We start from the raw sequence: 57,671 nt of genomic DNA on the forward strand, positions 1-57,671 counted from the left end.
ACCAGGTCCGGCTCGACGCCCTCCTCGTGCTGATAGGCGTAGAAGTCGCCGGTCCGGCCGAGACCGGTCTGCACCTCGTCGGCGACGAGCAGGGCCCCGTGCCGGTGCAGCAGCTCCTGGGCCGCCCGCAGGAAGCCGGGCGGGGACTCCTGGACGCCCTTGCCCTGGACGGGCTCGACGACGAAGGCGGCCACGTCGCCCTCGCGCAGCTCCCGCTCCAGCGCGTCGAGGTCGCCCAGCTCGATCGCGGTGTCGGGCAGCAGCGGGGCGAAGCCGTCCCGGAAGCCCCTCTCTCCGTTGACGGAGAGGGAGCCGACGGTGAGCCCGTGGAAGGCGTGGGAGCAGTGCAGGACCCTGGGACGCCCGGTGGCGTACCGGGCGAACTTGAGGGCGGTCTCGACCGCCTCGGTGCCGCTGTTGCCGAAGAAGACCCGGTCGAGATGGGGGCTGTGCGCCAGCAGGCGCTCGGCGAGCAGCCCCGGCAGCGGCTGGCAGTCGAACCGGGTGAGGTCGGCGAGCTGGGCGTCGAGGACGTCGTGGAGGGCCTTGCGGACGACCGGGTGGTGCCGTCCGAGACCCATCACGCCGAAGCCCGCGAGCATGTCGAGGTGGTCGACGCCGTCGGCGTCCCAGAAGTGGGCGCCCTCGGCCCTCTCGTAGACCTTGTCGAAGCCGATGGTGCGGAGCATTCTCGGCAGCTGGTGGTTGAGGTGGCGGGCGTGCAGTTCGTAGCCCTCGCCGCCGCGCTCGGCGAGCAGCGCCCGCAGGTCGAACTCACCCTTCACGCGTCGCTCACCTGTTGTTTCCCGAGACGGTCTCCCGGACCGCGCGCAGGGACTCCTTGAGGGAGCCCATGGTGGCGAGGACGGCGGTGGGCTCGTACCCGCAGTGGGCCATGCAGTTGGCGCAGCGCGGGTCCTTGCCTCGGCCGTACTTGTCCCAGTCGGTGTCCTCGACGAGTTCGCGGTACGTGGGGACGTAGCCGTCGCTCATCAGATAGCAGGGGCGCTGCCAGCCGAAGAGCGAATAGTTGGGAATGGCCCAGGCGGTGCACGGGAAGTCCGCCTTTCCTTCCAGGAAGTCCAGGAAGAGCGGCGAGTGGTTGAGCCGCCAGCGGCGCCTGTTCCCTCCGGCGAAGGCCTTCCTGAAGAGTTCCCGGGTCTGCTCGACGCCGAGGAAGTGTTCCTGGTCGGGCGCCTTCTCGTAGGCGTAGGCGGGCGAGATCATCATTTCGTCGACCTGGAGGTCGTCGTTGAGGAAATTGAGCACCTCGATGATCGTCTGCGGGGTGTCGGTGTTGAAGAAGGTGGAATTGGTGGTGACCCGGAAGCCGCGCCGCTTGGCCTCCTTGATGGCCGCCACCGCCTCGTCGAACACGCCCTCCTTGGCGACGGACTCGTCGTGCCGCTCGCGCAGCCCGTCGATGTGCACGGCGAAGGCGAAGTACGGCGACGGTGTGAAGTCCTCCAGCTTCTTGCGCATCAGCATCGCGTTGGTGCAGAGGAACACGTACTTCTTCTTGGCCACCAACTGGCGCACGATCTCGTGGATCTGAGGATGCATCAGGGGTTCGCCGCCCGCGATGGAGACCATCGGGGCGCCGGACTCCAGGACCGCGCCGACCGCCTGGGCGACCGGCATCCGCTGCTTGAGGATGCCCGCCGGATGCTGGATCTTTCCGCAGCCCTCGCACTTGAGGTTGCAGGCGAACAACGGCTCGAGCTCGACGATGAGGGGGAACTTGTCCCGCTTGCGGAGCTTCTGTTCGAAGAGGTAGGTCCCGACCCGGACGGACTGACGGAGCGGCATGGCCATAACTCGTTCACCTCCTGGGGAGCAGCAAAGAACGGTGCCATTCGAGAAACGCGGGAAGGACTGCGCGAAGGACACGGAAGGCCGATATTCCCCCGCGTACCGTGCCGATCCGGACCAGCTCATGCTCAGGAGCGTCCACGACCACCCGGACGGCCGCAACCGGACGCACGCCCGGACCGCCCCAGGGGCCCTCGGCGGCGCGGGCGGCTCCCAGGGTCGCGGCGGACTCCATGTCGACGGCGACGGCCCCGGTGGCCCTCAGCGCGGCCCGCTCGGGCCCGCGCACGACATGGTCGGAGCCGGTCAGCGGCCCGGTGTGGACGGCCCGCCCCGGCACCGCCCTGACCAGGGCCTTCACCAGGAGGTCCACTCCGGTGCAGAGCGTCGTGCCGTCCGCTCCCCGGGTCTCCCCGGCGACGACCAGGTCCCCGGGGTGCATTCCGGGGGCGAGGCCCGCGCAGAAGCCGGAGGCGATGACGGCGGCCTCCCGGGCCCCCTCCGCCGTGAGGGCCCGGGACACGGCCGTACGGGCCCGGTCGGGGCCCATCCCGGTGCGGAGCACGGTGACCGGCCCGGGGGCGCCGCCCCGGTCGCCGCTGCGCAGGGCGAGCTTCTCGATGCCGAGCGCGCAGGCGATCAGCAGCGGCGGCGGGGCGGCGGGGCCCGGCTCGCGCCCCATCAGCGGTCCCTGCCGAGCGAGGCGCCGACCGGGGCACCCGGCGCGCCCGAGGGCGCGCCGCCGGGCGTGGGCTCCCCGTGGACGTACCGGCCGAGCGCGGTGACCGGGAAGACCTGCCGGTAGAGGTGGTAGTTGATGGAGAAGTCCCAGGGGAACCCGGTGCCGGTGAAGTGGGGCTCGTCCCAGGAGCCGTCCTCCCGCTGGGTGGCGGCGAGCCAGCCGACGCCCCGCCGGACCGCCTCGGACTCCCGTTCCCCGGCGGCGAGGAGCGCGATGAGCGCCCAGGCGGTCTGGGAGGCGGTGGAGGCGCCCCGGCCGATCCACTCCTCCTCCCGGTACGAGCGGAGGTCCTCGCCCCAGCCGCCGTCCTCGTTCTGTACGGTCCCGAGCCAGTCGACGGCCCGGCGCACCGCCGGGTGGGCGACGGGCAGTCCGGCGGCGGTGAGCGCGGGCAGCACCGAGCCGGTCCCGTAGACGTAGTTGACGCCCCAGCGGCCGAACCAGGCGCCGTTCGGCTCCTGTTCGGCGAGCAGCCAGGCGATGCCCCGGCGGGTGCGGGGGTCCTTGGCCAGGCCCTCGTGGGCGAGCATCTCCACGACGTGGGCGGTGACGTCGGCGGAGGGCGGGTCGATCACCTCGCCGAAGTCGCAGAACGGCAGCTTGTTGGGGAACGCGCTGGTGTTGTCGGCGTCGAAGGCCCCCCAGGCGCCGTTCCGCGACTGCATCCCGAGGGTCCAGCGGATGCCCCGGTCGGCGGCGGCCCGCACCCGGGCGGGGTCGGGGTGGTCCACCCGGCGCAGGGCCAGCAGCACTTCGGCGGTGTCGTCGATGTCGGGGTAGGTGTCGTTGTGGAACTCGAACGCCCAGCCGCCCGGGGGCAGTCCGGGCCGCTGCACCGCCCAGTCCCCGGTCCGGGTGATCTCCTCGTCGAGCATCCAGTCCACGGCCTTCACCAGGGCCGGGTGGTCGGGGCTGAGCCCCGCGTCGGCGAGGGCGATGGTGGCGAGACAGGTGTCCCAGACCGGTGACTGACAGGCCTCGATCATCCGTGAACCGTCCTCGCCCCGCACCGCGAACCGGTCGAGGGATTCGAGACCGGCCCGCACGACGGGGTGCCCCAGGTCGTAGCCGAGGAGGTGCAGGGCGATGATCGAGTAGACGGCGGGGGGCTGGATGCCGCCCCAGCAGCCGTCGTTCTCCTGGCGCTCCACGATCCAGCGGGCGGCGAGGTTCATGGCCGTGCGGCGGACGGCGCGGGGCGCCACCCGGTGGTAGAGGCGCAGCGCCTTGTCGAGGCGCTGGAAGAGGCCGTCCCAGCCGGTCGCGGGGGCCAGCGGCCGGGGCGGGTTCGGCCGGGCGGGGTCGGTGTGGAGCTCGTCGAGCGGGAAGGGCGCGGGGCGGACCGGGCGCGTCGCGGAGACGACGGTGAGCGGCACGATCGTCTGCCGGGCCCAGCAGCCGAAGTCGTAGATGTTGAGCGGGAACCACTTCGGCAGGAAGAGCAGTTCCGGCGGCAGCTCGGGCAGGTCGTCCCAGCGCCACCAGCCGAAGAGGGCGAGCCAGATGCGGGTGAAGACCCGGGCGGAGGCGATGCCGCCGCGTGCCCTGACCCAGGCGGAGGCGCGGGCCATGTGCGGGGCTTCGGGCGGGTCCCCGGCGAGCCGCAGCGCCACATAGGCCTCGACGGTGGCGGAGAGTTCGCCGGGCCCGTCGTGGAAGGTGGGCCAGGAACCGTCCTCGTACTGGAGGCGGCGGACGTGGAGGGCGGTGGCCCGGGTGGTGTCGGCGTCGAGGATGCCGAGGAACTGGCGGAGGAGGAGGTCCTCGGCGTCCATGGTGACGTTGGTCTCCAGGTCGCCCTTCCACCAGCCCGCCGGGTCCTGGTGGGCGAGCAGGTGCCCGACGCCCCTCTCCAGGGCCCGTGCGGCGGGGCCGTCGGGGCCGGAGGCGCCGGTGTCGTGCGTGGTGCTGGCCGCGGCCGCCCGGGGGCCCACGGCCCCTGCGCTTCCGTCGGTCGTCGCTGTCATGGCTTCCCCTTTGCGGCAGTCGGATCGCTTCTGCTTCCACGGGTCTGCCGTCGGCCGGCGCCAGAAGGCACCGGCCGGCGACCGCGAACTCATATCAGGGTGATGGTGATCATCTCTTCCGTACGACGACGAAGTCGGCGAGTGCGACGAACTGGGCCCGCACGGTGGCGGGCATGTCCACCTCGTTCAGGGCCTCGATCGCGACGGCATGCTGACGGCGGGCCTCCTGGGAGGTCCACTCGCGTCCTCCGGCCTCCTCGATGAGGGCGGCGCGGGCGGCGAACTCCTCCTCGGAGAAGCTGTCGAAGTCGGTGGACTTGGCGTCCGCGGCGAGGAGTTCACCGAGCTGCTCGGACGCGGGACCGCCCGCCGCGAGGGCGGCGACGACCGGCAGGGACTTCTTGCGCTGGCGCAGGTCGCTCCAGGTCTGCTTGCCGGTGGCCTCCGGGTCGCCCCAGATGCCGAGGAGGTCGTCCACCGCCTGGAAGGCGAGGCCGAGGTGGTAGCCGTACTCCTCCAGCTTGTCGGCGGTGCGGTCGTCGGCGCCGCCCAGGACGGCGCCGATGGAGACGGCGCAGGCGAGCAGGGCGCCCGTCTTGTTGCCCTCCATCTCCAGGCACTCCTCGACGGTGACCCGCTCGCGGTGCTCGTACGAGATGTCCTGGGCCTGCCCGTCGATGAGCTTGCGGGTGGCGGTGGTGAGGCGGCGGGTGGCCCGGCCCGCCTCGACGGTGCCGAGTTCGAGGAGCAGTTCGTTGGCGAGCGCGAACAGCGCGTCGCCGACGAGGATGGCCTGCGCGGGTCCGTGCACCTTCCACACGGTGTCTCGGTGGCGCCGCTGCTCGTCGCCGTCCATCAGGTCGTCGTGCAGCAGCGAGAAGTTGTGGACGAGTTCCACGGCGACGGCGCCGGGGATCCCGACCTCGGGCGCGGCGCCCGCGACCTCGGCCGACAGCAGGGCGAGCGCGGGGCGGACGGCCTTGCCGCCGTCGCCGTCGGCCGGGTTGCCCTGCGCGTCGATCCAGCCGAAGTGGTAGGCGGCCACGGTGTCCATGGGCGGCGCGAGGCGGTCGACGGCCGCCCGCAGTACGGGGGTGGACAGGGTCCGTCCCCGCTCCAGCAGTGCGGACACGTCCGCGGTGTCGACGGCCGGATTACCCGGCGGCACAGTCGGCACGGTCTCTCCTCTTGTTCCGGTACTCACACTCATGCCGCCTCCTGCAGCGGATGGTCATGGCGGCGGCCGAGGGTGGAGAGCGCGGCGCCCGCGGCGCTCAGACCGCTGCGCACCGCACCCTCCATGGTCGCGGGCCAGCCGGTGGCGGTCCAGGCCCCGGCCAGGTACAGCCCCGGGGCCCGGGTGCGGGCACCGGGGCGGAGCCGGCCGACGCCCGGTGCCGGGGCGAACGTCGCCGTCCGCTCCCTGGTGACGAAGAAGTCGCGGACGTCGGCGCCCCGGGCGGCGGGCAGCAGCCGCTCCAGCTCGGGGAGGTACTTGGCGCGCAGGGCGGCGACGGGCTCGTCGATCTCGTCCCGGGCGGCCGACTGGGAGATCGCGAGGTACTGGCCGCCGCCGGTCAGTCCGGAGGACCCCGTGCGGTCGAAGACCCACTGCACCGGGGAGCCGAGGGCGGTGAAGAAGGGCCGCTTCAGCACCTTGCGGCCGTACACCACGTGCAGGTTGAGGATCGGTGCCGTACCGATGTCGAGGAGCCGGTCGGGGTCGTCGAGGGCTCCCTCGGGCAGCAGACCGTGGGTCTCCTGCTGCGGCACGGCCAGCACGACGACGTCTGCCTCCAGGGTCTCGCCGGGCACCTCGACGGTCCAGCGTCCGCCGTCGGTGCGGGAGATCCGCTCGGCCTTGGCGCGGAGCACGGTACGGACCCCGAGGGCGTCCAGTTCCTTCGCGGCCCGGGTGTCGTGGAGTTCGCCGAGCGGGACGTGGGCCCAGCCGATGTCGGCGGCACCGGGCTCGGAGAGCAGTCCGGTCTTGAAGACCATCGCGGCCAGCCCCATGGAGGACTCCGCGGCGGGGGCGTTGAGGGTGGGGACGCCGATGAGGTCCCACAGCGCCTCGACGGTCCGCGGGGACTGCCCGTACCGGCCGAGCCAGGTGGCGAAGTCGATGCCGTCGAGGGCCGGGTCGGCGGGGTCGAGCTTCCTCAGGGCGAGCGCGGCGCGGCCCACGGAGGCGCGCTCGGCGAGGGAGAGGTGCGGGTAGCCGGCGAGGCCGCGCGCGAGGTGCAGCGGGACCGGCAGGGCGTCGCGGCGGATCCGGCCGAGGCGGGGGCCCTCGGGCCCGCCGACGTCGAGCACGGGCACGTCGAGGCGGTCCTGGAGCGGGGCGAGCCGGGCGCCGTCGATCCGGTCGAGGAACCAGCGGTAGGCGGTGCAGCAGCGCAGATAGACGTGCTGGCCGTTGTCGACGGACAGGTCGCCGCGCCGGAACGAGAAGACGAGGCCGCCGAGCCGGGGGCGGCCTTCGAGGAGGGTGACGCCGAGTCCGGCCTCGGCGAGCCGGAGCGCGGCGGTGACGCCCGCGAGTCCTCCACCGACGACGACGGCGCGGGGCTGCCGGTCGGTCCGCTCGGTCGCGTCGTGGGTCACGCGGTCTCCGTTCGGGTCGTCTCGGGCGGGCGGGGCGCGGTCGCCGCCGGGGCGGCCGGGGCCGCCGCGAGCAGGGACGCCGGGGCGGCGCCCGCGGTTGCGCGGCGGCCGGGGCGGGACGGGGGCATCAGACGCGCCTCCTGACGGTGCGGCGGGCGATGTGCCGGGTGTCGAGGCCGGAGAGGCCGCGCACCGCGACGTACGCCTTCTCGCGGCCGGGCAGCGAGACGCGGCCGCGCAGCACGGCCTCGGGGTCGCGCTCGATCCGGTCGAGGAGGCGCCGGTAGATCCCGGCCATGGCGGCGACACAGGCGCCGCTGCGCCGGTCGAGCATCGGCAGGAGCCGGTAGCCCTCGGCGAACAGGGCGCGGGCGCGCCGCACTTCGAAGTGGACGAGGCCCGCGAAGTCGGAGCCGGGCGGCGGGGTGCCGCCGCCGAAGCCGTCGCCGCAGCCGAACTTGGCGAGGTCGTCGGCGGGCAGGTAGACGCGTCCGTTGCCCGCGTCCTCGCGTACGTCCCTGAGGATGTTGGTGAGTTGGAGCGCGAGGCCCAGGGTGTCGGCGTACTCGGGGGCGCGGTCGGCGCCCTGGGCGCCGGGCGCGGTGCCGAAGACGCCGAGGGAGAGCCTGCCGATGGCCCCGGCGACGCAGCGGCAGTAGACCTTGAGGTCGTCCCAGGTCTCGTAGGTCGCGCCGCGCACGTCCATGAGGACGCCGTCGATGAGTTCGTCGAGGCCGTCGAGCGGGATCGGGAAGCGGCGGGCGGAGTCCGCGAGGGCGACGGCGACGGGGTCGGTGTCGTCCTCGTCGACCTTGTCGGCGCGGACGCGGTCCAGGAGGGCGCGGGTGGCCTCCAGGCGGTCGCGCTTGACCTCGGGCGGGAGCGGGCCGTCGCCGATGTCGTCGACGCGCCGGGAGAAGGCGTACAGCGCGGACATCGCCTGTCGCTTCTCGGTCGGCAGCAGCCGGATCCCGTAGGCGAAGTTCCGCGCCTGCTGTCCGGTGACCGCCTCGCAGTAGCTGTAGGCGGCCAGTACCGGTGCGGACGGCTGGGGCTGTGCCTCCACGGTCGCGCTCACCCCTCTTTCCGCGCCCGGAGCAGGACCGCTCCAGCCTGGCGCATCAGGCTCGGCTTGGTGGACTTCGGTGGGCCGGCCAGCACGTCGTAACCGGCGTCGGTGATCGCGTCGAGCGCCGCGTGGCCGCCCGCCGTGAATCCGGCGAGGAGCAGGCGGAGCCGTCCGCGGACGCTGCCGACGAGCGGGCCGCCCGCGTGGAGCAGGTCGCGGGCACGCTGGGCCTCGAAGGCGATCAGGGCGCGCACGGACGCTCCGGCGGTGGGCCGGGCGAGGTCGTCCTCGGTGACGCGGAAGCGCCTGAGGTCCTCGGCGGGGAGGTAGACGCGGCCGTCGCCGAGGTCCTCGGCGACGTCCTGGAGGTGCTCGACGATCTGGAGGGCGGTGCAGATCTCGTCGGAGCGGCGGATCCGCTCGGGGGTGTCCGTGCCGGTGATCGCGAGGACGAGCCTGCCGACGGGGTTGGCGGACAGCTCGCAGTACGCGAGGAGGTCGTCGTAGGTCTCGTAGCGGCTGACCAGCTGGTCCTGGCGGTTGGCGGCGACGAGGCCGAGGAAGGGCCCGGGGGTGAGGCCGCGGCGCCGTACGGTCGGCTGGAGGGCGCGCAGCAGGGGGTGACGGGGGACGCCGTCGAAGACCCGGTGCAGGTCCTCCTCGAAGGCGTCGAGGAGGGCGAGCCGGTCGCGGGCCGCCCCGGGGTCGAGTCCGAGGTGGCGGGCGTCGGCGCCGCCCGGGGCGAGGTCGCCGTCGCCGATGTCGTCGACGAGGCGGGCGAAGCCGTAGACGGCCATGAGGTCGTCGCGCCAGGCCCGGGGCAGGAAGAAGGGGGCCACGGGGAAGTTCTCGTCCGCCGCCTTGTCGAGCGTGGTGCGCGCGGAGGCGTCGGGGCGCCCCTGCCGGGTGTCCGTCACAGGGCACTGCCCGACGGAGGGACGGCGACACCCTCGTGGAGCTGGAGATTCTGCGTCATGGCCGTCACGTCTCCCGTTCTACACTGCCGATCCAATCCATCCTATTTCGGACACGCCGCCGACCCCCGCGCGGAGCGCCGCCGTCACGGCGCCCGATGACTGTGGAGTATCGCCCTACTTGCCGCGAAACAGACCGGTCCAGCTTACGTTGTACGACGTCCGTCGGCGTTCCGGGGTGCCGACCGCCCCGCCGTCCTCCCGAACGGCTCGTCAACCGGCTCTGGAACAAAGGGAGTTCGAGCAGGAGTGGAGGTCAGGGGGTGCGGGTCCCGGAGACGACCATGGCGAGCGTGGTCTCGACGACGGCGTTCCTGCGCTGGACCGGGAGGCGGCGCAGGGGGCCGTCGAGCAGGAGGAGCGACAGTCCGTGCACGGCCGACCACGCGGCGGCTCCCCCGGCGGCGCGGGCGCCCGGCCTGGGGTTGCCCGCGAGGGCTTCGAGGGCGTCGCGGAGCAGGGTGAAGGCGCGGATCTCGGGCTCGGCGGGCTGGCGGTCCTGCGCGGAGCCCGGCGCCCGGAACTCCCCGGCCGTCAGGTCCGTGCCGGTCGGCCGGGGAGCGCAGAACGCGGCCCGGTAGAGCCCGGGGTGCTCCACGGCGAAGCCGACGTACGCCCGGCACAGCGCCCCGAGTCTGCGCTCGGCGGCGAGGGCGGGGTCGTCGGCACCGGGCTCGCGGGCGGCGGCGTGCTCCATGGCCTCGGCGAGGACCCGCTGGGCGTGGGTCCTGACGGTGTGCAGGAGCTCGCCCCGGCCGTCGAAGTGCCGGTAGGCGGCGGTGGGCGAGACGCCGACCCGGCGGGCCGCCTCCCGCAGCACGACCCGTTCGGGGCCGCCTTCGGTGGCGAGGTCCACGGCGGCACAGATCAGCGCGTTGCGCAGATCGCCGTGGTGATAGGTCTTGCCTCCCGAGTTCGCTGCCATGGGCTCATCCTGCCCGATGTTGACCGCATGAACATTCCAGGCGACCGTGCGAGGGGCAAAAAACGGAACCGCCCCCACCGGAGCGGTGGGGGCGGTACGGGACCGGGCGGGCTCAGCGGGCGGTCTCCCGCTCGTAGGCCTTCAGGACCTCGTCCGTGGGGCCGTCCATCAGGAGCTGGCCCTTCTCCAGCCAGAGCACCCGGTCGCAGGTGTCCCGGATGGACTTGTTGCTGTGGCTCACCAGGAAGACCGTGCCGGCCTCCTTGCGCAGCTCGCGGATGCGTTCCTCGGAGCGGATCTGGAACTTGCGGTCGCCGGTCGCCAGCGCCTCGTCGATGAGGAGGACGTCGTGGTTCTTGGCGGCGGCGATGGCGAAGCGGAGCCGGGCGCCCATGCCGGAGGAGTACGTGCGCATGGGCAGGCTGATGAAGTCGCCCTTCTCGTTGATGCCGGAGAAGTCGACGATCCCCTCGTAGCGCGAGCGCACCTCCTCGCGGCTCATGCCCATGGCGAGACCGCCCAGGATCACGTTGCGCTCACCGGTGAGGTCGTTCATCAGCGCCGCGTTGACGCCGAGGAGCGAGGGCTGGCCGTCGGTGTAGACCTTGCCGCTCTCGGTCGGCAGCAGTCCGGCGATGGCACGCAGCAGCGTGGACTTGCCCGAGCCGTTGCTGCCGATGAGGCCGATGGCCTCGCCCCGGTAGGCGGTGAAGGTGACCCCGCGCACCGCGTGCACCTTGCGGACGCCCCGGCTGACCTCGGCCTTGCCCCGGCCGACGATACGGCTCATGGCGGCCGTGGCGCTGCCCTTGCCGCCGCCACCGGCGTTGACGCGGTAGACGATGTGGACGTCGTCGCAGATGACGGTGGGGATGCTGGACCGGTTCGTGTCAGCCACGGCCGTACCTCTCCTCGGCCTTCCAGAAGTAGACGAAGCCGCCGATGCCGAAGACGAGCGCCCAGCCGAGGGCGGTCATCCAGACGTGCGCGGGCAGGTTCTCGGCGCCGTACCCCTCGATGAGCGCGAAGCGGATGAGGTCCATGTAGACCGCCGCCGGGTTGTACATGAGGACGTCGGCGATCCACGCGGGCTTGTCGGCGAGCATCGCGGGGATCGAGAACATGACGCCGGACGCGTACATCCAGGTGCGCATCACGAACGGCATGAGCTGGGCGAGGTCGGGCGTCTTGGAGCCCATCCTGGCCATGATCATGGCCAGGCCGATGTTGAACACGAACTGGAGCACCAGTGCCGGAACCAGCAGCAGCCAGCGGGCCGAGGGGTAGCTGCCGAAGGCGATGGCGATCGCGACGAGCACGATCATCGAGTACAGCAGCTGCTGGAGCTGCTGGAGGGAGAACGAGATCGGCAGGGTCGCCCGGGGGAAGTGCAGGGCCCGCACCAGGCCCAGGTTCCCGGAGATGGCCCGCACTCCGGCCATGACCGAGCTCTGGGTGAAGGTGAACACGAAGATGCCGGTGACCAGGAACGGAATGTAGACGTCCTTGCTCATCCCCCGGCCCGCGCCCAGGATGAGCCCGAAGATCAGGTAGTAGACCAGGGCGTTGAGCAGCGGAGTCGCCACCTGCCACACCTGGCCCAGCTTCGCCTGGCTGTACTGGGCGGTCAGCTTCGCCGAGGAGAAGGCCAGGATGAAGTGGCGGCGGCTCCACAGCTCACGGACGTACTCGAGCAGTCCGGGCCGGGCACCGCTGACCGCCAGACCGTACTTCTCGGCGAGCGCGGCGGGCGTCAGACCCGCGTCGACGGACGGGGGCGCGCTCGTCGCGACCGCCCCGCCCTGCTGTGTGTCACTCACAAGTCGAAACTTTCGTGTTCAAGATGCGCGGCACGTCGGTACCACGATGTCAGACGACCGGGGGGCGACCCAGCCGGGTCAGCCGCCACACCGTACGCCACCTCATGGGACGGCGCGGTCCGCAGGGAGTGCTCCAGCCGGCGCGGAATCCGCCGAACCACGCCTTGAGGGCGGGGACCGAGGGCCGACGGGCCAGGGTGAGCAGGAGCCAGACGCCGAGATACACCGGCACCAGGGGCGCGGGCAGATTGCGACGTGCCAGCCAGACTCGGTTGCGGGCCACGTTGAAGTGGTACGAGGCGTGCCGGGAAGGTGCTGTGGTGGGGTGCAACAGCACCATGTCGGAACGGTAGTCGATCATCCAGTCGGCGTCGAGCGCGCGCCAGGCGAGGTCGGTCTCCTCGTGCGCGTAGAAGAACTCGTCCGGCAGACCTCCGACTTCGGCGAAGACCTTCGTGCGGACCGCGTTGGCGCCGCCGAGGAAGGTGGTCACCCGCGAGGAGCGCATCGGGTCGGAGGCGCGCAGCCTCGGCACGTGCCGCCGCTGGGTCTCGCCGGTCACCGGGTCGGCGATCCGGAAGGTGATGATGCCCAGGCGCGGGTCGGCGGTGAACGCCTGCCGGACCAGCTCGGCGGTGTCGGAGTGCGCGAGCAGCCCGTCGTCGTCGAGGAAGAGCAGGACGTCGACGTCGGTGCCGCCGGGACCGAAGGCCTCGATGCCGACGTTCCGGCCGGCGGGGATGCCGACGTTCTCGGGCAGGTCGACGGTGCGGACCCCGTCGGGCACCCCGGTGACCGGGGTGCCCTGGCCGACGACGACGATCTCGACGGGGTCGCCCTCCTGCTTGGCGACCGAGTCGATCAGCGCGCGCAGGTCGTCGGGACGGTTGCCCATCGTGATGACGACGGCGCCGACCTTCAGCGGATTGCTCACGGCGGGCCTCACTTCAGCCTGCTGGAGACCATGATGGACACCAGGTGCAGCACGGTCTGCAGGAGTGCGATCCCGGCGAGCACGGCCACGCCGAGCCGGGTGAAGAACAGATCGCCGCGGATCTGGTCCGCGACCGCCAGGGCCACGACGAGCAGCGACGCCTCGATGCCGAGGACCAGCCGGTGGAACTTCAGCGCACCGGCGGCCCGGCGGGCCAGTGCCATGCCGGAGGAGCGCGGCTCGGAGGCCGACTCCTTGACCGGCGGCAGACCGCCCTGGTGCCGGGCCACGCCGACGAGGTCGGTCTCGGCCTTGATCAGGATGGCGCCGAGCGCGGCGAGCGTGCCCAGGAAGGCCCACAGCCAGTCGATCCGGCCCGAGCCCCACAGGTCGGCGGCGCGCAGGCCGAAGCCGACGAGCACGGCCGCGTCGCACAGATAGGCGCCGACCCGGTCCAGGTACACGCCGCTGAGCGAGAACTGCTTCTTCCAGCGGGCCACCTCGCCGTCGACGCAGTCGAGCAGCAGGTAGAGCTGGACCATGAGCGCGCCGAGCAGCGCCCCGGGGATGCCCGGCACCAGCAGCGCGGGGGCCGCGAGGACGCCCGCGAGGGTCATCACGTACGTCAGCTGGTTCGGCGTGATCTTGGTGCCGACGAGCCGTCGGGTGATCCGGATCGAGATCTCCCGCATGTACAGACGGCCGCCCCAGTGCTCTCCGCTGCGGCGGTCCTTCACACCCGGCGGGTGGACGACCGGGCGGAGCTCAGCTACGGATGGCTTTGGCATAGTCGGCGTACGCGTCCCTGATCTGGTCGTCGGAGAGGTCGAGGTGTTCGAGGATGGTGAAGCGGCCCGGCCTGGTCTGCGGGGCGAAGGACACCGCCTGGACGAACTCGTCCACGGTGAAGCCCATCTCCTGCGGCACGACGGGCAGTCCGTGCCTGCGCAGGGTCTCCACGATCTGGGCGGTGCCCTCATGGGCGCCGCGCAGGTGCATGGCGAAGGCCGCGCCGAGTCCGCACTGCTCGCCGTGGCTGGCGGCGCGGGTCGGGAAGAGCAGGTCGAAGGCGTGGCTGATCTCGTGGCAGGCGCCCGAGGAGGGGCGGCTGTCCCCGCTGATCGACATGGCGATGCCGGACATCACCAGGCCCTCGGAGAGGGTGACGAGGAAGTCGTCGTCGCCGACGCCGCCGGGGTGGCGGAGCACCGCCTCGCCCGCGCTGCGGGCCATGGCCGCCGCGAGGCCGTCGACGTGCTCCCCGTTCACCCGGTGGGACAGCTCCCAGTCGGCGAGGGCGGAGATGTTGGAGATCGCGTCGCCGATGCCGGAGCGCACGTAGCGCACCGGGGCTTCCCTGATCACGTCCAGGTCGATGACGAGGGCGATCGGGGTGGGTACGCCGTAGGAACCCCGGCCGTTGTCGTTGTCCAGGGTGGAGATCGGGGAGCAGATCCCGTCGTGCGACAGGTTGGTGGCGATGGCCACCAGCGGCAGCCCGACCCGGGCCGCCGCGTACTTGGTCACGTCGATGATCTTGCCGCCGCCGAGGGCGACCACGGCGTCGTACCGCTTGCCGCGCATGGCGTCGGCGAGCTTGACGGCCTCGTCGATGGTGCCGCCGGAGACCGGGTACCAGTCGGCGCCGGGCAGCTCGGGGGCGAAGTGGTCGCGGAGCTTGAGGCCCGAGCCGCCGCTGATGGCGACGGCGATCTTGCCGTTGCTGGAGATCCGCTGGTCCGCGAGGAGCGCGGACAGGTCGTCCAGCGCTCCCCTGCGGATGTCGACGACGACCGGTGAGGGGATCAGCCGGGTCAGTACTGGCACGCGATCCCCCGGCCCTTCGTGAGGTCGTCGTGGTTGTCGATCTCGACCCACTTGACGTCGCCGATGGGCTCGACGTCCACGGTGAAGCCCCGGTTGACGAGCTCCTGGTAGCCGTCCTCGTAGTACAGGTCGGGGTCGCGCTCGAAGGTGGCCTTGAGGGCGTCGGCCAGTTCCTCGGCGGCCTCGGCCTCGATCAGGGTGACACCGATGTACTCGCCGGTGGCGGTGGCCGGGTCCATCAGCTTGGTGATGCGCTGGACGCCCTTGCCCTCGGCGGTGATGACCTTCATCTCCTCGTCGGCGAGGTGCTTCACCGTGTCGAGGGCGAGGATGATCTTCTTGCCGTCGCCGCGGGCGGCGAGCAGGGTCTTCTCGACGGAGACCGGGTGGACGGTGTCGCCGTTGGCGAGGATCACACCGCGCTTGAGGACCTCACGGGCGCACCACAGGGAGTAGGCGTTGTTCCACTCCTCGGCCTTGTCGTTGTCGACCAGGGTGATGCTGAGGCCGTACTCCGCCTCCAGGGCCTCCTTGCGGGCGTAGACGGCTTCCTTGCGGTAGCCGACGACGATCGCGACCTCGGTGAGGCCGATCTCGGCGAAGTTCTTCAGGGTGAGGTCGAGGATCGTGGTGTCGCCGTCGACAGGCACGAGGGCCTTCGGGAGCGTGTCGGTGTAGGGACGCAGTCGCCGTCCGGCACCGGCTGCGAGTACGAGGCCGATCATGCTGTTTCTCCTTCGTCGTGAACGGCGGGTGCTCCGGAGGAGACCCAGAAACGGATGGACTCCACGAGCACCACGAGCGCGACGGCCACCGCCAGGGCGGTCAGGGCCAGGGTGAAGTCGTCACCGCGATCCGCCAGCAGGGCGGCGAGGACGGTCACCAGGAGCGTGCGCCCCTCGTGTCCGCCGGTGACGCGCACCAGCCAGGCGGGCGGCGCGCCGGTGCCGCCGCGGATGCGGTACACCGTGTCGTAGTGATGGTAGGCGACCGCCGCGACCAGCCCGAACGCCGCCGGGAGGGCGCCCGGGGAGTCGGAGCGGGCCGCGAGCACGAGGACGGTGGTGTACTCGGCGGCGCGGAAGAGCGGCGGGAGGAGCCAGTCGAGGGCGCCCTTGAGGGGGCGGGCGACGGCCGCACCGGCGAACACCACGTAGAAGACCGCGGCGACGACCGTCTGCGTGGCGCCGAACGGGCGGGCGAGGACCGCGGCGAGCAGCGCGCCCGTGGCGATCAGCGCGAGGACCAGCGGCGGGAGCACCAGGATGCCGGTACGGCGCAGGGCGCGGCCCGCGATCCCGGCGAGGGGGCCGGAGTCGGCGAGGTCGGCCAGTGCCTGGGCGGCGCGGTCGGTGCGCTTCGCCTTGCGGGTCAGGGAGCGCAGGACGCGGCCCGCCGTGGTGTAGCAGGCGCCGAAGGCGCAGCCGACGATCAGCGCCCAGAAGACGATCCGGGGGCTGGTGACGGCGGTGAGGACGGCGATCATCGCCCAGCGTTCGCCGATCGGCAGGATGATCATGCGGCGCGCCCAGACGGTCCAGCCGAGGCCGTCGAGCCGGTCGGAGAGGGCGGCGGTGGGGCTGGTGTTGGCGGTGGCGTCGTGGTTGGCCTCGTTGAACGAGAAGTCCACGACGTGCCGACAGGTCATGAGGACCATCGCGCCGAGCGCCAGCGCCCAGACGTCGTCGCCGTTCCGGGCGGCGCCGAGGGCGAGGCCCGCGTAGAAGGCGTACTCCTTGGCGCGGTCGAAGGTGGCGTCGAGCCAGGCGCCCATCGTCGAGTACTTGAGCGCGTAGCGGGCGAGCTGCCCGTCGGCGCAGTCGAGGACGAAGGAGACGAGGAGGAGGACGCCCGCCGCGACGTATCCGGCGCGGTCGCCGGTCGCGGCGCAACCCGCCGCGACCAGGGCGGTGAGCAGCGAGGCGGTGGTGACCTGGTTGGGGGTCAGTCCGCGGCGCGCGCACCAGCGGGCGATGTGGCGGGAGTACGGGCTGATGAAGAAGGTGGTGAAGAAGCCGTCGTGGGCCTTGACGGCGGAGCGGAGGCGGACGGCCTCGTCGTCGACGGCGTCCACGGCGGTACGGGCCCGGTGGCGGGCCTCGGCGTCGGTCGGGACGGCGGCGACCAGGCTGCCGAGCTGGGGCCGGTGCACGGCGACGCCGTCGGCGTCGAGGGCGTCGGCGAGGGTGCCGGTGAGGTCGTCGGAGCCGTGGACGGTCGCGGTGCTCAGGGCGCGGGTGAGCGCGGGGCGGGCCCCGGGCTGCGCGGTGAGCGCGCCGGGTGCGGCGGCGGCGGGGAACCGGGGGTCGGTGAGGGCGAGGCGCAGCGCGTGGCGGTGGCCGACGAACCGGGCGTCGACGAGGGCGACCCGTTCACCCGCGGGGACGGTGGCCAGCAGTGCGGCGGCCTCGTCGGCGCCGGAGGCGGCCCTGACGTCGAAGCCGAGCGACCGCAGGTCTCCGTCGAGCGAGGAGCCGGGTGCCGGGGGGCCGGTGAGGATGGCGGTCGACAGACGAACTCACTCCTTGGAGCTGACGGAGGGGCCGGCGGAACCCATGGCGGCCCCGGACACGGCGGTGCGGCCCGGCACCGGGCGGCGACACGTCGGCTGAGGCTATCGGATGAACAGAAGCGTGAGTTCACCGAGGCTTCGCGGGCAGGACGCCCCCGGGCCCACCTGTGTGCGTACGGGTGCGCCGCGTCCTGCGTAGATCATCATCGGTGATCGGCGGCCCGGCCCACAAACCCCGCCTCACCGGCGGGGGCCGACCCCCGGACGGCGCCTTCTCGCCACCCCCCGTCCTGAATGCATCGTCGCAGGTCAGAGCATATGACAACGGTGTTCAGTACCGTGTTGCGCATACCCCCCACCCGTAGTTCACTTGCGCATCGGAGCACTTGTCGACCACATGATCTGGAGGCCATCCGATGGGGGCTGGACACGACCACGGGCACAGCCACGGCGGCCCGGCGCCCACCGGGACGGCGGGCCTCGCCTACCGGAACCGGCTGCGGATCGCGCTCGGCATCACACTGTCCGTGATGGTGGTCGAGATCATCGGTGGTGTGCTCGCCGACTCGCTCGCGCTGATCGCGGACGCGGCCCACATGGCGACCGACGCGGTCGGCCTCGCGATGGCGCTGCTCGCCATCCACTTCGCCAACCGGCCGCCGTCCGGTAACCGCACCTTCGGCTTCGCGCGGGCCGAGATCCTGGCGGCGCTGGCCAACTGTCTGCTGCTCCTCGGTGTGGGCGGCTACGTGCTGTACGAGGCGATCCAGCGGTTCATGGAGCCCGCGGAGACCAAGGGCGGGCTCGCCATCGCGTTCGCGGTGGTCGGTCTGGTCGCGAACGTGATCTCGCTGTCGCTGCTGATGCGGGGCCAGAAGGAGAGCCTCAATGTGCGCGGGGCGTACCTGGAGGTCCTCGCGGACGCCCTGGGTTCGGTCACCGTGATCGTCGCGGCCTCGGTCATCCTGCTGACGGGCTGGCAGTACGCGGACCCGATCGCCTCGATCGTGATCGGCCTGATGATCGTGCCGAGGACGGTCAAGCTGCTCCGGGAGACGCTGGACGTGCTCCTGGAGGCGGCGCCCAAGGGTGTGGACATGGCGGAGGTGCGGGCCCACATCCTGGCCCTGCCGGGCGTCGACGACGTGCACGATCTGCACGCCTGGACGATCACCTCGGGAATGCCGGTGCTGTCGGCGCACGTGGTCGTGGACCAGGGGGCGCTGGACGCGGTGGGGCACGAGAAGATGCTGCACTCGCTCCAGGGCTGCCTGGGCTCCCACTTCGACGTGGAGCACTGCACCTTCCAGCTGGAGCCGGCCGGGCACGCGGAGCACGAGGGGAAGCTCTGCCTGTGACCACGGGCGGCACCGGCGGCGGGCTCACGGGCCCGCCGCCGGTGCCGCCGCCTGTTAGCCTGGCCGTCCGGTTACGTGCGGGAACGGAATGAGGAGCTGAGGTCGATGACCGTCGCCATGGAGGCCGCTCCGAGCGGCAGCACCCGGTCCTTCCTCCTCCGGGTCTCCGGCTGACCCGACTCCGGCTTCCACCGGTACGTCTCGCCGTCGGCCGGGACCCTCACACCAAGGGTTCTCCACGTTGTCCGACAACGCACGGCATCACGCCCCCTTCACCCCGCCCTCCGGTCCTCCCCGGCAGGGCCCCGGCTCCGACACCGCCGTCCACCGGCTGCTCCCGCTCGCCGGGCCGCTCCCCGAGCGGCCGCGCGTCCTCGGCCTGGGCCGCGGTCCCGGCCGCGGCGCGCTGCTCCTGGCCTCCGCGGCGGGGGCCGAGGTGACCGCCGCGGACCCGCACGAGCCGTTCCTCGCCGAGCTGCGGGAGACCGCCGCCGCCCGGGGTCTGGACGGCTCGATCCGTACCGTCCGGGCCGACCTGGGCGCCCTCCCCTTCCCCGACGGCTCCTTCGACGTCGTCCGGGCCGAGAGCCCGGGGGTCCTCGGCTTCGACCGGGCACTCGCCGAATGGCGGCGGCTGCTCGCCCCGGGAGGCACGCTCGTCCTGACCGAACGCGTCCGGGCCGCCCCCGGTCCCGGCCCGGCGGCCCGCGCCCTCCGGTCGGGGCCGCACCCGCTCCGTACCGTCGCCGAGAACGCGGCGGCGGCGATCGGGGCGGGCTGGCACGTCCTCGGCTGCCTCACCGGGCCGGAGAGCGACCGGGAGGCGCACCACGGACCGCTCACCGCCCGCGCCGACACCGCTGACATCACAGATCCCGGCATGGCGGAGGCGGTGGCGGGCGCCCGCGACGAGTTCGCCCCGCACCGCGAGCACGGCACCTCGTACGGGTACGCGGACTTCGTCCTGCGGCCCGTGGACCCGCGCTGGCCGGTCCGCCCCGAGCGGGACGGCGAGGCCGGGGAGGTCCGGGAGATCACCGCGGCGGCCTTCGGCTCGACGGACGAGGCCGATCTGGTCGACGCGCTCCGCCGGGACCCCGACGCCTGGCTGCCGGGGCTCTCCCATGTGGCCGAGGCCCCGGACGGTCAGGTCGTCGCGCACGCCCTGATCACCCGCTGCCGGGTGGGCGACGCACCGGCGGCCGCGCTCGCACCGGTCTCGGTGACTCCCGGACACCAGCGGACGGGAGCCGGACAGGCCGTCGTACGGGCGGTGCTCGACGCGGCCAGGCTGCGCGGGGAACGGCTGGTGCTCGTACTGGGCCATCCGGAGTACTACCCGCGGTTCGGGTTCGTACGTGCGTCCGAGTATGGAATCCGGCCAGGTTTCGAGGTGCCGGACGAGGCGATGATGGCGCTCGTCCTCGACGATTCGATGCCCGTTCCGTCCGGCACGATCACTTATCCGGCGGCTTTCGGGGTGTAGGGACCGCCCGGAGCATCCCGCTCCCGGCTCACCGGAGTCACCCCCGGTGAGCCGGGAGCGGCCACGTCCGGCCGTCGAAGTACGGACAAGCCGCTTTTGTACGGCAGACTGAGCTGGCCCCACCGGGGCGGAGGACCGAAGCGAAGGATGGGTATGCCGACCACACCAGCCACCGCGGCACAGATCTCGCCGGAGATCGCGTCGAACGGTGTCCAGCCGTCCGGAGCCACGGCGCCGATCATGCTCGAACTGGTCGACGAGGACGGGACGACCATCGGCACGGCCGAGAAGCTCGCCGCCCACCAGGCTCCCGGCCAGCTCCACCGCGCCTTCTCCGTCTTCCTCTTCGACGAGTCGGGGCGGCTGCTGCTCCAGCGCCGGGCGCTCGGCAAGTACCACTCCCCCGGCGTGTGGTCGAACACCTGCTGCGGCCACCCCTACCCGGGCGAGGCGCCGTTCGCCGCGGCCGCCCGGCGCACCTTCGAGGAGCTCGGCGTCTCCCCGACGCTGCTCGCGGAGGCGGGCACCGTCCGCTACAACCACCCGGACCCGGCCTCGGGCCTGGTGGAGCAGGAGTTCAACCACCTCTTCGTCGGCCTCGTGCAGGCCCCTCCGGTCCCCGACCCGGAGGAGATCGAGGACACCGCCTTCGTCACCCCCGGGGAACTGGCCGAGCGGCACGCCGAGGCGCCGTTCTCCGCCTGGTTCATGACGGTGCTCGACGCGGCCCGCCCGGCCGTCAGGGAGCTGACGGGTCCGTCCGGGGGCTGGTGACCACGGGGAGCCCGAGCGCTGCCCCCGGCCCCGGTGCCATCGGAGCCAGGGGCAGCGCCGCCCAGATGATCTTCCCGCCGGTCGCGGTGTGCTCGACGTCGCACGTGCCGCCGGCCTCCGCCGCGATCTCCCGGACCAGCAGCAGACCCCGGCCTCCGGTCTGCCCGTAGTCCGCCTCCAGGGCCTTGGGGCGGTACGGATGATTGTCCTCGACGGACACCCGGATCCACTCGGGTCCGATGGCCACCTCCACCGCTATCTGCGGGGAGAGCAGCGCCGCGTGCCGTACGGCGTTGGTGACCAGCTCGGAGACGATCAGCAGCAGGCCGTCCATGATCTCCTCATGGAGCGGTACGCCCTGGCGGACCAACAGGTCGCGCACGGCGTGCCGGGCCTGCGGGACGGAGACGTCGACCGCGGCAGCGGTGAAGCGCCAGACTCCTTCGTAGGACGGTTGCCGGGCGGAAACGCCCCCGTGGTTCTCCACGGTCCGGTTTCCACCCTCGTGCTCGATTCTCGCCACGGATCGAGTCTTGGCAATGCGCGGAGGCGGACCGGCCTACTGACCAGAAGTCGATACTTATCGGCTGCCTTCTGATCGGGTACGTATGCCCGTGTCAGTTGTTCGACTGATCGGGTGCGCTTTCTGTCACCTCGGGCGGAGTGCCCCCAGCCGGGTCCCGAGCCGGGTCCGGAGTCGGTGTCACCATGCTCACGATCCTCCGCCCGCCCACCCCGATCGCGATCAGGCCGAGGCCGTCGAAGAGCAGCGCGAGCGAGAAGAAGAACCCCAGGACGTAACGGCTGCTGGACGGCCAGTCGAACAGCACGAGGAGGCCCAGGAGCAGCCCGAACGCGCCCTGGAGCAGGGTCCAGCCGAACTGCGGCCCCCGCACCACCACGCTTCCCACCAGGCGGAAGAGCCCGCCGGTCAGGAACAGCAGGGCGGCGAACATCGTGAGCGCCTCCGCCGAGCCCTCCGGGTGCTTGATCACCACGACTCCGGCCGCGATGTTCAGGGCGGCGACCACCGCGGCGAGCCAGAAGTAGCTGGTGCCCCGTGACTGGACCGCCTGGAGCAGGCCCACCACACCTCCGATCAGGAGCAGCCAGCCGAAGAGCAGCATCGAGGTGAGGGTGGCGACGCCCGTGTAGACCAGACCGACGGCACCGCCGATCACCAGCAGGATGCCGAGCGCGGCGAGCCGTCCGAAGTCACGGTGGAGCCGCTTGCCCTCACGGGCCATCTCCTGGACGGGATCGCGCTCCCCGGCCCTCCGGGCGTCCTCGGCCATGCGGTGCCTCCTCGGGACGGCCCCTTCCTGATCGTACGTTCGGGTCCGGCCGATAGCATCCGGTCCATGGAGCCGCAGCTGAGGGACAGCGTCACGGACGGCGTCGCCACCGTCGTCATCTCCCACCCCGCCAAGCGCAACGCGATGACCCCGGACATGTGGCGCGCGCTCCCCGGGGTGCTGGACCGGCTCGCCGCCGACCCCGCCGTCCGGGTCCTCGTCCTCACCGGCGAGGGCGACACCTTCTGCGCCGGGGCCGACATCGCGGGGCTCCGGGAGCCCGGTGACGAGCAGCGGACGCTCGCCGTGCGCGCCGAGGAGGCGCTCGCCGCCTTCCCCCGGCCGACCCTCGCGGCCGTCCGGGGTTTCTGCGTCGGCGGCGGCAGTCAGCTCGCGGCCGCCTGCGACCTGCGCTTCGCCGAGGAGGGCGCCCGCTTCGGGATCACCCCGGCGAAGCTCGGCATCGTCTACCCGGCCTCCTCCACCCGCAGGCTGGCCGCCCTGGTGGGCCCCTCGACCGCCAAGTTCCTGCTGTTCTCGGGCGAGTTGATCGACGGGGAGCGGGCCCTGCGCACCGGGTTCGTCGACGAGCTGCACCCGGTGGGCGCTCTCGACGGGCGGGTGGCCGGGTTCACCCGTGTGCTGGCCTCCCGTTCACTGCTGACCCAGACGGCGGCCAAGGAGTCCATCGACGGGCGCCCGGACCGGGAGGCCCACTGGGTGGAGCGGGCGCACGGCAGCGGCGACACCGCCGAGGGGGTCGCCGCCTTCCTGGAGCGCCGCGCGCCCCGCTTCACCTACGGGCGCTGAGCGGCGGCGGGCGTCAGCCCTCCACCGCCGTGCCCGCCGCCTCGGCCCGCCACCGGGCGACGATCGCGGCCGGGGCCTTGTCCGGCGAGCCCGCGTCGTACGGAGGCTGCGGGTCGTACTCGGTGAGGAGCTGGACGGTCTGCGCGGTCTCGTCCCCGGCTATCCGGCCGAGCAGGTGCAGCCCCATGTCGATGCCGGAGGAGACGCCCGCGGCGGTGACGTACTTGCCGTCGAAGACGACCCGCTCGCCGGTGGGCTCGACGCCCAGTGCCCTCAGCTCCTCGTACGCCAGCCAGTGGGTGGTGGCCCGGCGGTCGGCGAGGAGACCGGCGGCGGCGAGGATCAGGGAGCCGGTGCAGACCGAGGTGGTCCAGGTGCTGGTCTCGTCGGCGGTCCGCAGCCACGCCCGGATCTCCGGGTCGTCCATGGCCTCCCGGGTCTCGGGGCCACCGGGGACGAGGACGATGTCCGGGCGCGGGACCTCGGCGAGCGTCCGGTCCGCGACCAGGGCGAGGCTGCTCTGGTCGCCCCGGACGGGTCCGGTCTCCTTGGCCACGAAGACGGTCTCGGTATCGGGCAGCCGGGCGAGCATCTCGTACGGGCCTACGGCGTCGAGCGCGGTGAAGCCGGGGTAGAGCAGGATCGCGATCTGCATGGGAGTCCCTTCGGACGGGTCGGGTGGAACGGACGGGTCGGACTGAACGGGCCGGGGCCGGGTCGGCCGGGGCCCGGGGATCGGCCGCGGTGCGTGCGGTGCCCCCGCGGCCGTCCTGCCGACGGGGTCGGCCGCGGGGGTGTCGGTGTGCCCCCGCCACCGTCCGGCCGGTGGGGCCGGTCGCGGGAGGGACGGTGGCGTCGGCGGGCGGGGGGGCCGGGTCGGTGCGGTGAGGCGGTGCGGTGGGGCGGTGCGGTGGGCTCGGTCGGCCGGGCGCTCAGGCGAGGGGGGCGTGGAAGCGGCGGCGGTAGTCGGCCGGGGCGGTGCCCAGGGCCTTGGTGAAGGCGCGGCGCATCGCCTCGGGGGTGCCGTAGCCGGAGGCGCGGGCGACCTCCTCGACCCCGCGCGTGGTCTCCTCCAGGAGGCGCCGGGCGTGTTCGAGACGGACCCGGTCGACGTAACGGCCGGGGCTCGTACCGGTCTCCGCCCGGAAGGCGCGCGCGAAGTGCCGGGGCGACAGCCGGGCACGGGCCGCGAGCCGCTCCACGGACAGATCGCCGCCGGGGTGCTCGGTGATCCACTGCTGGAGGTCCCGCAGCGGCTCCCGGTGGGCGGTCTGGGCGGCCAGCTGGACGCTGAACTGGGCCTGGTTGCCGGGGCGGCGCAGAAAGACGACCAGGTGGCGGGCGACCGTGAGGGCCACGTCCCGGCCGAGGTCCTCCTCGACGAGGGCCAGCGCCAGGTCGATCCCGGCCGTGACCCCGGCGGAGGTGGAGAGCCGCCCGTCCCGTACGAAGATCGGGTCCGGGTCCACCTCGACCCGGGGGTACTCCCGGGCGAGCCGCTCGCAGGCGTGCCAGTGGGTGGTCACCCGGTGTCCGTCGAGGAGTCCCGCCCCGGCGAGGAGCAGCGCCCCGGTGCAGACCGAGACCAGCCGCCCGGCGTCCGGTGCGTGGTCCCGAAGCCAGTCGAGGAGCGCCGGTTCGGGAGTGCGGGTGCCCTCGCCGCCGGGGACGACGAGGGTGTGCGGGGGCCCGTCGGCGACCGCCTCGGCGAGAGTGGTGTCGGGCAGCAGGCGCAGACCGCTCTGGGTGCGGACCGGTCCGCCGTCCAGGGAGGCGGTGCGCAGGGAGTACGCGGAGGAGTCGCCGGTGGCGCCGCCCGCACCGGCGAACACCTCGAAGGGGCCGGTGACGTCGAGGCTCTGGACGCCCTCGAAGAGGACGACGAGGACGGGTCGCTGCGTCATGACCCCATCCTCGGAGCCGGGAGCGGGCGACCGCAATGACGCTCACCCCACCTTTTCTGCCACCGTCCGCGCCACCGGCGGGCACGGTGTCCGGTCCTGACGGTTCACGGCGTACCAACCAGTCGGTAATGTGCGGGGGCATGACGACCGGACTGCCGCCGCGCGCGGGACGACGCTGCCACAACGCCCTCAACCCGCTGCACTCCTCGCTGTTCTTCTCACCCGACCTGGACCGCGAGTTCGCGGCCCTCGGCATCACCGACCAGAGCGCGGCCCGGCTCGCCCTGCGCAGCGCCGCGCTCGGCGCGGTGGGCGCCGGGACCGTCGCCGCCACCTTCTACAACTACAGCCACGAGCTGCTCGCCCGGCACCTCCCCGCCGTCTGGGAGACCGCCTCCCCCGCCGAGGTGCTGGCCGCGCGGCTGCGCGCCGCCGACACCACCCTGCGCCGCCTGCTCGGCGAGGAGACCCTCGCCTCCCCCGAGATGGCCGAGGCGGCGCGGCTCGCCCTGCGCGCCACCGAGGCCTGCACCCGGCACGCCCGGCCGCTGTACTCGGCCCACGCGGACCTGCCGGTGCCCGGGGAACCGCACCTTGTGTACTGGCACGCCGCGGGCCTGCTGCGCGAGCACCGGGGCGACGGACACCTCGTGGCCCTGCTCTTCGCCGGGCTTGACCCCGTCGAGGCGCTCGTCTCCCACACCGCCACCGGCAAGGGCATGACCCCGCGCTGGTTCCTCAGCTCCCGGGGCTGGCGGCGGGCCGACTGGGACGCGGCGGCGGAGCGGCTGCGCGGGCGCGGGCTGCTCGACGCCGACGGGGAGCTGACGGAGTCGGGGACGGCGCTGCGCGCCGACCTTGAGGACCACACGGACCGTCTGGACTCCGCCCCCTACGAGCACCTGGGCGCCGCCGGGGTCGAGCGGCTGACCGAGCTGGGGCGCGGTTTCCTGGTCACGGCGGCCGGTGCCGGCGCCTTCCCGCCGGACCTCATCGGCAAGGGCTGAGCCGGGCCGGGAACGGCCGGGGACGCGCGCGGGACGGGTCGGTTGCCGCATACGGGTGAGCGACCCGGCAGAATGCACTCGCAAGCTTGAGGCACGAGAAGGCGAGTCGGGACACCGTGACGACGTCCATCGAAGCAAGGATCGCCGAGGAGCTCGGCGTACGCGAGCGACAGGTGAAGGCAGCCGTCGAGCTGCTCGACGGCGGTTCGACCGTGCCGTTCATCGCGCGTTACCGCAAGGAAGCGACCGAGACGCTCGACGACACGCAGCTGCGCACCCTGGAGGAGCGGCTGCGCTATCTGCGCGAGCTGGAGGACCGCAGGTCGGCTGTCCTGGACTCGGTGCGCGAGCAGGGCAGGCTGACCGAGCCGCTGGAGGCCGCGATCCGGGCCGCCGACACCAAGGCGCGCCTGGAGGACATCTATCTGCCGTTCAAGCCCAAGCGGCGGACGAAGGCGCAGATCGCCCGTGAGGCGGGGCTCGCTCCGCTGGCCGAGGGACTGCTCGCCGATCCCTCGGTGGAGCCCGCCGCCGCGGCGGCGGGCTTCGTCGACGCGGACAAGGGCGTCGCGGACGCCCCGGCCGCCCTGGAGGGCGCGCGGGCGATCCTCGCCGAGAAGTTCTCCGAGGACGCCGACCTCATCGGGGAGCTGCGCGAGCGCATGTGGGGCCGGGGCCGGCTGGTGGCGAAGGTCCGCGCGGGCCAGGAGGAGGCGGGCGCCAAGTTCGCCGACTACTTCGACGTCGCGGAGCCGTTCACCGCGCTGCCCTCGCACCGGGTGCTCGCCATGCTGCGCGGCGAGAAGGAGGACGTCCTCAGCCTCGAACTGGAGCCGGAGGAGCCCTCGGAGACCCCCGGGCCCTCCTCGTACGAGGGGATCGTCGCGGGTCGTTTCGGTGTCGCCGACCGGGGGCGCCCCGGCGACAAGTGGCTCCAGGACACGGTCCGCTGGGCCTGGCGGACCCGTATCCAGGTCCATCTGGGGATCGACCTGCGGCTGCGGCTGCGGACGGCCGCCGAGGACGAGGCGGTACGGGTCTTCGCGGCGAACCTGCGCGACCTGCTGCTCGCCGCACCGGCGGGCACCCGGGCGACGCTGGGCCTCGACCCCGGTTTCCGCACCGGTGTGAAGGTCGCCGTGGTCGACGCGACCGGCAAGGTCGTGGCCACGGACACCATCCATCCGCACGTGCCCGCCAACAAGTGGGACCAGGCCCTGGAGCGGCTGGCGCGCCTCGCGAAGGAGCACGCGGTCGAGCTGGTCGCCATCGGCAACGGCACGGCCTCCCGCGAGACCGACAAGCTGGCGGCCGAACTCCTGGCGAAGCACCCCGAGCTGAACCTGACCAAGGTGATGGTCTCGGAGGCGGGCGCCTCGGTCTACTCCGCGTCCGCCTTCGCCTCGCAGGAACTCCCGGGCATGGACGTGTCGCTGCGCGGCGCCGTCTCCATCGCGCGGCGGCTCCAGGACCCGCTGGCCGAGCTGGTGAAGATCGACCCGAAGTCCATCGGTGTGGGCCAGTACCAGCACGACCTGGCCGAGGTGAAGCTCTCGCGCTCCCTCGACGCGGTCGTCGAGGACTGTGTGAACGGGGTCGGCGTGGACGTCAACACCGCCTCCGCGCCCCTGCTCTGCCGGGTCTCGGGCATCAGCTCCGGTCTCGCGGAGAACATCGTGGCGCACCGGGACGCCAACGGTCCCTTCCGTTCCCGCCGGGCGCTCAAGGACGTGGCCAGGCTGGGCCCGAAGGCGTACGAGCAGTGTGCGGGATTCCTGCGCATCCGGGGCGGGGACGACCCGCTGGACGGCTCGTCGGTGCACCCGGAGGCGTACCCGGTGGTGCGGCGGATGGTGAAGGCGACGGGCGGCGAGGTCGCCGCGCTCATCGGTGACGCGTCCCGGCTGCGCTCGCTGCGGGCCGCCGACTTCGTCGACGAGACCTTCGGTCTGCCGACGGTCTCGGACATCCTGCGCGAGCTGGAGAAGCCGGGCCGCGACCCGCGCCCGGCGTTCCGCACCGCCACCTTCAAGGACGGCGTCGAGAAGATCGGGGACCTGGAGCCGGGCATGGTCCTGGAGGGGGTCGTCACCAACGCCGCCGCCTTCGGGGCGTTCGTGGACATCGGTGTGCACCAGGACGGTCTGGTGCACGTCTCCGCGATGTCGAAGACCTTCGTCAAGGACCCGCGTGACGTGGTCAAGCCCGGTGACGTGGTCAAGGTCAAGGTGCTCGACGTGGACGTCCCGCGCAAGCGGATCTCGCTGACGCTGCGCCTGGACGACCAGGTGGGCGCCGAGGCTCCCGAGGGCGGGGCGCGGCGCGAGCGGGGCGGCCAGGGGCAGGGCGACCGTTCCGGCCGTCCGCCGCAGCAGCGGCAGGGCGGTGGCGGTGGCCGCCGGTCCGAGCGCGGTGGCCAGGGCGGTCAGGGCGGCCGAGGTGCGCAGAGCGGCCAGGGCAGCCAGGGCGGCCGAGGTGCGCAGAGCGGCCAGGGCGGCCGGGGTGCTCAGGGCGGGCAGGCCGGTCAGGGCGGCCGGGAGCGCTCCGGCACGCCCGCGCCCGTGAACGGCGCGATGGCCGACGCCCTGCGCAAGGCGGGCCTCCTGGGCGAGGGCGGCGGCAAGCGCCGCTGAGGGCCTCCGGGAGAGTGGCGCCGTCCGCCCCGGGGGCGGGGCGCCGCTCTCCGGTACGCGTGAGCACACGGTCCGGGCACGAACGCGCCACGGCCCGGCTCCGTACGAGCGTCACGGTCCCGTCCGTACGGGCGCCGCGCGCCGGGTCCGCACGAGCGATCACGGTCCGCGACGCGTACGAGCGCCGCACCACGGGCGTGGGGAGCATCCCTGCCCGGCTCCGTACGAGCCGTCACGGCCCGGTCCGCAGGAGCGCCACGAGCCAGGGCATCTACGGGCGCCACGCAGGGGTGCGTGGCGCCGGGCGTACGGACCCGGGGCACCGACGCGTAACGGGGCCGCGCACGCGTCGGGGCGGGCCCGAGGTGCGGGGGCGTACGGGTGCGAGACGCCGGGCCGCCCCCGTGGCGGAACCGCTCGGATGTCCCGGCGACACGGCGGCCGGGTGACGCGAGCGTCGTGCTCCGGGCCGGTCCCGCCCGCCTGCCCGTGCCTGCCTGCCCGCCCGTACCTGTCTGCCCGCCTGCCCGCCCGCCCGTACCTGTCTGCCCGCCTGCCCGCCCGCCCGTACCTGTCTGCCCGCCTGCCCGCCCGCCCGTGCCTGTCTGCGCTGCCCGGCTGCCCGGCTGCCCGGCTGCCCGGCTGCCCGGCTGCCCGGCTGCCCGGCTGCCCGGCCGAGCCTGTCCGGTCGGTCGTGCCTGTCCGGTCGGTCGTGCCCGGTTCTCGGGGCCCTGACACCGCCGGGGATCGTCCCGCCCGGCCGACGGGACGTCTCCGGTTCGCTTCTGAGATTTTCCGGCGTGGTCCGATCCGCCGTACTCGTCCCGTGTGCTCCTGCCCCCGCACACGCGGACGTCCTCTGTCCGGAGAACCCCGCGTCCCGGGACACCGGCCTTCCGTTGACCCTCCCGGGCCGACGGAACAAGATCGAATCCGGCCGCGGCGGAGCCCGCGGGCCCATCCGATCAGGAAGGTCGTCCCCCGATGCAACGTGTGCTGACCAGACTGGCGACGGTCTCAGCCGCCGCCCTCACGATGGCCCTCGTCCCCCTCGCGGGGACGTCCTACGCAGCCGGGTGCAGCAACGCCGGGTGCGACAACCTCGGCCCGGTGTCGCAGGCCTGTGACGGCGACGCCGTCACCAAGCAGACCGCCACCGCCGACGGGGGTCTCCGGGCGGAGCTGCGCTGGTCCCCCAAGTGCCAGGCCGCCTGGGTCCGGGTCACCGACCCCACCGGGAACCAGTGGTGGGACAAGTACGGCTCCATCGAGAAGCACGACGGCTACGACGGTCCGCTGGTGCGCAGCCTCCAGGTGAAGTTCCCCAACCCCGGCTCCGACTGGTCGAACATGCTGGGCGGCAGCGGCTTCTACTACCGCGTCTGCATCCGTGACACCGGCACGGGCAACGTGAGCTGCAGCGGCTACTGGTAGGCCCCCGCCCTCGGCACCGCGGGCGGCCACCGCGCCGGGCCGTGGCCGCCCCTCGCGCTACGGCAGGAAGCGCAGGGCCCAGTCGGCGCGGTGCGCGACGGCGAGGTCGTCGTCCTCCGTCAGCGGCCGGAGGAGGCTCCCGGCGCGCTGCGGGTCGGCCTGGACGAGATCGACGATCTCGGCGGCCAGACCGTCCTGGTCGTCGCCGAGGTCCACCGCGGAGGCCCGCACCAGGACGGGCAGGGTCTCGGCGCCGCCGAGGCCCGCGACGAGCCCGCCGAGCAGCTCGCGGGCGTACCCGTTGCGCTCCTCGACCGCCCTCCCGAGCTCGGCCGTCAGCCGGGGCAGCAGCGCCCGGTCGCCCGTCGCCGCGATCTCGTCCGCGAGGTCGATCGTGGCGTCGACGTCCGCGTCGAGGTCGTCCAGCATCGCGAGGAGCCGGGTGATGCCGTCGTCGGTCATGGTGCCTCCAGGGGGTGCGCCGTCCACGGGGCGGAGGGGTGCCGGGCCGTCCGGCCCGGCGTTCCCGTCCCGTGGAGAGCCGTACGGTTACAGTTCACGGCCCGATCCGCGGCCGTGCGAGGCGGCGGGGCCCCGGCCGTCCGGGCGGGCCGTCAGAGCTCGGTCACCTTGCCGTCGGCGACCTCGATCCGGCGGGTGGTGCGGACCGCGTCGAGCATCCGCCGGTCGTGGGTGACCAGGAGCAGCGTGCCGGTGTACGAGTCGAGCGCGGACTCCAGCTGCTCGATGGCCACCAGGTCCAGGTGGTTGGTCGGCTCGTCGAGGACCAGCAGGTTCACCCCCCGGCCCTGGAGCAGGGCGAGGGCGGCCCGGGTCCGCTCGCCCGGGGACAGGGTGGTGGCGGGCCGCAGCACGTGGACGGCCTTCAGACCGAACTTGGCGAGCAGGGTGCGGACCTCGGCGGGCTCCGTGTCGGGCACGGCCGCGCAGAACGCCTCCAGGAGCGTCTCGGTGCCGTGGAACAGCTTGCGGGCCTGGTCGACCTCGCCGACGACGACGCCCGAGCCGAGGACCGCGTCGCCGGAGTCCAGCGGCAGACGCCCCAGGAGGGCGGCGAGCAGGGTGGACTTCCCCGCGCCGTTGGCGCCGGTGACCGCGACCCGGTCGGCCCAGTCGATCTGGAGGGTCACCGGGCCGAAGGCGAAGTCGCCCCGGCGCACCTCGGCCCCGCGGAGGGTCGCGACGACCGAGCCGGAGCGCGGCGCGGGGGCGATCTCCATCCGCAGCTCCCACTCCTTGCGGGGCTCGTCGACGACGTCGAGGCGTTCGATCATGCGCTGGGTCTGGCGGGCCTTCGCCGCCTGCTTCTCGCTGGCCTCGCTGCGCGCGTTGCGGCCGAGCTTGTCGCCGTCGGTGGACTTGCGGCGGGCGTTCTTGACGCCCTTGTCCATCCAGGACCGCTGCATGTGCCCGCGTGCTTCGAGGGCGGCCTTGCGGCCCGCGTACTCGTCGTACTCCTCGCGCGCGTGGCGCCTGGCGGTGTCCCGCTCCTCCAGATAGGCCTGGTAGCCGCCGCCGTAGAGGGTGATCTGCTGCTGGGCGAGATCGAGTTCGAGGACCTTGGTGACGGTGCGGGTGAGGAACTCGCGGTCGTGGCTGATGACGACGGTGCCCGCGCGCAGCCCCTTCACAAAGGTCTCCAGGCGCTCCAGGCCCTCCAGGTCGAGGTCGTTGGTGGGCTCGTCGAGCAGGAAGACGTCGTAGCGGGAGAGCAGCAGGGAGGCGAGGCCCGCGCGGGCCGCCTGGCCGCCGGAGAGGGAGGTCATGGGCTGGTCGAGCCCGACGGTGAGGCCGAGGGAGGCCGCGACCTCCTCGGCGCGTTCGTCGAGGTCGGCGCCGCCGAGGTTCAGCCAGCGCTCCAGGGTGACGGCGTACGCGTCGTCGGAGCCGGGGGTGCCGTCGACCAGGCCCTGGGTGGCCTGGTCCATGGCCGTCTGGGCGTCGGCGACACCGGTGCGCCGGGCGAGGAACTCGCGGACGGTCTCGCCCGCGCGCCGCTCGGGCTCCTGCGGGAGGTGGCCGACGGCGGCGGTGGGCGGGGAGAGCCGGACCTCGCCCTCCTCCGGGGTGTCGGTCCCGGCCAGCAGGCGCAGCAGCGTCGACTTGCCGGCGCCGTTGACGCCGACGAGGCCGATGACGTCGCCGGGGGCGACGACCAGGTCGAGCTGGGCGAAGAGGGTGCGTTCGCCGTGGCCGGCGGCGAGGTCCTTGGCGACGAGGGTTGCAGTCATCAGGATACGAATCCTAGGTGACGGCGGGACCGGCTCAGGGGCACGGGGCGGGGACCGGGGCGGGGAGCGCCCGCAGGGCGGCCCGGTAGCCGGGGCCGTGGAAGCGGTACGGGCCGACGCCGGGGTATCCGTCGCGGACCGGGTCGGTGTCGGGGCCGGTCTGCCAGCGGAAGTCGCGCCAGACGACGTCGTCGCCGTCCCGCTCGACGACGGCGGTGACGGCTCCGCAGCCGGGGTCGTCGCAGTCGGGGCAGGAGTAGATCACCCGGCGGGCGGCGGGGCCCGGGGCGAGGAGGAGCCGGACGTGCTCGGGGCGCAGGACGGGGCGCAGGTCGCCCGCGAGCGGTGAGACGGTGTCGGCGCCCTCGCAGGCGTCGAGCCGCCGGAGCAGGGACCGGCCGTCGACCAGGAGGTCCGTCTCCTCGGCCGGGAGGCCCGTGTCGACGACCGGAAGGTCCGTTCCGTGGGACAGGAGGTTCGTGTCGTCGGTCGGCGGGGGTGCGTCGCCGGTCGGCGGGCGTACCGCGGGAGCGCCGCCGGGAAGGTCGGCGGGGGTGAGGTCGAGGGGCGTGTACGGGACCGGCATGAGTCCAGCATTCCGCCGGGGAGCCTCCGGTTCCATGGCTGATCGGTCCCGGAAATGTCCCGGTCCCGGTACGGTCCCGGCCATGGAGAACGACGTGATCGTGGTGGGTGGCGGGGTCGTGGGTCTGACGACCGCGGTGACGCTCGCGGAGCGGGGACTGCGGGTACGGGTCTGGTCGCGGGAGGACGTGACCGCGACGACCTCGGCGGTGGCGGGCGCGCTGTGGTGGCCGTACCGCATCGAGCCCGAGGCCGAGGTGGGGCGGTGGGCGCTGGAATCGCTGCGCGTGTACGAGGAGTTGGCCGCCGATCCCGGGACGACGGGGGTGCGGCTGGTGCCGGGGGTGCACGCGGACACCGTCCTGACGGAACTGGGCCCGTGGGCGCGGGAGGTGCCGGGGCTCCGGCAGTTGGCGCCGGAGGAGGTGCCGGGGCCGTACGCGACGGGTCTCGGGGCGCGGCTCCCGCTGGTCGACATGCCGGTGCATCTGGTGTGGCTGCGGCGCCGGTTGGAGGCGGCGGGAGGGCTCTTCGAGCGGCGTCCGGTCACCGGTTTCGAGGAGCCTTCGGCACGGGCCCGGGTGGTGGTGAACTGCGCGGGGACGGCGGCGCGCGAGCTGGTGCCCGATCCGGCGCTGCGGCCCGTGCGGGGCCAGTTGGTGCTGGTGGAGAACCCGGGGATCGAGGAGTGGTTCACCTCGGCGAAGGCGGAGGCGACCGGTACGACGTACTTCTTCCCGCAGCCGGGACGGCTGGTGCTGGGCGGGACCGCCGAGGAGGAGGACGAGCGGCTGGTGCCCGATCAGGTGACGGCGGCGGCGATCGTGGCCCGGTGCGCCCGGGTGCGCCCGGAGATCGCGGGGGCCCGGGTGCTCGGGCACCGGGTGGGTCTGCGGCCGACGCGGGTGGGCGGGGTCAGGATCGAGGCGGTGTCCCTGCCGGGTGGCGGGCGTCTGGTCCACCACTACGGGCACGGGGGTGCGGGGGTGACGGTCGCCTGGGGCTGCGCGGAGCGTGCGGCGGCCCTGGTGGAGGGCGTCTGAGTCAGCGACCGGGCCCCGGTCCCGTACGCGCGGCCGGGGGCTCGGACCCGTACGCGCGGGGATCGGCGGCGCGTACGGGGTCCGGGGCGCGGTCCCTGGTCAGCACTTCTCCACGGGGCTCCCGCCGACGAGGTGGTAGGTGGCCCGGGTGTCGAGGAGGAGCGGGACGAGGGCCCGGCGGGACTGGCGGAGCGGCACGAACGCCCCCGCTCCCTCGGGCCGTACGGTGACGCCGTGCAGGGCGAGTTCGTCGCCCACCAGGGCGTACTGGGCGGCGTCGAGCCGGTATCCGCACGGCGGGTCGGCGAGGATCTCGTCGGGCTCCGCCGGATCGTTGTCGGCGCCGCCGAGGTAGACCGGGCCCCGGTCGGCGAATCCGGCGGCGCGGGCGGCCGTGGTGGCCACCGCGAGCGGTACGTTCCGCTCCTTGACGTAGGCGAAGGCGCCCTCCAGGGCGGCGCGTTGGGTGGCGACGCGGCGGCGGTGGTTGAGGGAGGGGTCGTGCTGTTCGTCCTCGTCGAAGGCGTCCACCCGGGTCTCGACGAGGAGGCCGACGGAGTGCTTGATGCCCGCGGTGTTCCGCAGGATGCGTTCCTGTCCGTCGCCCGCGACCTGTTTGACCGGTTTCCCGGTCAGCGGGTCGGTCCAGATGCCGTAGATCCCGGTGCTGTGGCCCGCGAGCGCCGCCATGGGACGTACGTACTGCTCGGAGAGGGTGTTCGACTCGTCGTGGACGCGGGGGTCGGTGTCGAGGCTGCGGGGCCAGAGGGCGAGCAGGTCCTTGTCGTAGTAGCGGGGGGTGGCGCCGTACTCGTGCAGGTCGTAGACGAGTTCGGGCCGCCGGTCGCGCAGGACGGCGGCGACCGCCCGCGCCTCGGCGGTCCGCAGGGCGAGGTGGTCGCGGTTGATGTCGATCCCGTCGCCGTTGCCCCGGGTGTCGGCCTCCCGGCCGTCGGGGTTCGCCGTGGGCAGGACGAGGAGGGTGGTGCGGGCGAGGAAGCGGCGGGTCTTCGGGTCCTGGCCGAAGGCCAGGTCGCGGACGGTGCTGAGGCAGGCCTCGCGCCCGGCCGGTTCGTCGCCGTGCTGGCTGCACACGAGCAGCACGGTGGTGCGGCCGGTGCCGAGGGAGACGAGGCGGAGCGGGCGGCCCTGCGCGGTGGTGCCGACGGTCCGCAGCGTCACTCGGTCGCGCACCCGGGCGACGGCGGTGAGGAAGTCCCGTTCCTCGGTCCCGGTGGTCCACCGGGCGCCCGCGCTGGTCTCGAATCCGGTGCGCGGCGGCGGCTTCGCAGGCGTGCTGTCCGCCGCCTTGGCGGGGACGGTGACGAGGGGCAGGGCGAGGGCGGCGGCCCCCGCCGCGAGGGCGAGGGCGCGCCGGGGGCCTCGGCCCTTCGGGCGGGGGGCCGTCGTACGGGGGGTCATCGGGCGGATCCGGGGGCGGGCAGGCGCGGCCCGTCGACGGCGGCCGGCGGGGTGGTGCCGCGCGGTGCCGGGGCCGCGCCGAGGGAGGGGGCTGCCGGGGCCGGGTGGGGTCCCGTGGTGGCGCGGGTGAAGGCCCCCGCGCCGCCGACCAGCGGGATCTTCGCCGAGGTGCGGCTGAGGTCGAGGGTCAGGGTCGGTGTGCTGGACGGCGGGTCCAGGAGGTCCCGGTCGGTGCCGCCGACGATCAGGGCGAGGCGGTGGCCGGCGGGGACGACGTGGTCGGTGGCGGCGAGGTCGAGGGTGAGGGTGTACGCCCGGCCGGGGGTCAGCGGGCGTCCCCTGCCCGGGTCGGCCCAGGTGCCGAGGTCGGCCCAGCCCCGGCTGACGACGGTCTGTCCGACGTTCGTGGTGCGGGCGGCGGTGTCCTTGTAGCAGGCGCTGTCGCCGGGGGTGCTCGCGCCCCAGCAGCTGCGTCCGGTGAGGGTGGTGATGCCTTCGCCGGGGGCGTTGTAGTCGCGGATGGTGGCGGGGCCGAGGTCGACGAGGACGGCGGAGAGGTGCGCGGTGGTGGTGGTCGGGGTGACGGTGACGGTGACCTTCGAGGAGCCGGAGACGCGCAGGTCGCGGGAGAGGGGGCGGGTGACGAACCCTGCCTTCTCGGGGGTCGCGGTGTCGATCCGCGCGGCCCAGTCGAGCTCGCCGAGGCCGGGGTCGTCGGTGAAGGTGGTGGTGGTGCCGGGGGCGGCGGGGGCGCGGCCGAGGCGGCCGGGTCCTGCGGGCTCCCCGGGGGCGGGCCGCAGGGTGGTGGTCGCGGTGGTGCGCGGGGGCCACTGCCGGTCGGTGGTCCAGACGTCCGGGGCGCGTTCGATGTCGGCGACGGGTTCGCGGTCGATGCCGTTGTCGTAGCCGAGGAGGTAGTGGTCGAACCAGCGGTGCAGGGTGCGGACCCAGTCGGCGCGCCGGAAGTCGAAGGGGTCGACGTGGCCGGTCTGGGAGAGCCAGATCTTCCGCTCGACGCCCTGGGCGGCGAGGGCGTCCCACCACTGGCCGAACTGTCCGGCGCGGACGTTGAGGTCCTGCTGTCCGTGGACGACGAAGACGCTGGCCCTGACCTTGTCGGCGTTCCGCACGTGGTCGCGCTCGGTCCAGGCGGGGGTGCGGTCGCCGCTGTAGGGGGTGCCCGCGGTGATCCGGTCCTGGACGGCGCCGCACCGGGTCTGTGCCTCGGGGCTGTTGACGTACGCGGAGAGCCAGCTCGGGTTGGCGTTGTAGAGGGGGGCGCCCTGGGAGTGGAAGTAGTCGTACCAGGAGGAGATGGCGCCGATGGGGACGATGGTCTTCAGGCCCTCGACGCCGGTGGCGGCGACTCCGTTGGCGACGGTGCCGTCCCAGCTCTTGCCGATCATGCCGACGTTCCCGGTGCTCCAGGTGGTGGCGCGGGAGCGGGTGTCGCCGGTGCGGGAGGTGTAGCCGCGGGCGCGTCCGTTGAGCCAGTCGACGACGGCTCTGGCCGACTGGACGTCGGAGCGTCCGCCGACGTCGTCGCAGCCGTCGGAGCGGCTGGTCCCGGCGAGGTCGACGGCGACGAAGGCGTAGCCGCGCGGGACGAAGTAGTTGTCGTAGTAGAGCGGGAACTGGACGGGCTTCCCGTCGGCGTCGTAGGTCTTCTTCTGGCCTTCGTTGCCGCGTCCGCAGCAGGCGTAGTACGGGCTGGCGTCCATGATGACCGGGACCTTGCGGCCGGTGGCGGCGGTCTCCCGGGGGCGGACGATGTCGACGGCGACCCGGTCGGCACGCCCGTCGCCGTCGCCGTCGAGTCCGGTGTCGACCCAGACGGACTCGCGGACGGCGTCGGCGTACGAGTGGACCGGGCGGGACTCCTTCACGGCGGTCGCCGGGGCGGGCGCGGCCGGTTCCGCCCGCGCGCCCGCGGGGGTGACCAGGGTCGCGAGCAGGGCGGCGGTCGCCGCGGCCACGAGGGTTCCGTACGGCGGTCGGGCTCCGCGGGTTCTCCGCGTTCGCATCGGCATGGGCGGGAACGTACCCCGGTCGACTCCCGCGCAAAAGGGTGCCGGAGGGAATCAGGGTCGATTCGGGGTCGTGCCGTGGCCGGTGGGGTTCGTGTCGGCCGAATGGCGATCGTGTGACAGGGGGTCCTCTGGACGTGACGGTGCGTCGGAGCGCTGAATAGTGTCCGAACTAAGGATCGACGACCACCCGCGCGTCTTACGTTTCTTATGACTTGGGGAGCACCCGTGCACCGCAGAATCATCGTTCCGAGCGCCCTCGCGGCCTCCTTGTTGCTGGCGATCCCGGCATCGGCGGCCGATTTCACTCCCGGGGCGCCGGGCATCGGCGACTCCTACTATCCGGCCAGCGGGAACGGCGGCTACGACGTCTCGCACTACGACCTGCGTCTGACCTACCAGCCGGCCACGGACCTCCTGGAGGGCACGGCGACGATCCTGGCCACCACCAAGCAGAACCTGTCCCGGTTCAACCTCGATCTGGGTCTGAAGGTGAGCGAGGTCCGGGTGAACGGGCGCGTGGCGCGGTTCGCCACGTCGGGCTCGCACGAGCTGGAGGTCACCCCGGCGGTCCCGCTGGAGAAGAACCGGCAGGTCTCGATCGTCGTCCGTTACGCGGGCAAGCCGTCCGAGGTGAAGATCGACGGCTGGACCGCCTGGGCCCGTACTCCCGACGGCGGGGTCGCCGCGCAGGAGCCGGATTCGGCCGCCTGGTGGTTCCCGTCCAACGACCACCCGCTGGACAAGGCCACCTTCGACGTGTCGGTCGCGGTGCCGGACGGCACCCAGGCCATCAGCAACGGCGTCCTGCAGTCGCAGTCCTCGCGCCTCGGCTGGACCAGGTTCAACTGGCGTTCCAACAAGCCGCAGGCGACCTATCTGGCCACGCTCGCCGTCGGGAAGTTCGACATCACGACGGACCGGACCGCGAACGGTCTGCCCGTCCTCAACGCGTACAGCAAGGACCTCGGCGACAACGCGGGTGCGGCACGTGCCTCGATCGAGCGGACGACCGAGGTCGCGGAGTGGCTGGAGTCGGTGTTCGGGCCGTACCCGTTCAACGCGCTCGGCGGATACGTGCCGAACGTGACGAGCGGTTTCGCGCTGGAGACGCAGACCCGCCCGTTCTACAGCCCGCGGCAGTTCGCCAACGGCGCGAACGTGTCGGTGGTCGTGCACGAGCTGGCGCACCAGTGGTACGGCGACAGCGTGTCCGTCCACGGGTGGAAGGACATCTGGGTCAACGAGGGCTTCGCCCGTTACAGCCAGTGGCTGTGGTCGGAGAAGGAGGGCGAGGGCACCGCGCAGGAGCTGGCGGACTACGTGTACGCCACGCGGACGGCTCAGGACCCGTTCTGGACGGTGAGGCCGGGTGACCCGGGTCCGGACGACCAGTTCCACATCGCCGTCTACGACCGGGGCGCGCTGGCGCTCCAGGCGCTGCGCAACGAGATCGGCGACGAGGGCTTCTTCACGATCCTGAAGGGCTGGCCGCAGAGGTTCGCGTACGGCAACGCGCGCGTGGCGGACTTCGTCCGGTACGCGGAGCAGGTCTCGGGGAAGCCGCTGGCGGCGCTCTTCGACACCTGGCTGTACGAGCCGTCGAAGCCGTCCGCCCCGGCGGCGGCGGCGGTCGGTCCGTCCGCTCCCGCCGCGGCGCCCGGGTCCGGTGGTCCGGCCGGACGGGCGGCGGCACCGAAGCCGGTGCAGCCGAAGTCGTGGAAGAAGATCGCGGCGACGAACTCCGTGCACGAGTCCGGGGAGCGCGGCGGGCACTGAGCCGCCACGTCCGTCCGGGGCCGTCCGTCAGCGCGTCGCGCGGCGGGCGGCCTCGCGCGCCTTCCGGGCCTGCGGCAGATAGCGCAGCCGCTCCGGCAGCACGGGGACGACGGCCCGGACGACCCGGGCGACCCGGCGCAGCGTCCGTTCCTGGGCGTCGGTCCAGTCCAGGCCGATGGCCCGCCGGGCGTCCGGCGGCATCAGGCCCACGGTGAGGAAGGCGCGCAGCCGCAGGAACGGGCGGCGCAGCACGGGCCAGAGCAGGCGCAGTGCGAGCCTGAGCGGCAGCGGGCCCCGGTCGGGGGCGGGCACCGGCAGATCGGGGTCGAGCAGTTCGCGGACGACGACGGTGGCTTCCAGCTCCTCGGCGAGGACCTTGCGGTAGTACGGCCAGAACTCCTCGATCGTCTGGGGCATGTCCCGGTCGTGGATGCCGAGGATCCGGCCGACCTGGAGCCACTCGGCGTACAGCTGCCGTTCCTGGGCGGGGGTGAGGGGGCGGGTGAGGAGGCCGAGGCCCCGGGTGTAGACGGGGAAGCCGGTGGCGTGCACCCAGGAGTAGTGGGCCGGGGTGAGGGCGTGGTAGCGGCGTCCCCGGGTGTCGGTGCCCTGGATGTCGCGGTGCAGTCTCCGCAGGCGGCGCCCTTCCCGTGCGGCGTCCTCGCCTCCGTATATCCACAGCTGGACGGAGCTCAGGGAGCGCTCGCCCCGGCCCCAGGGGTCGGTGCGGAAGACGGAGTGGTCGTCGACGCCCGCGCCTATCGCGGGGTGGGCGACCTGGAGGGCGAGGGCGGCGGGCAGCATCATCAGGGCCCGGACGTCTCCGGCGACGCTCCAGAGCACTCCGCCGACGGGCGGGGGTACGGGGTCGGCCGCCGGGGTCCGGTGACCGGCCGCCAGGGCGGGGGCGCCGCCCGCCGGGGTCCGCTCGTCGCGTCCGGCTCGTTCCACGGGGTCGTTCCTCACGTCCGGCATCCTCTCGGGTTCGTGTCCATGACGGGCAGGCATGACGAAGGGGCCGTCACCCGGGCGCTGGTGGCCCTGGGCGGCGGCCCCTTCGGGGACGGACGGATCAGACGCGGTCGGCGCCGACCGGCTCGCCGACGATACGGGTGGCGAGGGCGTGCGCCCAGGCGTCCACGTCGGCGTTGAGCTCGCGCTCGGCGGCGGCGCGCTCTGCGGCGATCTGCGCGCTGCCGGTGGCGAGGATGGTCTCGCGCTCGGCGTTGCCCTCGGCGCGGGCGGCGGCGATGGCGGCCGAGCCCTCCTCGACGGCCTTGGAGCGGATACGGGCGGCCTCGTGGCGCGCCTCGGCCAGCTCGGCCTCGTACTGCTCACGGACCTGGGTGGCCTCGGCGCGCAGGTCGTCGGCGCGCTCGCTGCCGCCGTCGATGGCGTCCTCACGCTCGTCGAGCGTGCGCTTGATCTTCGGCAGGATGCCCTTCGCCAGGATCAGGAAGGTGATTCCGAACACCACCAGGCCGAGGATCAGCTCGGCCCAGACGGGGTTGAGCGGACCGAGGTCCGTCTTGAAGATCTGCGAGTTCGCGAGGGTCATGCGCGCATTCTACCTGGTTCAAAAGGGGACAATTCCGACTCCGGCCAGAGAATTGGCGCACTCGTGCGAGCACGGCCAGATTCCCGGCACCCAAAGGCTACCGGAAGGTAACCACGGCTGGTTGTATGTGCGGCGCCAGCACTCAACCCCCCACGTCTCCATGGGAGTTCACGTGTCGTTCGCCGCGCTCCGCCGCACCCCCGGCGCCGCCCTTTCCCTCGTGCTCGCCGCCGCGGCCCTGGCCGCGACCGCCCCGGCCGCCACCGCCGCCCCGGCCGTCGACGGGCCCCCGCGGCTCAAGGTGCTCACCTACAACACGTTTCTCTTTTCCAAGAACCTCTACCCGAACTGGGGCCAGGACCACCGGGCCCAGGCCATCCCCGCCGCCTCCTTCTTCCAGGGGCAGGACGTCGTCGTCCTCCAGGAGGCCTTCGACAACTCCGCCTCGGACGCCCTCAAGGCGAACGCGGCCGACCGGTACCCGTACCAGACCCCGGTCGTGGGCCGGAGCAAGAGCGGCTGGGACGCCACCGGCGGCTCCTACTCCGCCACCACCCCCGAGGACGGCGGGGTCACGATCCTCAGCAAGTGGCCGGTCGTCCGCAAGGAGCAGTACGTCTACAAGGACGCCTGCGGCGCCGACTGGTGGTCCAACAAGGGCTTCGCCTACGCCGTCCTGGACGTGAACGGCACCCGCGTCCACGTCGTCGGCACCCACGCCCAGTCCACCGACCCCGGCTGCTCGGCCGGTGAGGCCGCCCGGACGCGCAGCCGCCAGTTCAAGGCCCTCGACGCCTTCCTCGACGCCAAGAACATCCCGGCGGACGAGCAGGTCGTCGTGGCCGGGGACATGAACGTCGACTCGCACACCCCCGAGTACGGCACGATGCTCGCCGACGCGGGCCTGGTGGGGGCCGACGCCCGCACCGGCCACCCGTACTCCTTCGACACCGCGTTGAACTCCATCGCCGCCGAGCGCTACCCGAGCGACCCGCGCGAGGACCTCGACTTCGTCCTGTACCGGGCCGGGAACGCCCGCCCGGCGGGCTGGACCAACGAGGTGGTCCCGGAGAGGAGCGCCCCGTGGACCGTGTCCAGCTGGGGCACCCGGTACACCTACACCGACCTCTCGGACCACTACCCGGTCCTGGGGTACTGACCGGACCGGCTCCGGGGCGGCTCCTCGGTCCCCGCTCCGATGCGGCTCCTCGGTCCCGGCTCCGGGGCGGCTCAGTACCCGCGTCCGCCGAAGAGGGTGTAGAGCCAGACGCCGAGCACCCCGGCGACACAGAGCAGCACGAACCAGGAGCCCGCGCCGGTGTGCCGGTCCTTGCGGGGCCGGGCGGGCCGGGCGGGGCGTGCCGTCCGGCCCGCCCCGCCCTTCTCCTTCTTCTCCCTCTTCGCTTTCCGCCGTCCCTTCGCCGGGCCCTCGGACGCCTTCCCCGCCCGGCCGCGCGGCGTCGTGGCGGGCTCGGCCGCCACCGCCACCTCGGCGAGCAGCCGTCGGCAGACGGCCGCGAGTTCCGTCGTCCCCGTCGTCAGGTCGACCACGACCTCGGTCCGCGCGGGGGCGGTGGTGCCGCCGTCGAGGAGCCGCCCGGCGCGCAGCAGCGCCCTGTCCTTGCCCCCGGTGGGCGCGAGGCTGATCCAGCGCCCGACGTGCTCGCCCCGTATGACCACCCCGCCACCCCGCTCCCGGTAGACGGTGTGCTCACGCCACAGGACCCGGGCCAGCGCGTCGGCCTTCTCCCTGAGCTGCGCGTACATCTGCTCCCCCTGTCTGCGGCCCCCTGTGCGGTCGGCCACCGATTCTAAGACCGTGTCCTATGTGGTGAGGCGGACGAGCCGTTCGTAGCAGCAGAGGGCGGCGGCGAGACCGAGGAAGGCCAGGTAGTTGCGGGAGTGGCGTTCGTAGCGAGGGCTGAGTCTGCGGTAACCGGAGAGCCAGGACATGGTCCGTTCGATGATCCACCGGTGGCGTCCCACGTCGTTCGCTGGACTCGATGCCCTTGCGGGCGATGCGGACGCCGATGCGCTTTCCGCGAAGCCATTTCCGCAGCTCGGGGATGTCGTATGCCTTGTCCGCGTGGAGCTTGCGGGGTTTGAAGTAGCGGCCTCGGTGGGGGTCGTGTCTCGTTTGGTTACCCATGATCATGGGCTTGAGGGCCTGGCTGTCGTGGGTGTTGCCCGCGGTGAGCCGACGAGGAGGGGCAGGCCGTTCGCGTCCGACAGGACGTGCATCTTGGAGCCCGGCCTGCCCCGGTCCACGGGGCTCGGACCTGTGAGTTCGCCCCCTTTTTTAGCCCTCACGTAGGCGGAGTCGAGGACTGCCCGGGACAGATCCAGGAGGCCGGCGTCGTCCAGCCGGTGCAGGATCTCCTCGTGCAGCCGGCCCCACACCCCGGACCGCGACCAGAGCGGGAACCGGCGGTGAGCCGTCGACTTCGACATCCCGAAGCACGGCGGCAGCGACCGTCAGGCGCACCCGCTGACCAGGACGTAGACGATCGCCGCGAACAGCGTCTCATCAGGCGTGTCCTGCGTCCCGCCGCCCTGCGGTCGCACCTTTGACGGTGGGATCAGCGGCTCCGCGATCTCCCACAACCCGTCCGGAACAATCCAACTCCACGTACCCCGCCCCATATCGAGGACAACGACGCCTCACCACATAGGACACAATCTAAGTACCGGATTCACTGCCGCAGAGCCCCTGCGGTCATCTCCGCGGCCCGCAACGGGTTCTCCGGCCGCCGCGGGCGAGGTACACCCGTTTACTGACGATCCGCTCCACTCTCCGGACGGCCACCGCCTCCCCCTCGCGCTCATTTCTTTCACATCGCGCGAAACGCGCTCACCGCACTCAGATTCAGGCACGGTCATAACGGATCATTTTCTAGCGAAGAGGGCGTCCGACTCATTCTCCGACGGAGCGCAGCACGGCGGACGCCGCAAGCTCCGCAGCCGTCCATGACGCGCCTCCGTTGAGCTTCTTCCAGCTGTTCTCCGGGCGGACCTCGATCGACACCTCGTAACAATCCGCCCCCCTGGAGATCGCCAGCTCCAGGAGAACATTCCCGCCCTTCAGTCCGGCACAGACAGCAGAGGCTTCCCCGTCGTCCGCGTGCTTCGTTTCGAGGGAAACACCTTTGAGCTGCCCGAGGTTCTGGAGGGAGGACTCGACGATCCTGTGTTCCTGCAGGCCGTGCACGAGCGGCACGGTGAGAGTGCGTGCGGAGTGCACCGAGAGCGAGGCGTCAGCCGACGAGAGTCCGAAGCGTGCCAGATTTCCCATCAGGTGAAGCGTGTTGACCGACGCGATGATCGCCGAGAACAGGACGAAAGAGCAGACACCCGCACCCACTCCCTGGATCAGGATCCCTCCCAGCCCTGCCTCCGCCTCCGTGAGGAGAACTCCGATCACAGAGCCTGCGACGATGGTTCCCACCAGAGCCGCAGCAGCGGATACGCGCGTGAAGGCGGCACGCCAGAAGTGATTCATTGAACAGCTCGTTCCATTCAGGACGGCAGGATTCCAGGGCGCCCTGCCGTCCAGGTGTGAATTGGCATGCAAACGACGGAGGTCACGCCGATCTGCACATGTATTCGATCACAAGGGCCCTGTGTTCACCGGGCGGTCGCCCGGTGAACACAGGGATGGGGCTTCAGTCGCCCATCAGAGCGCCTTCACGAATTTATCCCATGCCTTGATCGAACCTCGGTCTCCCCATCCTCGGAACACCTTCCCGCCGATCTTCTTGATCAGCTTGCCGACCGCTCCACCGAACCCGCCGATCGCCGCCCCCAGGAGCACTGCCCTGACGGCGCCCTTCGTGGTGTACCCGTGGCCCCCGTGATGGGTGTACCAGTAGCGCGCGAAGCCGGTTATCCCGCCGCCGACCGCTCCGCAGACGATCGGGCCGGCGAAGGGGGCGCAGACCGCCGCGACAACCCCTCCGATACCGGTGGTGAAGACGTTGCACCAGAACCCGCACGAGCGCGGCTTCTTCTGCTTCTTCCTTCCGTCGAGGTCATAGCAGTTGACAGGGTCTCCGCCGCAGTACTCGTAGGCGTTCGCGTTGCCTCCGTAGATCGGGTCCACGGAGAGGAAGCGTCCTGTGGCCGGATCGTAGAGACGCACTCCCATCAACGTGACGCCGTTCGGCGTCTCGCCGGAGCGCTGCTTGCCGCCGAGCCAGCCGTAGCGAGCAGGGTCGGTTCCGGGGAGCAGGTTGCCGAACTCGTCGTAGCTGTTGACGACGGGGGTGCTGCCGCTGAACAGCGGAATCTGGGTGGTGACGTCACCGTGAATGGTGCTGAGCTGAAGAACCGCATCACCCTGGGCACTCGTGGTGGCGATCAGGTCGCCCGCGAGGTCCTTGAGGTTCCGGCTGACGGAGCTTCCGCCCTCGTGGATCCACTCGGGGCTGTCACCATCTGCCCCGTAGTGGTTCTTCTTGGTGGCGGTGGTGCTCCAGGTGGCGTCCTCGGCCTGCTCTTCCACCGTGTAGGAGGAGGGGCGGCCGATGGCGTCGAGCTGCCACGTGGTGCGCTTACCACCGGAGGAGATCTGACGGACCAGGTCGTTGGCGTAGTAGCTGTACTTCGCGCCACCCGCCTGCTCGGTGGTCCGGCCGAAGGCGTCGTACACGGTGCCGCCGACGATGAGCCGGTCGGCGCTGTCGTAGGACGAGGAGGTGTTCCTGGTCTCGGGTGCACCGCCGTCGACATCGTCGATCGTGGTCGTCAGGGACGTCCGGTTGCTGTTGTCGTCGAAGGCGTAGGCACGATGGGTGGTCACACCCACTTGCGAGTCCTCTGTGCGTGTCAGACGGCCTGCCGCGTCGTAGGTGTACTCCTGGTACGCGCCGCCGCCGGTGTAGGTGGTGCGGTTCACGACCTGGTCATGGATGTTCTTGCTGAGGGACTCGCCCTGAACGGTCCAGCCGGACTCCCAGTGCCAGTACCGGGACGTCTCGGCTCCCGTGGGGTCGAGGTTGAACTCGACGTCCATGTTCCACGGCAGCTTCTGCTTGTACAGGCGGCCGTCGGAGTCGTAGTAGCCGGTGACCGCGCCGATGGAACCCATGACGGAGTCCTGCACCCGCGTGGGCAGGCCGGCCGGGTTGTCGTAGGTGTACGTCGTCTCGGAGGGAACCGAGTTCGAGCTCCGGGTGACCCTGTCGCGGCTGTCGTACTGGGTCTTGGTGACGTTGCCGATACCGTCGTCGTAGGAGACTTCACGGCCCAGCTTGTCGGTGGCGCGAAGCACCGTGGTGCTGCCGTTGGCATAGCTCGCGACGGAGCCGTCGCCGGTGTCGTAGGTGATCGACGTATCGGGAACGGCGGTGCCGGTTCCTCCGGTGATCTGGCTCTGCTTCAGTCGGCCGGCCGCGTCGTAGGTCGCGACGCTGGTACGCGATGTGCCGCCGACGACCTCGACGGTCTTGGTGACGTTGCCCCACCGGTCGTACTCGTACGTCGACGTCGGCAGCGCGTCCGGGTTGCCCGCGCCGCCCGTGATCTTCCCTGCCGGACCGACGGAGCAGAGGAGGTCCGCCCACTCCGGGCGTCCCGCACAGGCACCGGTGCCCGTGGCGGACCAGTAGGCGGTGACCTTCGCTCCCGCGTCGTTACCGCTGGACTTGGGCAGCGTGGTCTTGACGACACGTCCCTGCGCGTCGTACTCCGTGGCGCGGGTCAGCTTCAGTCCGTCGGGATCGGTGATCTCCTTGAGGCGCAGCCCCTTCACCCAGTCGTAGGTCATCGAGGTGGTACGGACGTCACCGTCGGCCGGGTAGCCGTCGACGAAGGCACCGACCGCCGTCGTGGTGGGCTGGTGAGCGATCCGCGCGCTGCCGTCGGTGGGACGGCCTTCGTCATACCTGCTGACGGTGCTGGTGCGGGCTGCGATCTGGGTACCGGCGGCGAGATCGGGGCTGTCGCTGTCGCCCTTGAGCGCCTTGGTCAAGGTGACCAGGTGCAGTGGTCCGTGCTCCCGGACCAGCCGCTGGCCGTCAGCCGTGTACTCGGAGACCGTGGCCAGCTTGCCGGCACGCTCGGCGGGAGAGTCGGCGAGGATGCCCAGTTCGCTCTGGGTGTTCACCTGGTAGTCGGCGCTGCCCAGAGCAAGTTCACGGTTGGTCGCGTTCAGCTCGAGGACGATGTTGCCGAACTGGTCGTACTGGGTGGTGGTCAGGTGCCTACCCGGGAGGCCGGTGTTGACGGCGAGGCCTGAGGCGTTGGTGTAGGTGATCACGGCCTTGGCGTAGTCGCCCGCGGTCAGGTTCTCACCCGTGTGGGAGGAAGGAACCTGGTCGGCGGGGAAGACCGCCGTCGCGTCGGTGGGTGCCTCCGTCTGCCCCCAGGTCCTGGTGTCGGAGACGGCGACCTGGTTCGGGGCCTTGGCTCCGGAGAGCGGAACGTCGTAGACGAGGGACGTGGTGGCCTTGCCTCCGTCCACCAGGTCCTTGCTTCCGGCCATCAGGGTCGGGCGCGAGGCGGACAGGAGCATGCCGTCGCCGGCCACGGCGGCTGAGCCGGCCTTGCCGTACTCGAAGGTCCACGGCAGCTCGCCCGGCGGGGTCTGGGTGAGAACGCGGCCCGCGTTGTCGTAGGTGTAGGCGGTCTTCAGGGCCGGGCTGATCCGGGGGTCCCACTGCTCGCGCAGACGGCCCGCGTCGTCGTAGGAGTACTGGGAGACCACGGTGGCCGTCGCAGTGGAAGCGCCGGGGGCCGTGTTCCACAGACGAATGCGGTTCACCTGGCCGGAGAAGTCACCGAGGGCGGAGCCGGTGGCCGTGGTCGTGGTGGCGTACTGGTACTCCAGGATCCTGCAGCCCTTGGTGCTGGGCGCGTTGGCGCACGTGGACGCCGACACGGCAGTGGTGGGCGAGATCACGTACTTCGGGCGAGCCAGCGGCTTCCCGTCCACGGTGACCTTCTCGGAATACACCCTTGTGGTGGAGTCAAGAGTGGGCAGCGAACTGCTCGAGAGCGTCCAGGTGCCGAATTCGGCACCGACCTTGGTGAAGGTCGAGGCGGCTCCCTCGTTCTCCGTCAGGGTGAACGATCCGGTGAGGCTTCCGGCGAGGGTGAGATCCTCGGCTCCGGGCTCGGGCTTCCAGCCGCCGCCCGTGGTCGCCGTGAAACCGGTCTCCGTCCCGTCCGCGGACACGACCGCGACCGAGGATGCCGAAGTCTTGCGCAGGAACGTCCAGTTGCTGCCGGACGTCTCCACCACGGTGCCGGCGGTCCACTGGGGGCCGAAGATCGCTACCTGGCCTTCCTGTCGACCTCCCTCGTCGGGGGTCCGGGACGACGCGGTACGCGCAGCGGTCAGCGAGAACCCTGAGGCATCCATGGCGCTGAGCGTGAAGTCACCGGTGAGCGTGTTGACCGCACCCGGTCCCACCGCTTCGCTCGGCGCGGCACCCGCGTTGCGGTCCACCGTGATGGTGCTGGCGGGAGAGGCATCGGTGGTGGTGCCATCCGTGAACACGGCACGGACGTCGACAGGGCCGTCCTCACTGAGGGAGGACGTGATGTTCCAGATCAGAGCCTCGGGCGTACCGGTGGTGACCGTCGCGGGCCAGGCCGTCGGCGTGCTGCCGTCGCTCTTGCGGCGAACGTCGGAGACCGGAACGTCCTTCCACGTGTCCGTCTCGCCCCGGCGGTACTGGTAGCGCACTCCGGTGTCGGTGGCCTTGCCCAGGCCGGCCAGCTCGGTGCGCCGCGCCGACCGGTCCCCCTCGCTCGGTGCGGTCAGGGCCGCCCCCGAGCCCGCGAAGAAGACGAAGGCCTTCTCGGCCGAGGTGTTGCCGGCCGCGTCCTTGGTGCGGGCGCTCAGCGTGTGCTTCCCGGCACGGAAGGACGGCTTGACCGTCACCACGGTGCCGGTGGTGGCGGCCGACTGCCAGGCTCCGCCGTCCAGCTTCCACTGGACTTCCTTCACGTCCGCCGACGGCGGGGTGAGGGAGAAGGAGCCGGTGAAGTCGCCGTTGTCGTTCGGGGTCCCCGACCACTGGCCGGCGGGGAAGTCGGTGGAGGACACCGACGTCGTGGCGGGAGCCGTGGTGTCCACGGTCAGGGCGCGGAAGGCGGACCATGCGCTGGTGGCCGAGCCGTCACCGGCTCGCACCCGCCACTTGTAGGCTCCGGCGGCCAGAGCGGTGGGGGGACTCCAGGTGGCCTGTGCGCCCGACGCCGCGGAGGCGCTGCCGGTGCGCAGTGCGGCACTGCCGTTGGCAGCCCACACCTCGTAGTCGAGTGTGACCTGGGACCCGTCGCCGTCCAGGGCCTTCGCCGACAGCACGGGGCTGCCCGCAGAGGTCGCGAACTGGTCGACCGGGGCGATCAGGGTCGGGAGCTGGGGAATCGAGTTGTACGTGACCGACAGGTACGGAGTGTTGCTCGCGGCGTTGCCGGAGTTGAACCGCTTCCAGCCGTAGGGGTCGGTCTCGTCGACGGCCCGCACGCCCAGGGAGTTGCTGCCGCTCCCGTTCGCCGCCCATGTCTTGGCCAGCGATGTGACGTCGGCGTTGACCCAGCCGTCATTGCACGCGCTGGAGTAGCCCTTGGTCTGCGTGCTGGTGGCGTGCTTGGTCACCCAGTTCGGCTGGGCCGTCCAGCGGGAGGACGTACTCGGGGCGCCGGTGGACCAGACTTCCCAGCCCTTGGGCGTGCAGGACCACGAGTGGTAGGCGAACAGGTTCAGCTTGGCGGCGGTGATCTGCTTTCCCGTGATGTTCTTCATCGGGAAGGACAGGAACGAACGCGCCACCTGGGAGGTGCCGTTGTTGCCGACCTTGAGGTCGGTCGAGGCCGACTGATCGGTGGTGTGGCCCTCTTGGACGAAGGTGTCGAAGCTCGCCCCCACGTTGATCGCCGGGTCGATGGTCACCGGGAACAGGGTGGAGGGGTCCGCGAGGAACTTCGCGTCGGGGATGAGGGTCAGGGTGACGGTGTCGCCGTCCTGCGCGACCTTGATGTCCACGGGGGCGGTGCGGGTGTGTTCCCTGGACTTCTCGTCCACCCGCGCGTCCCACATCACCGGGGCGGGGAGCACGCCGACCGACTTGCCCTCGGCATCGACGAAGGAGACCGAACCGTCCTTGTGCGCCTTCGCCTTCAGCCCCTCGGCCGTCAGGCTGTAGGTCATCGCCCCCTGCGCGTCGACAGCGGAGCGGCTCTTCAGTTCGAGGTACTGCTCGTAGCCGCTACGGGTCGACTCGATCAGCAGGTCCGCGGAGGGCAGAGCGTCCTTGTAGCGGGCGACGTTGTTGTCGTCCCCCTCGATCGTCGGCGCGGGCAGCGCTCCGTACCAGCCCAGTTGGATCCGCCTGCCCGTGCGGCCCTCCAGCGTCACCAGCGGCGTGCCCGCCTCGGAGGTCTTCTGGCCGGTCTTCCTCAAGCCCTTCGGAGCAGCGCTCTTGCCGCCGAGGCGCAGGCCGTGCGGGTGGCCCTTCGCGGCGACGGATCCGTCCGACATCGTGCGCAGCGAGACGTCGACGTCCTGCCAGGCACCCTTGTCGTCCCGGTAGCGCACCGGGCCGGCGTACGCGTCCTGCGTGACGGAGCCATCGGGATTCACGAAGACCGACGAGGTCTCCGTCCGCTGGTCCAGTGCTTCGATCCGCCGATTCTGGATCTTCGCCTTCATCCGGGCGGCCGCGATCGAGTCGGCCGTCGCGTCGGCCGTCGCGGAACCCGAGTCCTTCTTCGGCTCGGCCGCCCGCGGCGCCTTCTCGATCTGCACGGCGAACGCGGTGCCACCAGTGGTGACGACGACCGCGGTCTCCACTGCCATGACCAACGCCGCCGCTGCGGCCACTCGACGCCAGCGCGTCATCGATGGAGGGGATGAGAACGGTGCAGACGCTGCGGCAGGTCTCTGCCCAGCTCTACGGAACGTGTTTGTCACGCGTGGTTCCTCGCAGTATGTGCGGACAGTTCTCCGCACCCGCACAGGATGATCACATCGCTTCCACAGCCGTGATCAGCGCCGCGGTCGGACTGCTAGGACCTGCCGGACAACCGCTTGCCCAGTTCCCCCCATTTTGCGCGATCTTTACTTACTATTTGCCTTACACTCCTCTCACGCCTCTTTCAGATGACGGGAGTTGACCGAAAAGATCAAGTTGCTGCTGAAATTGAACTCGTGATGTCGGCTAGAGGTCAGGTCGTGTTCCCTGGGCGGCCGCTCTGCAATTCCATGTTCTCCAGGCGCGAGGCGACGAGCCCACGAAGCGCTGGAGGGCGTCGAACGGCACCGTTTATGTCATGTCGAAGTACACCTCTACGGGCCTCCGGTGGGTCGTACGGTGCGGGCGATCCGGCCTGCGGCTCAACCCGACCGTCATCCACGGCGCGACCTCCGCTGACGGAGAGTCACTCTCCCTTGGTGGTCAGCTTCTGCGGATCAATCCCCCTCAGCTTGTGCTTTGTCCTCCGGCCCGTGAGCGCTCTTTGACGCTCTCGGGCCGTTTTGAGGTCTTGCCGACGTCGTGGTGGGTGGCGGGATGCCGGTTCTTGGATCCGGGAGGGCGGCCGGGGCCTGGCCGGGACGGTTGCGGTGCACGGGCCGGGCAGGTCAGGTGCGGGCGGAGGTTTCTGAACCCCCGGCGGACGCGGGCCGGGGTCAGCCGACCGGGTTGAGCGGGTCGTTCCCAGGGGTGGCGGAGGTCGGCGGCGGCCTCGCGGAGGAGCGTCCTCGTGACGGCCGGGGCCGCCTCCGGCCAGGACACCGTCTTCGGACCGGGCGCGCTCCTCGCGGATCCGGCCCGCCGCCACCGCACCATCCACACCTTCTTCCTGATGGACGGTGGCGGCATCGACCAGGACCTCACCTGGCTCGCCGCCGAGACGGCAGCGGACCGGCTGCGCCCGCACATCGCCCGGCGCCGCGACCGGGCCGCCGCGGCCGACACCATCGCCGCCGTGGCCGACAGCCGACTCCCCGGCAAGGCCGTCCTCACCCTGACCCTCCCTCGCCAGTCCCGGCCGCACCACCCGTGCGGCCGCCCCCGGCCACATCGGCGGACCGCTCCCCATAGCGACCCGCCCTCCGAAGGAAAACCTGATGACCAGCACCACGAACATCCCGCTGTCCGTACTCGGCCTCTCCCCGATCCGCCACGGCCACCAGCCCGCCGAGGCCCTGGCCAACACCGTCGAACCGGCACGGGCCGCCGAGGCATACGGCTACCGCCGCCCGTGGATCTCCGAGCACCACAACACCACCGCCATGGCCAGCTCCGCGACCGCCATCATGATCGGCCAGGTCGCCGCCGCCACCGAGCACATCCGCGTCGGCGCGGGCGGCATCATGCTGCCCGACCACGCCCCCTACGTCGTCGCCGAACAGTTCGGCACGCTCGCCACCTACCACCCCGGCCGGATCGACCTCGGCCTCGGCCGCGCCCCCGGCACCGACCCGTGGACCACCCGAGCCGTCGCCGACGCCATCGGCCCGCACCGCACCGGCCTGCGGATCTCCCCGTCCAACCCGTTCGGCGACCTCAACGAGATCGACCCGTACGGCACGTACACCGCCCTCGTCCGCGGCCTCGCCCCGCTCGATCTCGCCTACCTCCACCACAGCGAGACCGGCACCGGCTGGACCCGGCGATCCGCGGGCTGTGGCCGACGGCCCTGATCGTCACCCCCCGGCCCGCCGGTACGGGCAAGGAGGACGCCGTGGCCGGGGCCTCGCGCGGGGCGCCGACCTCGTCTCCTTCGGCCGCGACTACCTCGCCAACCCCGACCTCGTCCACCGCTGCCGGACCGGCGCCCCCCCTCAACGAAACCCGCCCCGAAGGTTTCTACGGCGGCGGAGCCCACGGCTACACCGACCACCCCACCCTGAACAGGACGGACGAGAGCCTGCACACGAAGTCGGCCGCGACCCTTGCCAGGGCGGTCAGCGCTTCGGTGTCCAGCGCGGCCAGGACTTCGGCCCGGCGGTGACGGCGGTCGTGGTCACCGTAGGGCGGGCCGGGGGTGGACGGGGCGCCAGATCGGCCAGATCGGGGGCCCGTCGGGGACGTGGATCTCCGGCCCGTGGCGGCGGTGGCCCAACCGTTCGTACAGGGCGAGGTTGCGCGGGGAGCTCGCCTCCTTGTACGTGCCCGCCCCGCTCGCGTCGGCGAGCGCGAAGACCGCCTTCTGCAAGCGGGTCCCCAGCCCACGGCCCTGATGCCCGGGGAGGGCGGCGAGGAAGGTGACGTAGTAGTGCGCGGGCAGGTCGTGGGGGTGGTGGGCCTCCAGCAGTGCCATCACGGCCAGCGCCCGATCGGCCTGGTCACCCAGGCTCCTGGCCAGCCGGTCCCGGAACTCCCGCCGGTCCGCCTCGGTGGGCGTCGGCGCGTCGGGCGGGTAGAACATGCTCACAGCGGCGAAGTCGTCGGCCTGCAGCGCGGATCCGCCGCCGGCGAAGGTGGAGGCGGCCACCGTGCCGAAGAACCCCCGCAGCCCCTCCGCTCGGCGCGCCGGGTCGGGGAAGACCCAGCCGAACACGGGGTCGTCGAAGAACGCCGGGACGTAGACGTCGACCAGGGTGTCCAGGTCACCTGCGTCGGCCGGCTCGCAGCCGGTCGCGGAAGCGGTCATCGAGGAGCCTCTCGTCACGGAACGGATCGCCCGGACCGCCGGCGGCGGGCCGCGACTCTGCCGGGTCGGCACGACTTCATTGTGGTGCCCGCCCGACTGCGGTGGTGGGACATCCACGTGGAGCGGTCGTGCCACTGGAAGCCGAGCCGGTGAGGGTGGGTGGGGTCGTTGGGGCAGGTGTGGACGCGCATGAGTCCGCGGCCCAGGTGGACACCGACCGGTTCGATCATTTTAGGACCGCTCGCCGCGTCGCGGTTCCCCAGGTGGTGGACCGGGCGCGCCAGGCCGTCTCCCCGTCGGCCGGTCCGAGTTCAGTGGGGGTGCCGGCCAGGTCGGTGACGATCGCGAAGAAGCGGGCGTCGGTGTCGTCGTCGCCCGGCCGTCTGCGCTCGTACTGGAGGAGCGGCCGGTGTCCCTCGTACTCCCAGGTGAGGATCGTGCCGGGAGTCTCGTCGTACTGCTCGACGAGGAGAGGGCCGTCCCAGGTGAAACGGATCGTCTCGACGGCCGTGGTGCCATCGGGAGCCGTCTTGTGCTTCGCGCTGCGGCGGCCCAGCGGGTCGTAGCCGTAGGTCCACACAGTGCCGTCGGGGGTGGTGCAGGAGACGAGACGGTCCTCGGCGTCGTAGGCGTACCGCCAGACGTCGGGGGTGCGGGACAGCCGGGTGCGGCGGCGCAGCACGACCCGTCCGGCGGCGTCGTACGCGTACCGCTCGTCCCAGGAGGGTGCTTCGACGGACAGCGGCCGGCCGACGGCGTCGAGGGTGCCGTGCTTCTCCCGGCGGGCCCGGCCGCCCGTGCACTCGCCGAGGGTGACGGGGTAGCCGTCGGCGCGGTGTCCCGGCGGCGGCCGTCCGGTGCGCGAGCCGGTCACGGCCACGGGGACACCGCCGACCGGAACCGTTCTTCGAGTGGTCTGCCGACGTTGCGCGGGGGCGGGGGCGTCTGGGGCAGGCCCGGGTGAGAACCGGCCCTGCCCCAGGCAAGGCCCGTACAACTCGCCCGGCCTGTAAGGCCCCTCGCAGCACTACAGTTCATTCCCCGTTGACATCGGTAGGGGCAGGGAACCCGTGACTGAAGCGAAACCGGTCGGCGTGACCTTGCTGGTGCTGTACTCGCCGCAGCTTGAAGCATGCCGCCACTTCTACCAGGGCCTCGGCCTGGACTTTGCCGCGGAGCGGCACGGCCAGGGCCCCGATCACTACGCTGCGGTCCTCCCCGGCGGCACGGTGTTCGAGCTCTACCCGGCTCGCGAGGGACGTGCAACGGACGCGCTCCGCCTGGGCCTGGCCACCAGGGGCGCTGCGGCGACCCCGCCACTCACCCCGGGACGTCACATGCTCACCGACCCTGACGGCCGCACCGTCGAGGTCCACGCCACCTGATCCATCAACCGCTCATGAGGATGGCGGTCTGCGCTCACACAGCCGAGACCACCATCTCTTGCCCAGCGCCGGAGGGACTAGTCAGGGCGCAGCTTCGTAGGAGACGGTGGGGATCCCGGCAACCTGTGACGCTCGCGCGCTGCCGGAGCTGCGAGACCAGCAGCGCCCCGTGAGGCATTCCCCGAGGCCACTCGCCAGGCCGTGGCCGACCAGGTCGGCCTCACTGCCCGGGAGCCGACATGACCACCGGCAACAGCCCCGCTCCCGTCGGACTGTTCCTCCCGCCGGGACTGTAAGAGCCGCTCGTTTGTCTGCAAATGTCCAGGTCATCATCGACGCCGACATCAAACTGGTGACCGTCCCAGCCCGCCCGATGCCCGGCAACACCGCCGACGCGAAGGCCTGGTGGGAATCCGGCCTCGCCCTGCACCGCGAAGGCGTGACCGTGCTCGCCGACGGCGCCTGCATCGCGCGGGGTCCACCCGGCGGTCCTGATCCGTCCGCCCGGGTCGTGTCCTGGGATCCGTACGACACGACCGGCGGCCGCACCTTCTATGGTGGTGGCGACCGTGGCCGTACCGGCCGGCCCGGCCCCCGGCGCGGACCGCTGGTGTCCGCGCCCTCCTCACAGCGCCCGGACGCGCGCTCCGGGGCGGACAAGGACGACCGCATGAGAGCAGTGCTTCACGGCCCGCAGGGGCTGCACCTCGGCGACGTGCCCGAGCCCCGGCCCCGGGACGACGAGGCCCTGGTCGCCGTAGCGGCGGTCTCGCTGAACTTCCGGGAGGTCGCGGACCGTCCGGCGAGCGCCCCTGGCGGAGGGGTTCCCGGCTGGGACGCCGCCGGGACCGTCGTCCGGGGCGCGGCCGACGGCTCGGGGCCTCCGGCGGGAAGCCGGGTCGTCACCTTCGGCTGGGAGGGGGCGTGGGCCGAACTGCGCGCGGTCGGCACCGCGAACCTGGCGGTCGTGCCGGAAGCGGTCGGCCTCGGAGCGGCCACCGCCCTCCCGGTCGCCGGGGTCACCGCGCTCCAGGCGGTACGGGGGCTGGGCTCGGTACTCGGCCGCCGGGTGCTGGTCACCGGTGCGGCGGGCGGGGTGGGCCGCTTCGCCGTCCAGCTCGCGGCCCTCGCCGGGGCCCATGTCATCGCCTCCGTGGGCGCCGAGAGCCGCGCCGAGGGCCTGCGTGAACTGGGGGCCCACGAGATCGTCCTGGGGCCGGGTGCCCTGTCGGAACCGGTCTTCGGGGTCCTCGACCACGTCGGCGGCGACCAGCTCGCGGAGGCGTTCCTCCGTCTCGCACCCGGAGGGGTCCTCCAGGCGGTGGGCCGCGCCGCGGGCCTGCCCACCACTCTCGACTTCGAGGCCGCCGGGGAGGCGTCCCCCGGAGGGCGCCTCCAGAACTTCAGCGTCACCGCCCCCTTCGGGGCCGATCTCACGGTCCTGCTGCGTCTGCTGGAGTCCGGACGGCTGACCTCCCCGATCGGCTGGCGCGGCCCCTGGGACCAGGCCGAGAGCGCGGCCGCCGCCCTTCTGTCCCGCCGTGTCCACGGCAAGGTCGTCCTCGACGTCCCCGGGTCCGACCGCTGGATGACGGAGCCCGGCGGCGCGACATCGTGATCCACGGCGGACCCCGACGTTGGCCGGTCCGTTGGCCGGTCCGTTGGCCGGTCCGTTGGTTGGTTGGTTGACTGGCTGGCTGGCTCGGCGGCCGGTCGGTTGGCTGAAGACCTTCCGTCCCTCTCTGTGCTCGGCCACGCGGGCGCTGCACGCCGGGGCGGGGGCGGGCCGCGGGGGGCGAGGTCGGTCGCGACCCCGGCTGAAGCCCCGGGGCCCAGGCCGAGAGCTCCCGCCCCACCCGACCTTCGTGCCCCGCTCCGCGACGACCGCTCAGAGCCGGGGGAACGGCGGCGTGCCGTCCATCACCCGCAGCGGTCTCCGCGCGGGCACCGCCTCCTCCGGCCGTAGGGAGGAGGCGGTGCCCTCGACGACCGGCCGCCCCGCGTGCACGGCCGCCCGCGCGACGCCCGCCCGTCCCGGCCTCGATGTCCCCGCGATCGGCGGGGCCTTGAAGGCCCTCGCGGCACACCCGGGCGATGACCGCCCGGATCCGCCCCGAGTGGTTCCAACGATCCGGTCGATACCGGCACATGCCGCCCGTGGGAAGGGGAAACATGGGGGTGTGGACCGATGATCTCAGGGAGCCATGGATGAAGATAAAGGGGAGGGCCTCGGCATACGGGGACGGCCGCCGTAGCTGGTTCTGTCGCTGCTCCTCGTGCTGTGGGCGGGCCGCCAGTGGTGGGGGCGGCGGCAGGTGCGCAGGCTCACGGGGCAGGTGGCCACAGAGCCGCCCCTTCCCACGGCCGAGCGGCCCGAGCCGGTGCTCCGCGCGGCGGGGGCGCGGGGAGAGGCACGGGCCATGCGCGAGCGGGGCGACCTCGGCAGCGCGGAGCACTGGTACGGCCGGGCCGCGGCGACCGGCGACAGAGGGCCGCCGAGAACCTCCTCCTCCTCCGCCATCGCCACGGCCGATGACCTCCCGGGACCACCGCGCCGGTACGGTCCGCCGGACGGGCACCCGACGGGGCCCGGACGGGGCCCAGGCAGTGGTCGGGCCTCCTCGACGGGCCGTCCGCCGCGTGACGCGGCCCGTGACGGGGCCCGCCTCGTCGGGCCGGGATCATCCCTGCCCGTCTCCGGACGGCTGCTCCCCTCCCCGGCGGCTCCCGGGGTCAACTCATCCAGTGGCCGTCCACGCTCCAGCCCAGGAACCTGCGGGCCGACGTGCCCGGTACGGTTCCGTCGGGCCCGAAGCCGCCGCCGGAGGCCACCAGCCGGAGCCCGGCGACCGCCGGTCCCAGCCGGTCGGCCACATGCGGGGGCTGCCGGGCCGTCTCGGTGGCCACCCACTCGACGACCGCCGCCTGACGGCCCGGTGGGCACAGCGACAGATGGAAGAGCATCTGCCGCCACGCGTACGCGGCGTCCTTGACCGTGCCCAGCGGGCGCGGGTGCCCCTGCACCCAGGCGACGAGTCGGCACACCGTGACGAAGCAGGCTCGGGCCAGTGCCTCCCACCCCGGGGCGGGCGCGATGCCGACGTGCCGCACCAGGACGGCCAGG

Annotated in this window: 47 protein-coding genes and 2 pseudogenes (2 of these 49 cut by a window edge); 13 read left to right on the plus strand and 36 right to left on the minus strand. The window is 72.5% G+C overall.

Going from position 1 to position 57,671, the window contains the following annotated elements; translation table 11 throughout:
* From ACIO92_RS02695 to ACIO92_RS02775, 17 genes are all read right to left on the minus strand, one after another.
* Positions 1-785: the 5' portion of an aspartate aminotransferase family protein gene (locus ACIO92_RS02695; RefSeq protein ID WP_366442910.1), read on the minus strand. The gene continues 601 nt to the left of window position 1, outside the view; the window shows 785 of its 1,386 coding nt (coding positions 1-785); its start codon is at positions 783-785; the stop codon falls past the left edge of the window.
* 7 nt (positions 786-792) lie between these two features.
* A complete protein-coding gene (gene hpnH / locus ACIO92_RS02700) occupies positions 793-1,815 on the minus strand; it encodes an adenosyl-hopene transferase HpnH (RefSeq protein ID WP_366442909.1) in 1,023 nt (340 codons plus the stop codon).
* Between the two features lie 7 nt (positions 1,816-1,822).
* Entirely contained in the window at positions 1,823-2,494 is a 672-nt protein-coding gene (locus tag ACIO92_RS02705) for a 1-hydroxy-2-methyl-2-butenyl 4-diphosphate reductase (protein ID WP_402281126.1), read from the minus strand.
* Entirely contained in the window at positions 2,494-4,521 is a 2,028-nt protein-coding gene (shc, locus tag ACIO92_RS02710; protein WP_366442907.1) for a squalene--hopene cyclase, read from the minus strand. Before shc ends, ACIO92_RS02705 begins: the two co-directional genes overlap by 1 nt.
* Positions 4,522-4,630: 109 nt before the next feature.
* Positions 4,631-5,731 carry a polyprenyl synthetase family protein gene (locus ACIO92_RS02715; protein WP_366442906.1) on the minus strand — a complete coding sequence of 367 codons (1,101 nt, stop codon included), beginning with the start codon at positions 5,729-5,731 and terminating at the stop codon, positions 4,631-4,633.
* Positions 5,728-7,128, minus strand: a complete 1,401-nt coding sequence (hpnE, locus tag ACIO92_RS02720; RefSeq protein WP_401242409.1) for a hydroxysqualene dehydroxylase HpnE — start codon at positions 7,126-7,128, stop codon at positions 5,728-5,730. Before hpnE ends, ACIO92_RS02715 begins: the two co-directional genes overlap by 4 nt.
* Positions 7,125-7,256: a hypothetical protein gene (locus ACIO92_RS02725; RefSeq protein WP_366442904.1), complete on the minus strand. Its 132-nt coding sequence runs from the start codon at positions 7,254-7,256 to the stop codon at positions 7,125-7,127. The genes hpnE and ACIO92_RS02725 overlap by 4 nt, the downstream gene beginning before the upstream one ends.
* On the minus strand, positions 7,256-8,206 hold the full coding sequence (gene hpnD / locus ACIO92_RS02730; RefSeq protein ID WP_366442903.1) for a presqualene diphosphate synthase HpnD: 951 nt from the start codon (positions 8,204-8,206) through the stop codon (positions 7,256-7,258). Before hpnD ends, ACIO92_RS02725 begins: the two co-directional genes overlap by 1 nt.
* Positions 8,203-9,114: a squalene synthase HpnC gene (gene hpnC / locus ACIO92_RS02735; RefSeq protein WP_402281122.1), complete on the minus strand. Its 912-nt coding sequence runs from the start codon at positions 9,112-9,114 to the stop codon at positions 8,203-8,205. Before hpnC ends, hpnD begins: the two co-directional genes overlap by 4 nt.
* A gap of 313 nt (positions 9,115-9,427) precedes the next feature.
* Positions 9,428-10,096, minus strand: coding sequence for a TetR/AcrR family transcriptional regulator (locus tag ACIO92_RS02740; protein WP_366442901.1), 669 nt, complete (start codon positions 10,094-10,096; stop codon positions 9,428-9,430).
* A gap of 112 nt (positions 10,097-10,208) precedes the next feature.
* Positions 10,209-10,994, minus strand: a complete 786-nt coding sequence (locus ACIO92_RS02745) for an ABC transporter ATP-binding protein (RefSeq protein WP_366442900.1) — start codon at positions 10,992-10,994, stop codon at positions 10,209-10,211.
* Positions 10,987-11,916 (minus strand): ABC transporter permease, encoded by a 930-nt coding sequence (locus ACIO92_RS02750; protein ID WP_366442899.1) that lies wholly within the window; start codon positions 11,914-11,916, stop codon positions 10,987-10,989. The genes ACIO92_RS02745 and ACIO92_RS02750 overlap by 8 nt, the downstream gene beginning before the upstream one ends.
* Positions 11,917-11,965: 49 nt before the next feature.
* On the minus strand, positions 11,966-12,850 hold the full coding sequence (locus tag ACIO92_RS02755) for a glycosyltransferase (protein WP_366442898.1): 885 nt from the start codon (positions 12,848-12,850) through the stop codon (positions 11,966-11,968).
* An 8-nt stretch (positions 12,851-12,858) separates the two neighbouring features.
* Positions 12,859-13,638, minus strand: coding sequence for a CDP-alcohol phosphatidyltransferase family protein (locus ACIO92_RS02760; RefSeq protein ID WP_401242417.1), 780 nt, complete (start codon positions 13,636-13,638; stop codon positions 12,859-12,861).
* Positions 13,616-14,677 (minus strand): iron-containing alcohol dehydrogenase family protein, encoded by a 1,062-nt coding sequence (locus tag ACIO92_RS02765; protein WP_366442896.1) that lies wholly within the window; start codon positions 14,675-14,677, stop codon positions 13,616-13,618. The genes ACIO92_RS02760 and ACIO92_RS02765 overlap by 23 nt, the downstream gene beginning before the upstream one ends.
* Positions 14,665-15,402, minus strand: a complete 738-nt coding sequence (locus ACIO92_RS02770; RefSeq protein WP_366442895.1) for a phosphocholine cytidylyltransferase family protein — start codon at positions 15,400-15,402, stop codon at positions 14,665-14,667. Before ACIO92_RS02770 ends, ACIO92_RS02765 begins: the two co-directional genes overlap by 13 nt.
* Positions 15,399-17,189: a DUF5941 domain-containing protein gene (locus tag ACIO92_RS02775; protein ID WP_401242485.1), complete on the minus strand. Its 1,791-nt coding sequence runs from the start codon at positions 17,187-17,189 to the stop codon at positions 15,399-15,401. Before ACIO92_RS02775 ends, ACIO92_RS02770 begins: the two co-directional genes overlap by 4 nt.
* 416 nt (positions 17,190-17,605) lie before the next feature.
* On the opposite strand from ACIO92_RS02775, the gene ACIO92_RS02780 reads away from it, so the two are divergent.
* The 3 genes from ACIO92_RS02780 to idi all read left to right on the plus strand — a co-directional run bounded on the left by ACIO92_RS02780 (position 17,606) and on the right by idi (position 20,807).
* Complete coding sequence (locus ACIO92_RS02780; RefSeq protein WP_366442894.1) at positions 17,606-18,547, plus strand: cation diffusion facilitator family transporter; 942 nt, start codon at positions 17,606-17,608, stop codon at positions 18,545-18,547.
* A gap of 241 nt (positions 18,548-18,788) precedes the next feature.
* Entirely contained in the window at positions 18,789-20,033 is a 1,245-nt protein-coding gene (locus tag ACIO92_RS02785; RefSeq protein ID WP_402281118.1) for a GNAT family N-acetyltransferase, read from the plus strand.
* Between the two features lie 153 nt (positions 20,034-20,186).
* Entirely contained in the window at positions 20,187-20,807 is a 621-nt protein-coding gene (gene idi / locus ACIO92_RS02790; protein ID WP_366442892.1) for an isopentenyl-diphosphate Delta-isomerase, read from the plus strand.
* Here the strand turns inward: idi and ACIO92_RS02795 are convergent.
* A complete protein-coding gene (locus tag ACIO92_RS02795; RefSeq protein ID WP_366442940.1) occupies positions 20,773-21,294 on the minus strand; it encodes an ATP-binding protein in 522 nt (173 codons plus the stop codon). The two genes, idi and ACIO92_RS02795, sit on opposite strands and share 35 nt — an antisense overlap.
* Before the next feature lie 130 nt (positions 21,295-21,424).
* Positions 21,425-22,102: a DUF308 domain-containing protein gene (locus ACIO92_RS02800; RefSeq protein WP_366442891.1), complete on the minus strand. Its 678-nt coding sequence runs from the start codon at positions 22,100-22,102 to the stop codon at positions 21,425-21,427.
* A gap of 66 nt (positions 22,103-22,168) precedes the next feature.
* Here ACIO92_RS02800 and ACIO92_RS02805 point away from each other — a divergent pair, with 66 nt between their 5' ends.
* A complete protein-coding gene (locus ACIO92_RS02805; protein WP_366442890.1) occupies positions 22,169-22,912 on the plus strand; it encodes an enoyl-CoA hydratase-related protein in 744 nt (247 codons plus the stop codon).
* A 13-nt stretch (positions 22,913-22,925) separates the two neighbouring features.
* Here ACIO92_RS02805 and ACIO92_RS02810 read toward each other — a convergent pair whose 3' ends face one another.
* Together ACIO92_RS02810 and ACIO92_RS02815 are read right to left on the minus strand one after the other, a co-directional pair.
* Positions 22,926-23,567 carry a DJ-1/PfpI family protein gene (locus tag ACIO92_RS02810; RefSeq protein ID WP_366442889.1) on the minus strand — a complete coding sequence of 214 codons (642 nt, stop codon included), beginning with the start codon at positions 23,565-23,567 and terminating at the stop codon, positions 22,926-22,928.
* Between the two features lie 277 nt (positions 23,568-23,844).
* A complete protein-coding gene (locus tag ACIO92_RS02815) occupies positions 23,845-24,816 on the minus strand; it encodes a GlxA family transcriptional regulator (RefSeq protein WP_366442888.1) in 972 nt (323 codons plus the stop codon).
* Between the two features lie 140 nt (positions 24,817-24,956).
* Here ACIO92_RS02815 and ACIO92_RS02820 point away from each other — a divergent pair, with 140 nt between their 5' ends.
* From ACIO92_RS02820 to ACIO92_RS02830, 3 genes are all read left to right on the plus strand, one after another.
* Complete coding sequence (locus ACIO92_RS02820) at positions 24,957-25,823, plus strand: hypothetical protein (protein WP_402281114.1); 867 nt, start codon at positions 24,957-24,959, stop codon at positions 25,821-25,823.
* A gap of 116 nt (positions 25,824-25,939) precedes the next feature.
* Positions 25,940-28,456, plus strand: a complete 2,517-nt coding sequence (locus ACIO92_RS02825) for a Tex family protein (RefSeq protein WP_402281112.1) — start codon at positions 25,940-25,942, stop codon at positions 28,454-28,456.
* A gap of 984 nt (positions 28,457-29,440) precedes the next feature.
* Positions 29,441-29,890 carry a DUF2690 domain-containing protein gene (locus ACIO92_RS02830; RefSeq protein ID WP_366442886.1) on the plus strand — a complete coding sequence of 150 codons (450 nt, stop codon included), beginning with the start codon at positions 29,441-29,443 and terminating at the stop codon, positions 29,888-29,890.
* A gap of 57 nt (positions 29,891-29,947) precedes the next feature.
* Here ACIO92_RS02830 and ACIO92_RS02835 read toward each other — a convergent pair whose 3' ends face one another.
* The 3 genes from ACIO92_RS02835 to ACIO92_RS02845 all read right to left on the minus strand — a co-directional run bounded on the left by ACIO92_RS02835 (position 29,948) and on the right by ACIO92_RS02845 (position 32,728).
* Entirely contained in the window at positions 29,948-30,352 is a 405-nt protein-coding gene (locus ACIO92_RS02835) for a hypothetical protein (RefSeq protein ID WP_366442885.1), read from the minus strand.
* A gap of 152 nt (positions 30,353-30,504) precedes the next feature.
* Positions 30,505-32,142, minus strand: a complete 1,638-nt coding sequence (locus ACIO92_RS02840; protein WP_366442884.1) for an ABC-F family ATP-binding cassette domain-containing protein — start codon at positions 32,140-32,142, stop codon at positions 30,505-30,507.
* Between the two features lie 34 nt (positions 32,143-32,176).
* A complete protein-coding gene (locus ACIO92_RS02845; RefSeq protein WP_366442883.1) occupies positions 32,177-32,728 on the minus strand; it encodes a hypothetical protein in 552 nt (183 codons plus the stop codon).
* 82 nt (positions 32,729-32,810) lie between these two features.
* Here ACIO92_RS02845 and ACIO92_RS02850 point away from each other — a divergent pair, with 82 nt between their 5' ends.
* Complete coding sequence (locus ACIO92_RS02850) at positions 32,811-33,770, plus strand: FAD-dependent oxidoreductase (protein WP_401242443.1); 960 nt, start codon at positions 32,811-32,813, stop codon at positions 33,768-33,770.
* 99 nt (positions 33,771-33,869) lie between these two features.
* Here ACIO92_RS02850 and ACIO92_RS02855 read toward each other — a convergent pair whose 3' ends face one another.
* A complete protein-coding gene (locus ACIO92_RS02855; protein WP_402281109.1) occupies positions 33,870-35,192 on the minus strand; it encodes a M14 family metallocarboxypeptidase in 1,323 nt (440 codons plus the stop codon).
* The gene (locus ACIO92_RS02860; protein ID WP_402281107.1) at positions 35,189-37,222 is read right to left on the minus strand and encodes a Xaa-Pro dipeptidyl-peptidase; all 2,034 of its coding nucleotides are present in this window, start codon (positions 37,220-37,222) and stop codon (positions 35,189-35,191) included. The genes ACIO92_RS02855 and ACIO92_RS02860 overlap by 4 nt, the downstream gene beginning before the upstream one ends.
* 225 nt (positions 37,223-37,447) lie before the next feature.
* Between ACIO92_RS02860 and ACIO92_RS02865 the strand changes: the two genes are divergently transcribed.
* Complete coding sequence (locus tag ACIO92_RS02865; protein ID WP_402281105.1) at positions 37,448-38,998, plus strand: M1 family metallopeptidase; 1,551 nt, start codon at positions 37,448-37,450, stop codon at positions 38,996-38,998.
* 27 nt (positions 38,999-39,025) lie between these two features.
* Here ACIO92_RS02865 and ACIO92_RS02870 read toward each other — a convergent pair whose 3' ends face one another.
* Both ACIO92_RS02870 and ACIO92_RS02875 read right to left on the minus strand, forming a co-directional pair.
* Positions 39,026-39,949 (minus strand): oxygenase MpaB family protein, encoded by a 924-nt coding sequence (locus ACIO92_RS02870; RefSeq protein ID WP_402281103.1) that lies wholly within the window; start codon positions 39,947-39,949, stop codon positions 39,026-39,028.
* Positions 39,950-40,070: 121 nt separating this feature from the next.
* The gene (locus tag ACIO92_RS02875) at positions 40,071-40,556 is read right to left on the minus strand and encodes a hypothetical protein (protein WP_366442878.1); all 486 of its coding nucleotides are present in this window, start codon (positions 40,554-40,556) and stop codon (positions 40,071-40,073) included.
* Between the two features lie 160 nt (positions 40,557-40,716).
* On the opposite strand from ACIO92_RS02875, the gene sph reads away from it, so the two are divergent.
* Positions 40,717-41,715 (plus strand): sphingomyelin phosphodiesterase, encoded by a 999-nt coding sequence (gene sph / locus ACIO92_RS02880; protein WP_401242451.1) that lies wholly within the window; start codon positions 40,717-40,719, stop codon positions 41,713-41,715.
* Positions 41,716-41,786: 71 nt separating this feature from the next.
* Here the strand turns inward: sph and ACIO92_RS02885 are convergent, their stop codons facing one another.
* The 5 genes and pseudogenes from ACIO92_RS02885 to ACIO92_RS02905 form a co-directional block, all read right to left on the minus strand.
* Entirely contained in the window at positions 41,787-42,323 is a 537-nt protein-coding gene (locus tag ACIO92_RS02885) for a hypothetical protein (protein WP_402056418.1), read from the minus strand.
* 57 nt (positions 42,324-42,380) lie between these two features.
* Positions 42,381-43,199: pseudogene (locus ACIO92_RS02890) on the minus strand (IS5 family transposase).
* A gap of 271 nt (positions 43,200-43,470) precedes the next feature.
* Entirely contained in the window at positions 43,471-44,055 is a 585-nt protein-coding gene (locus ACIO92_RS02895; protein ID WP_366445928.1) for a hypothetical protein, read from the minus strand.
* Between the two features lie 174 nt (positions 44,056-44,229).
* Complete coding sequence (locus tag ACIO92_RS02900) at positions 44,230-50,361, minus strand: DNRLRE domain-containing protein (RefSeq protein WP_401242456.1); 6,132 nt, start codon at positions 50,359-50,361, stop codon at positions 44,230-44,232.
* A 622-nt stretch (positions 50,362-50,983) separates the two neighbouring features.
* Positions 50,984-51,262: pseudogene (locus ACIO92_RS02905) on the minus strand (transposase); the annotation flags it as partial.
* A 371-nt stretch (positions 51,263-51,633) separates the two neighbouring features.
* On the opposite strand from ACIO92_RS02905, the gene ACIO92_RS02910 reads away from it, so the two are divergent.
* Positions 51,634-52,209, plus strand: coding sequence for an MsnO8 family LLM class oxidoreductase (locus tag ACIO92_RS02910; RefSeq protein ID WP_402281100.1), 576 nt, complete (start codon positions 51,634-51,636; stop codon positions 52,207-52,209).
* A gap of 323 nt (positions 52,210-52,532) precedes the next feature.
* On the opposite strand, the gene ACIO92_RS02915 is transcribed toward ACIO92_RS02910, so the two are convergent.
* Positions 52,533-53,162, minus strand: coding sequence for a GNAT family N-acetyltransferase (locus ACIO92_RS02915; protein WP_366445933.1), 630 nt, complete (start codon positions 53,160-53,162; stop codon positions 52,533-52,535).
* A gap of 226 nt (positions 53,163-53,388) precedes the next feature.
* The gene (locus tag ACIO92_RS02920) at positions 53,389-54,042 is read right to left on the minus strand and encodes an RHS domain-containing protein (RefSeq protein WP_402281098.1); all 654 of its coding nucleotides are present in this window, start codon (positions 54,040-54,042) and stop codon (positions 53,389-53,391) included.
* A gap of 190 nt (positions 54,043-54,232) precedes the next feature.
* Here ACIO92_RS02920 and ACIO92_RS02925 point away from each other — a divergent pair, with 190 nt between their 5' ends.
* Positions 54,233-54,547, plus strand: coding sequence for a glyoxalase/bleomycin resistance/dioxygenase family protein (locus ACIO92_RS02925; protein WP_402281096.1), 315 nt, complete (start codon positions 54,233-54,235; stop codon positions 54,545-54,547).
* 307 nt (positions 54,548-54,854) lie between these two features.
* Positions 54,855-56,165 carry a zinc-binding dehydrogenase gene (locus ACIO92_RS02930; RefSeq protein ID WP_402281094.1) on the plus strand — a complete coding sequence of 437 codons (1,311 nt, stop codon included), beginning with the start codon at positions 54,855-54,857 and terminating at the stop codon, positions 56,163-56,165.
* Between the two features lie 1,115 nt (positions 56,166-57,280).
* Here ACIO92_RS02930 and ACIO92_RS02935 read toward each other — a convergent pair.
* A protein-coding gene (locus tag ACIO92_RS02935; protein WP_402281092.1) for a hypothetical protein crosses the window boundary here: on the minus strand, positions 57,281-57,671 show its final stretch. It continues 1,811 nt past the right edge of the window; 391 of the gene's 2,202 nt are visible here — the last part of the coding sequence; its start codon lies beyond the right edge, outside the window; the stop codon is at positions 57,281-57,283.

This window comes from Streptomyces sp. NPDC087215 (assembly GCF_044744885.1).
GTDB lineage: Bacteria > Actinomycetota > Actinomycetes > Streptomycetales > Streptomycetaceae > Streptomyces.

Bases quoted from the DNA above. Each gene is read 5' to 3' on its own strand.
- hpnH (WP_366442909.1), bottom strand. From the start codon at position 1,815: ATGGCCATGCCGCTCCGTCAGTCCGTCCGGGTCGGGACCTACCTCTTC.
- ACIO92_RS02705 (WP_402281126.1), bottom strand. From the start codon at position 2,494: ATGGGGCGCGAGCCGGGCCCCGCCGCCCCGCCGCCGCTGCTGATCGCC.
- shc (WP_366442907.1), bottom strand. From the start codon at position 4,521: ATGACAGCGACGACCGACGGAAGCGCAGGGGCCGTGGGCCCCCGGGCG.
- ACIO92_RS02715 (WP_366442906.1), bottom strand. From the start codon at position 5,731: ATGAGTGTGAGTACCGGAACAAGAGGAGAGACCGTGCCGACTGTGCCG.
- ACIO92_RS02725 (WP_366442904.1), bottom strand. From the start codon at position 7,256: ATGCCCCCGTCCCGCCCCGGCCGCCGCGCAACCGCGGGCGCCGCCCCG.
- ACIO92_RS02740 (WP_366442901.1), bottom strand. From the start codon at position 10,096: ATGGCAGCGAACTCGGGAGGCAAGACCTATCACCACGGCGATCTGCGC.
- ACIO92_RS02760 (WP_401242417.1), bottom strand. From the start codon at position 13,638: ATGCCAAAGCCATCCGTAGCTGAGCTCCGCCCGGTCGTCCACCCGCCG.
- ACIO92_RS02770 (WP_366442895.1), bottom strand. From the start codon at position 15,402: ATGATCGGCCTCGTACTCGCAGCCGGTGCCGGACGGCGACTGCGTCCC.
- ACIO92_RS02780 (WP_366442894.1), top strand. From the start codon at position 17,606: ATGGGGGCTGGACACGACCACGGGCACAGCCACGGCGGCCCGGCGCCC.
- idi (WP_366442892.1), top strand. From the start codon at position 20,187: ATGCCGACCACACCAGCCACCGCGGCACAGATCTCGCCGGAGATCGCG.
- ACIO92_RS02800 (WP_366442891.1), bottom strand. From the start codon at position 22,102: ATGGCCGAGGACGCCCGGAGGGCCGGGGAGCGCGATCCCGTCCAGGAG.
- ACIO92_RS02805 (WP_366442890.1), top strand. From the start codon at position 22,169: ATGGAGCCGCAGCTGAGGGACAGCGTCACGGACGGCGTCGCCACCGTC.
- ACIO92_RS02810 (WP_366442889.1), bottom strand. From the start codon at position 23,567: ATGCAGATCGCGATCCTGCTCTACCCCGGCTTCACCGCGCTCGACGCC.
- ACIO92_RS02815 (WP_366442888.1), bottom strand. From the start codon at position 24,816: ATGACGCAGCGACCCGTCCTCGTCGTCCTCTTCGAGGGCGTCCAGAGC.
- ACIO92_RS02820 (WP_402281114.1), top strand. From the start codon at position 24,957: ATGACGACCGGACTGCCGCCGCGCGCGGGACGACGCTGCCACAACGCC.
- ACIO92_RS02830 (WP_366442886.1), top strand. From the start codon at position 29,441: ATGCAACGTGTGCTGACCAGACTGGCGACGGTCTCAGCCGCCGCCCTC.
- ACIO92_RS02835 (WP_366442885.1), bottom strand. From the start codon at position 30,352: ATGACCGACGACGGCATCACCCGGCTCCTCGCGATGCTGGACGACCTC.
- ACIO92_RS02840 (WP_366442884.1), bottom strand. From the start codon at position 32,142: ATGACTGCAACCCTCGTCGCCAAGGACCTCGCCGCCGGCCACGGCGAA.
- ACIO92_RS02845 (WP_366442883.1), bottom strand. From the start codon at position 32,728: ATGCCGGTCCCGTACACGCCCCTCGACCTCACCCCCGCCGACCTTCCC.
- ACIO92_RS02850 (WP_401242443.1), top strand. From the start codon at position 32,811: ATGGAGAACGACGTGATCGTGGTGGGTGGCGGGGTCGTGGGTCTGACG.
- ACIO92_RS02855 (WP_402281109.1), bottom strand. From the start codon at position 35,192: ATGACCCCCCGTACGACGGCCCCCCGCCCGAAGGGCCGAGGCCCCCGG.
- ACIO92_RS02860 (WP_402281107.1), bottom strand. From the start codon at position 37,222: ATGCCGATGCGAACGCGGAGAACCCGCGGAGCCCGACCGCCGTACGGA.
- ACIO92_RS02875 (WP_366442878.1), bottom strand. From the start codon at position 40,556: ATGACCCTCGCGAACTCGCAGATCTTCAAGACGGACCTCGGTCCGCTC.
- sph (WP_401242451.1), top strand. From the start codon at position 40,717: ATGGGAGTTCACGTGTCGTTCGCCGCGCTCCGCCGCACCCCCGGCGCC.
- ACIO92_RS02885 (WP_402056418.1), bottom strand. From the start codon at position 42,323: ATGTACGCGCAGCTCAGGGAGAAGGCCGACGCGCTGGCCCGGGTCCTG.
- ACIO92_RS02895 (WP_366445928.1), bottom strand. From the start codon at position 44,055: ATGAATCACTTCTGGCGTGCCGCCTTCACGCGCGTATCCGCTGCTGCG.
- ACIO92_RS02900 (WP_401242456.1), bottom strand. From the start codon at position 50,361: ATGGCAGTGGAGACCGCGGTCGTCGTCACCACTGGTGGCACCGCGTTC.
- ACIO92_RS02910 (WP_402281100.1), top strand. From the start codon at position 51,634: ATGACCAGCACCACGAACATCCCGCTGTCCGTACTCGGCCTCTCCCCG.
- ACIO92_RS02915 (WP_366445933.1), bottom strand. From the start codon at position 53,162: ATGACCGCTTCCGCGACCGGCTGCGAGCCGGCCGACGCAGGTGACCTG.